This window comes from Pseudomonas sp. NBRC 111131, from assembly GCF_001320525.1.
In the GTDB taxonomy this organism is placed as follows: Bacteria; Pseudomonadota; Gammaproteobacteria; order Pseudomonadales; family Pseudomonadaceae; genus Aquipseudomonas; species Aquipseudomonas ceruminis.
This window is the reverse complement of record NZ_BCBH01000035.1, coordinates 1-56,295: the sequence shown is the minus strand read 5'-3', so window position 1 is coordinate 56,295 and position 56,295 is coordinate 1. Positions and strand designations below refer to the sequence as shown.

The following is a 56,295-nucleotide window of genomic DNA, read 5'->3' as shown; positions in this document are numbered from 1 at the left end:
CGGCGCCAGATCCGGCTGGATGCGGGGCGCCTTGTGGCGCCGGTGGAGGCCTGATGACGCACATGCCGCTGTCCCGCCTGTGCGGCCTGGCGCTGCGCCAACTGCTGCGCGATGTCCGCGCCAGCGAAGTGCGCGTGCTGTTCTTTGCGCTGTTGGTGGCTGTCGCCGCCAGCACCGCAATCGGCTATTTCGGTGCCCGCCTCAACGGCGCCATGCAATTGCGTGCCAGCGAGTTCCTAGGTGCCGACCTGGTGCTGCAGGGCAGCGTGCCAGCCCGTGACGAGCAGATAAACGCTGGCAAGGCGCTGGGCCTGCGCCACGCCCAGGTGGTGGAATTCACCAGTGTGGTGGGGGGCGATGCCGGCATTCAGTTGTCGAGCATCAAGGCCGCCGATGGTGCCTATCCGCTGCGCGGCCAGGTGCGCAGCGCTGCCGCGCCCTATGCCCAGGAGGCGCCCGGCGGGGGCCCGGCCCCGGGCGAGGCATGGGTCGAGCCACGCCTGTTGGCAGCCCTCGGCCTGGCCGTAGGCGACAGCATCGATGTCGGCATGAAAACCCTGCGCATGACCCGCGTGCTGACCTACGAACCGGACCGGGCCAACAATTTCTACAGCCTGACGCCTCGGGTGATGATGAACCTGGCCGACCTGCAGGCCACCGGGGTCATCCAGCCTGGCAGCCGGGTCAGTTACCGTGACCTGTGGCGCGGTGATACCCAGGTACTGGCGCAGTATCGGCAAGGGCTGGAGAAAGACCTCGCTGCCAATCAGCGCCTGCTCGACACCCGCGATGGCAACCGGCAGATCGGCGGCGCCCTGGGCAAAGCCGAACGCTACCTGAACATGGCCAGCCTGGTGGCGGTACTGCTGGCAGGGGTCGCGGTGGCGCTTTCGGCCAGCCGCTATGCGCAACGGCGCCTCGACGCCAGCGCCCTGCTGCGTTGCCTGGGCCTCTCGCGCCATCAGGCGCTGGGCCTGTACTGCCTGCAATTGGCCATGCTCGGCTTGGTCGCCGCAGTCGCGGGTGCGCTGCTTGGCTGGCTGGCACAGCTGGGGCTGTTCCGCCTGCTGCATGGCCTGCTGCCCAGCGTTGTGCCAGGTGGCGGCATCGTCCCGGCACTGGCCGGCATCGCCACCGGGCTGGTGGCCCTGGCCGGTTTTGCTCTGCCACCGCTGGTGGCGCTGGGCAAGGTCCCGCCGCTGCGGGTACTGCGCCGCGACTTGCTGCCAGTACCACCGAGCAGCTGGCTGGTGTATGGCGCTGCCCTGCTGGCATTGGGGCTGATCATGTGGCGCTTGAGCCTCGATCTGCTGCTGACGTTCGCCCTGCTCGGTGGCGGGCTGATCGCCGCGCTGGTGTTGGGCGGCCTGCTACTGCTCGGCCTGCGCAGCTTGCGCCGGTTGCTGGCAGGTGCTCCATTGACATGGCGCCTGGGCCTGGGGCAGCTATTGCGCCACCCCATGGCAGCGGCCGGACAGGCCCTGGCGTTTGGCCTGATCCTGCTGGCCATGGCTCTGGTCGCCTTGCTACGCGCGGAGCTGCTCGATACCTGGCAGGCCCAGCTCCCAAAGGACGCGCCCAACCATTTCGCCCTGAACATCCTGCCGGACGATCGTGAACCTTTTGCCCAGCGCCTGCACGAGGTGAATGCCACCTCAGCACCGCTGTATCCGGTCACCCCGGGGCGGCTCATCCAGATCAACGACCAGCCTGTGCAGCAACTCGTCAGCAAGGACTCTGCTGGCGAACGCGCGGTACAACGCGACCTGAGCCTGACCTGGGCCGCCGAGCTGCCCGAGGGCAATACGCTGACCGCAGGCAGTTGGTGGCAGGCACGGCCTTCGGCCAATGAGACCCCAGGCGTTTCGGTAGAAGCCGAGCTGGCCAGCAGCCTGAAGGTGCAACTGGGCGATCTGCTCACGTTCGACATCGGCGGCGAGCATCGCCAAGCACGGGTCAGCAGCCTGCGCAGCGTGCACTGGGACAGCTTCCAACCGAATTTCTACATGATCTTCCAGCCCGGAACCCTTCAGGGGTTGCCGACCACTTACCTGACCAGTTTCTACCTGGCGCCTGGGCATGACCTGGACGTCGTTGCCCTTTCCCGGGCGTTTCCGGCGGTGACCATTCTGCAGGTCGATGCCTTGCTCGAGCAGTTGCGCAGTATCCTCGCCCAGGTCACCTTGGCGGTGGAGTATGTGCTGCTGTTCGTATTGGCAGCGGGGTTGGCCGTGCTGTTCGCCGGTTTGCAGGCCACACTGGATGAGCGCATTCGCCAGGGGGCCTTGCTACGCGCACTCGGTGCACCGCGCCCGTTACTGGTCAAGGCACGGCGTATCGAGTTCGGGCTGCTGGGGGCAGCGAGTGGCGCACTGGCTGCACTGGGGTGCGAGCTGATTACCCTGGTGCTCTATCGCTATGCGTTCGACCTGCAGTGGAGCCCACACCCCTGGTTACTGGTGCTGCCGTTGGCGGGGGCATTACTGGTGGGTGGCGCTGGCGTGCTGGGTACGCGGCGGGCACTCAATGCCAGCCCATTGACGGTTCTGCGGGAGGGCTAATGGCTACGCTGCCGACCTGAAGCTACAGGCAAGAGCAGACCTGCTTTTGCTTGCAGCCTGTAGCGCGCAGCACGTCACTGCCCATAGCTGATACGGTTCACATACCAAGTTGCCTCGCCCGTGGGCGTGTGCACCACTACCTCATCGCCCTCTTCTTTCTTGAGCAAGGCACGCGCCATGGGTGAATCGATCGAAATGTAGTCATTACGCCCATAGATCTCGTCATACCCGACGATGCGAAACTTCATGGTTTCGCCGTCATCGTTCTCGATCTCGACCCAGGCACCGAAGAACACCTTGCCCTCCTGCTGAGGCGAATAGGCCACCACCTTGACGTCCTCGAGGCGTTTGCGCAGGTAACGGACGCGGCGATCGATCTCGCGTAGCAGCTTCTTGTTGTACTGATAGTCCGCATTCTCGCTGCGATCCCCCAGCGAGGCGGCCCACGCAACCTTCTGGGTGATTTCGGGGCGATACACACGCCACAGATGGTCCAGCTCCTTCTTCAGGGCCTCATGACCAGCCGTGGTGATGATATTGGTGCTCAACACCGCACTCCTCAGCGTCGGGTAATCAGCCCCTGGCGCGCGATGCGGGTGAGATGGCCGATGACCTCGGCAGCCTCTTCACGGGCCGGCGCCTGAATTACCGCCAGATCGAAACGGTCATCGGCATATTGCTCGAAGCGGCAAGCGGTTTCGGCAAACTGGATGAGGAAGGCACGGGCCTGACCTTTACGGCGTGACAAGCCTTCAAGGTGGCGCAGGAGTGTGGGCTGATGCTGGCCACCGAGCAGGATACGCGGTGTACGGGCAGCCGGGCTTGCAGGTAGGGGGCTCAAACAGACACTGGTACGTGGGCAACTCATGGAGTCTCTCTCCGCCTCGCGAATCCCGCTGGGCAGCGGTGGGAGGCGTCACCGAACCAGCGCTTTAGCGGTATTTCGGATGACCCGGAGGGTGGGCCTTCCCGCGCCCCGCAAGTAGCTGTTTAAATCGGCGCAGGCGGTATCCTAGAGCCTCGAGCGGCAAGCTGCAAGTAGACGTTCAGCGCAGGCTGCCGCCCGCTTCGCTGCGCACCAGGTCACGCCTCGGTTTTCTAGCGTTTCGCGACGCCCTCCAGAGCCGCACGTTCACGGTTGAACGCCAGGAAATACTTGTTCACGCTGTTGACGAAGTTCACCGGCCCCATGCCCACCTGTTCCATGGCCACCCGTTCGGTCTGGAAAAACCATTGGTTGCCATTGAGGCCCCGTTTACGGGCCTCGGCACGCATGGCTTGGACCCGCTCCGGGCCCAGGTTGTAAGCCGCCAGCACGAAGGCCATGCGCTCCCGTTCATTTATTTGCGGGCTGGCGAAGAACTTGCGGCGGATGAGCGCCAGGTAACGGGCGCTGGCCTGAACATTGCCATCTACTGTGGCGGTATTGCTGACCCCCACCCGTTGGGCAGCCGAGGGGGTGATCTGCATCAGGCCATGCGCCCCGCCGGTGCCTCGCGCTGCCGGGTCGAGGGTCGACTCCTTGAACGCCAGTGCGGCAAGGTTCAGCCAGTCGATCTGCTGCGCCTCACCGTGCTTTTGCAGCACCGGTCGCAGGGAGACCAAACGCTGACGATCTTTACGGGCGAGCGGATCGTGCACACGGTATTGGCGCCGGTAGATGCGCTCGAATGCCGCGTCCTGGTTTTCGGGTGCGCGATAGCCTTGCAGGAAGCGGTCAACTGTTGCCAGCAGTAGGGTTGCATCGCGGCGTACATACCAGCGCATGGCCTGGGGCTGGGCCAGGTGCACGCGGTTGTCCAGGCGCAGGCGCGGCATCACCCTGGACCAGCGCTGGGCAATCGGCCGCTCCACGATGGTCAGGTGGTAGATGCCGGCCTGAACCATCTCCAGCACGTCCTCCACGGCCAACGTCGAATCGACCCATTCGATCTTGATCGGTGGCCGCTTGCGCAGCGCCAACTGTTGGTTGAGCTGCTGGATCACTGCACCGGCAGCACTGGCGCTGGTGAGCGCCACCGTGCGCCCGGACAACTGTTCGACGCGGGTAAAGCTACGTTCGCCCTTGCGCCCGACCAGCCACAACGGCACTTGGTCCAGCACCGGCGCGCTGCTGTTCACCCCGCCCACCAACCCTGGGTCGAGCAACTCGCCCGGCGCGGCCAGGTCACCCTCCCCGCGCTGCAAGGCACCCAACAGCTGCTCCTTGGCCCGCGGGATAAGCTTAAGGCGGATCTGCTGCCCGTCCCCTGCGCGGGCGTTGAGATAATGCTCGAGCCCGCGTAGGCGGTAATATTCGATGCCCACCGGTTCGCCCTTGACCTCCCCGGAACTGTTGCGGCTTTGATTGACCAGCACCCGCAATACCTTGCTGCTGCGGATCTGTTCAAGGTCACGGGCCTTGCCCGCAGGGACGTTCTGCTGCGGACCCGGCAGGCGCGCGTAGGCGGGGCCGAAGGTCATCAGCCCAAGCATCAGCAGCAGGGTCAGCAGGTGTCGCAGCATGCGAGAACATGTCCGAGGTCGGTGGGCGCTGGCCGCGTGATACGAGCGCCTCGTGATAAATAACGGTAAAAGACCATGGCAACAGCATGAAGTTCTTGGTTTTTTCCGATTATCGCGGTTTTTGCTATGCTGGCCGCCCCGCGGCACGAGGTAGCACCATGCAACTGATCGATATCGGCGTCAACCTGACCAACAGCAGTTTCCACGACCAGCAGGCCGCCATCGTCGAGCGTGCCATCGAGGCCGGCGTGGTGCAGATGATCCTGACAGGCACCAGCCTTGCGGTCAGCGAAGAGGCTTTGGCGCTGTGCCTGCAACTGGATGCCGACGCCCAACACCTGTTTGCCACGGCCGGTGTCCACCCGCACGATGCCAAGGCCTGGGATGCGAGCAGCGAGGGCCAATTGCGCCAGATGCTGAGCGAATCACGTGTTCGCGCCGTCGGCGAGTGCGGCCTGGACTTCAACCGAGACTTCTCCCCACGCCCACTTCAGGAAAAAGCTCTGGAGGCCCAGTTGGCACTGGCCGCCGAGTTGCGTCTGCCGGTTTTCCTGCACGAGCGTGATGCCAGCGAGCGGCTGCTGGCGATCCTGAGGGATTACCGTGACCATTTGCCCGCCGCAGTGGTGCACTGCTTTACCGGCGAACGTGACGCATTGTTCGGCTACCTGGACATGGACCTGCACATCGGTATCACCGGCTGGATCTGCGACGAACGCCGTGGGACCCACCTGCACTCACTGGTCGGCAACATTCCCCAAGGGCGCCTGATGCTGGAAAGCGATGCGCCCTACCTGCTGCCGCGTACGCTGCGGCCAAAACCAAAGAACGGGCGCAATGAGCCGGCATACCTGCCGCAAGTGCTGCAGGAAGTAGCGTTGCACAGGGGTGAAAGCGTCGAGTCCACTGCGGCACATACCACTGCCACGGCCAAGGCGTTCTTCCAGCTTTGCTGAGCACTCACAGCTGTACGGCCCATGGCGCCGCCGCTGTGGGCTTAAACCTTTTGTTGATGCACATCAAAGCCTCTCTGGTGTGAACGGGCACAATGATGGCACCTTGCCAATAATGTTTCCGCTCAACTCAGAGAAGACCTACCCATGGGTGCCTGGCTTAGCAATATTTCCCTGAAGTACAAATTCTGGGCCGTCAACGCGGTGGCCTTTGTCACGACCCTGTTGCTGGTGCTGTACGCCGTGCACCTGGAACAGCAGGCCCGAGCCGAAGCCACACAGGCCCAAGCCCAGTCACAGGCACAGCTGCTGGCCGCATGGCCCGCCGGGCAGCCCCTGCCCCGCCAGGACAACGTGATCACCTGGCAAACGGGGCAAACCCCGTCCTTTGCCGGCCATCCGCTGGAGGCGCTGGGCAATGCGCAGGGCTGGGTCGCCCTGCCGGCCGCCTGGATCCTTGGCGACAACCCGCTGCGCGGTGCCCACGTACTGCGCCATGGCGAGCAACAGGTAGCGGTGCTGGCGCAGTCTCCGAGCCTGCGTCAGGTGTTCTTCGACCGCTTCAGCAATTACGCCGTCTGCGTGCTGATCCTCATGCTGGCCATGCTCTGCGCCTCACAGCTGCTGATCCGCTTCCTGCTAAGCCAGCTCAATACCCTCAAGGACGTGATGCTGCACGTGGAAAAGACCGGCGACCTGTCGGCCCGTGTGCCTCTTGCCAGCGGCGATGAAGTTGGCCAGATGGCCGGCGCCTTCAACGCCATGCAGTCGACGTATCACCGTGTGGTCAGCACCGTTGCGCGCACCGCCGCACAGCTGGACTCGGGTGCCGCGCGCCTGGCGGCAAGCATGAACGAAGTACGCCATGGCATGCTCGGCCAGCAGAGCGAGACTGACCAGGCGGCCACCGCGATCAACGAAATGACCGCCACCGTGCACCATATCGCTCAGCATGCCGGCGCTACTCGCGACCTTTCGCAGAGCGCCGACTCCCTGGCCGGCAGTGGCAAGGAAGTGGTCAGCCGGGTTCAGGATTCGATTTCCGGGCTGTCCAGCGGCGTTCAACAGACTGCCGAAATGATCCGGCAACTGGCCGAGGACAGCCAGAAGATCAACGGTGTGGTCGGCGTGATCCACAGCATTGCCGAGCAGACCAACTTGCTGGCACTCAATGCCGCCATCGAAGCGGCCCGCGCCGGTGACCTAGGCCGTGGTTTTGCTGTGGTGGCCGACGAAGTTCGCAGCCTGGCCAAGCGAGTGCAGACGTCCACCGACGAGATCACCAGCATGGTCGCCGACCTGCAGGCCGGTACCCGTGATGCCGTGGAATTCATGCAGGAAAGCTCGTACAAGGCCGACGACTGCGTCAGGCAGGCCCAGGAAGCCGGGGCGGCGCTGGCGGAAATCACCGGGGCGGTGGCGCAGATGCGTGAGAGCAACACGCAGATCGCCGTGGCAGCCGAGCAGCAAAGCCAGGTAGCCGAAGAAATGAACCGCGCCGTCGTGAGCATCCGCGATGTCACTGAAGACACGGTGCAACAGACCGTCAGTTCGGCCACCACCAGCAGCGAACTGGCGACCCTGGCAGGCGAGCTGAACAAAGCCATCGGCCAGCTCAAGCTATAGCGGCCATAGCCAGCCTACATTGGCTGCGCGCCCAGCGCCGCACTAAACTCTGGGCATGACCGAGAGGAAATGCCCATGAACAAACGCTTGCCAAACCTGCCCGCCTGGCAATGGCGCGGCTATCACCACAATCATCGGCACCCTACCAACCTGGTGCTGCACTTGATTGCCGTCCCGCTGTTCATTCTCGGCGTCTTGCTGGTGCTGTCAGGCCTGTTTGCCCTGGACCTGGGTCAGATTGCCGTCGGTGTCATCGCCCTGATTGCAGGGCTGGGCCTGCAGCGCCAGGGCCACCGCCTGGAGGTCGAACAACCCGAGCCGTTCGCCGACCGCAAGGATGCCATGCAGCGCTTGCTGACCGAGCAGTTCATCACCTTTCCGCGCTTCGTCCTCAGCGGCGCCTGGTGGCGTGCCTGGCGCGAGCGGCACAAGCACCGGCACTGAGGCCTAGGCAAACACCGTGACCGTCTGCCGGCTCAATGCCAGCAACACCCCATCTGCGGTCCACAGCGCTGCCGCCGCATGCCCGTAGCCATCCCGGGCATGCTCGGTTTCTACACAATAGCGGCACCAGTCGTGGGTCGACAACTGCGCAACCGGCTGAATGAATTCGATGGTCCACGTCAGCGTGCTACCAGCGGCGGGCTGCTTGAGCACGGGCATCAGGCTTGGTGGCCAGGCATCCACAAGGGCCAGCAGGTGGGCCTCGTTGACCGGCTCTTCAGCAACCTCGCGCAGGCGCACCCAGCCCCCCATCTTGCGCGAGGGATTACCACTGAATGGCAACCCGCCAACGGCCCAGCGTAACGCGACATGGCGCATGAACTCCGGTGTGATGCCCTGGATGTAAGGCAGCTCTGGAGCCGCTTGCTCAAGCGCGCTCATCTCGATGGCCGGCATTGCCGGGACATCGACCACCGAAGGCCGACCCGCGCCGAAACTGCCCTGCACCAATGTCACCACTTGCCCATCCTGGACGGCGCGTCCCAACAGTGTGCTGACCGCCTTGCCTTCACGCAGCACCTCGACTTCGAAACGGGTGGGCACACCTGGCGCGGCCGGGGCTACAAAGCTGATGGCCAGCGAACGCACGGGGCGGTTATCAGCAAGTTTCAGGCGCATGGTTTCATACACCATGGCGGCCATCAGGCCACCGAAAGCGGCGCGCCCTTGCGCCCAGGCGGCCGGGATGCTGACGGCGTCAGGGGTGGCGCGCACGGCATCGAGCAGTTGGTTGAAATTCATGGGCCGGCTCCTGCTTACGACGAAAGAGGTTTGCCCATACTAGCCAGCAACCCGCGTTCGTTCAGCCCGCATATCGGTCATTTACTGGGCTTGCGCCGCTCAAGCGCTGCATGCAGTGCCTCCAGCGTGGCGTCGGACTGGCGTTCGGCTTCGTGCAGTTCCTGCTCCCAATCGGCCGTGAAAGGTCCCAGGACGGCCTGCTCGCGCGCCTGCAACAGCCATTGCAGGCGGTCATGCCAACTGCCCAGGTCGCCTTGGGCTTGCTTGAGCAGGCGCTGCAGCTTCTTGCCGGCATGGTCCAGCTGAGGATAGGCCTGATCGCCATAGCGCACCCGTTTGATCAGCAGGCGCAGGCGATGGCGATCGTGGGCGGGGTCTTGCAGTGCGTCGTTCAACGTGCGCCATTGCTTGACCAGGCGTTTGTCGACGCGCTTGGTCAGGGACTTGGCCAATCCCTCGCGCTGCGCTGCACGCAAGAACAGCGGGAACGCGTCGAGAATGCTCAGCACCCGGCTCAGCTGCGGGCTCACAGCGACGCTGGCGAAGGTAGCCGAGCGCCGCTGCAACAGCCGCTGCGCAGCTTGGGCGAAGCCCCGCTTGACCAACTCGGCGGCTAGCACTTCACGGTCACGCAAGGGCGTGGTCAGGGTGCCAAGGGCTTTTGCCGCATCCTCCAACTGCTCGACCCCCGGCAAACTGCGCAGGGGCCGCAACAGGCTGCGCAGGCGCCGCACAGCAATACGCAGGTCGTGCAACGCCTCGGCGTCGGTATCGGCAGCCAACCGCTCCCGGCAGGCCAGCAAGCGCACCTGCAAGTCCAGCACCTGGGCTACCACATGATCGAGCATGGCGGACATACGATGCTCCTCGGTCAGCGCCCGGCGCGCGACTCACGAATGTAGAAACGTGCCTTCTCGGCCTTGTTGGTGCACCCTTCGAAGCCTTCGAACTGCTGCTGCGTCTTGGCCCCGGTCAGCAGCGACAAGGCCTTGGAATAGCTGACAGTGCCTGCAAAACCTTCAGCCTTGGCCAGGTCCAGCTCCTTCCAGGCGGCATCGAGCTGCGTCGCGCAGCTGTCACGGTAGGCCGTCTTGCCCGCACAGCCAGCAAGGGCCAGGGCAAGCAAAGGAAGGCAGATCCAGGCTTTCATCAGTGATACCTCAACGGTGGAAATAGAGTGGCTGTTCGACGCTCGGGCGCATGAAAAGTGCCGCACTCGGCATGCTTTGCCTAGAGTCTACATTGAAGCACAGGCAACGCTGGGTGCATTGTAGGACCATGGTTGCACAGGCTGGGGAAAGATCATGAGCAAACGTGTGGCATTGGTGTTGGGATCGGGGGGCGCCCGGGGTTATGCCCATATTGGCGTGATCGAAGAGATCGAACGGCGTGGCTACGACATCGCCTGTATTGCCGGCTGCTCCATGGGCGCGGTGATCGGGGGTATCTACGCGGCAGGCAAGCTCGAGGATTATCGCAACTGGATCGAAAGCCTGGATTACCTGGATGTACTACGTCTGGTGGATGTCAGCTTCCGCCTGGGCGCAATCCGTGGTGACAAGGTGTTCGGCCAGATCCGCAAGATCGTGGGCGAGATCAACATCGAGCAATTGCGCATCCCTTACACGGCGGTGGCGACCGACCTCACCCATCAGCAGGAAATATGGTTTCAGGAAGGCTGCCTGCACCAGGCCATGCGTGCCTCGGCGGCGATTCCGAGCTTGTTCACGCCAGTGGTCCAGGGCAACCGCATGCTGGTCGACGGCGGCATTCTCAATCCGTTGCCGATCGTGCCGGTGGTGTCCAGCCACTGCGACCTGATCATCGCGGTAAACCTTAACTCCACCAACCAGAAGCAGTACCAGCTACCGGTGATCGAACGGCCGGCGGCGTTCAAGATGCGTTTTGACGCGCTGCTCAGTTCACTGGGCTCGCGCCTGCCGTTTCGGCGCAAGCCTGCCGAGGAGTTGATTCGTATCGAGCAGGAGATCGTGGCCGAAGGGCTGGCGCCGCCTAACCCATGGTTGGCCGAGACAGCCGACCCAGAGGGCCAGCAACCGGCGGCGGCGCCAGAGAGTGAGGGCGCACCGAAATCGGCCACCGGCTCGTTCATTGTCGACAACGTTGGGCCGGCGTCGCTGCTGGACCTTATCAACCAGAGCTTCGAGGTGATGCAGACGTCGCTGGCGCAGTACAAGATCGCGGGGTATCCCCCAGATGTGCTGATCAACGTACCCAAGCGGGTATGCCGGTTTTTCGAGTTTTACAAGGCACCCGAGCTGATTGCCCTGGGCAGGGAGATTGCGCGGGACACGCTGGACAACTACGAGGGGGTGATACGCTAGCCCGCAAAAAGGGCCGGTACTGCTGGCAAAACGAAACAGGCCGCATTACGCGGCCTGTTTCGTTACTGAACACCCACTCAGTAGCGGGTGATATCCGCACTGCCTTCCAGCTGCTTGCGGTACGCCGCAAAGTCCTGCTGGCCGGCACGCGACGCGAGGTAGCGGCGAATCTGCTGCTTCTCTTCATCGCTGGCAGCAGCGCCTTCGTTGACGCCCTTGAGCTGCAACACCACCAGGCTACCATCGGCCAGGACCACACTGCCGTACTCAGGCTTGTCCTTGGCTTCTGGCTTGGCCAGACGGAACAGTGCCTGCAGCTCGGCCGGATCGATACCGTCTTGGCCACGGGTAACAGCCTCGTAGGCTTTCCAGCTCTGACCATCGTGAGCCGCACCGGCGGCGATGGAGCCGTCGCGCAGGCCGGCGATCAGTTTGTCTGCCTTGGTTTTGAGCTCAGCGGTTGCCTTTTCCTTGGCCAGGTGCTCGCTGATGTTCTTGGCCACGGCTTCCAGCGGCATCTGCTCAGGCTTGCGGTGCTCCTTGACGCGCAGTACCACGGTGGTTTCCGGGTCCAGCTCGATGGCGGTGCTGTTGGCAGCCTCCTCCAGCACTTCCTCGGAGAACGCAGCCTGGACCACGGCACGGTTGGCGGTGATGCCCTCACCACCTTCACGGCCGAATGGCGCCGAGGTGTGCACCTTGAGGTTCAGGTCCTGGGCAGGCTGGACAAGGTCCGCAGCCTCATAGGCAGCGTCCTGCAGCTGTTTGCTGGCATCAACGTAACGCTGCTCGACCAGTGGCGTTTTCAGGTCACGGGTGAGTTTGTCCTTGAGACTGGCAAAGCTTGGTACTTCCGGCGCCTGCTTGCCCAGCAGCTTGATCAGGTGGTAACCGAACTCGGTACGTACCGGTGCCGACACCTGGCCATCGTTGAGCTTGTACAGGGCGTCCTCGAAGGCTGGGTCATACACACCCGGGCCAGCGAAGCCAAGGTCGCCACCGGTGTTGGCGGAACCTGGGTCCTGGGAGAACTCCTTGGCCAGCTTGGCGAAGTCTTCACCCTTGGCCAAACGCTGCTGGACTTCCTCGATGCGGGCCTTGGCGTGGGCATCGTCAACCTTGTCGTTGACCTCGATGAGAATGTGCGCGGCATGGCGCTGCTCGGCGAGGTTGGCGATTTCTTTCTCGTACTGGGCCTTGAGCTCGTCGTCGGTGACCTTGACCTGGTCGAAGAACGCCGATTTCTTCAGCTCGATGTAGTCGATGACCACCTGGTCGGGGGTCATGAACTCCTTGGCGTGCTGATCGTAGTGCGCCTTGACCTCTTCATCGCTGACCTTGACCGCAGCCGGGTTGGCCTTGAAGGTCAGGGCGGCGAAATCGCGGGTCTGGTTTTCCAGCCGTGCGAAGGCGTCGACCTGCTGGTCGGTGACAAAGCTGCTGCCGGCAATACCGGTGCGCAGTTGCCCGATCAGCATTTCTTCGGCGAGCATCTCGCGAAATTGCATACGGCCATAGCCCATCTGGCGAATGACCTGGTCAAAACGATCGGCGTTGAACTTGCCATCGACCTGGAATTCCGGGGTTTGCAGGATCACCTGATCCAGCGCGGCCTCGGAGAAGGCGAATTTGGCGTCTTCAGCACCCTGCAACAGCAGTTTGCGATCGATCAGCCCTTTGAGCGCAGAGTCGCGCAGCAATTTCTCATCCAGCATTGCCGGGTCGAAATCCTTGCCCAACTGTTGCATCAGCTGGCGGCGCTGCATGTCGGCCGCCTGGCTCAGCTCATTCTGGCTGATGGTCTGGCCGTTCACCTTGGCAGCGTCCTGGCTATGGGTGGCGGCCTGGAAAATGGCCTCGAAGCCAGTCAACGCCATCAGCACGACGATAAGGCCGATGATGGTCTTGGCAATCCAACCTTGTGAATTGTCCCTGATATTTTGCAGCATGCGTCCCCCAGAAACGGCTGTACCACTGCGTCGACAACCGCGGAGCGTGGGTAGAATCCTGATAAAAGAAAGGCGCATCCGAGGATGCGCCTTTTCTTAGCAAACGTGTCAGGCGGGAACGTTTGCGACCCGCCATCAGCGTGCTCGAACCTGGCAAGGCCCGGTCCGGCTGAAAGAGACGACTTAGTTGACGGCGTCTTTCAGGCCTTTGCCAGCCTTGAAGCCTGGAACCTTGGCAGCAGCGATCTTGATTGCCTTGCCGGTTTGCGGGTTACGGCCGGTGCGCTCAGCGCGCTCCTTGACCGAGAAGGTACCGAAGCCAACCAGCACAACATCGTCGCCTTTTTGCAGGGCGCCCTGAACGGTTTCGATGACTGCATCCAGCGCACGGCCGGCTACAGCTTTCGGGATGTCTGCAGATGCGGCGATAGCGTCAATCAGTTCCGACTTGTTCACTCTAAGTCCCCTTATTCTCTATTGAGTTTGTTTCTAAGTATGTAATGAAAAGCGTATGAAACCTGTACTGGGTGGCCTATTGACAATAGCGTGCCGCTTTATAGCAAGGCCCCGAAAAAACTGTCAAGGAAAGCCCCCCAGGCAAAAACTACTAATGCGTGCTGATTCTTTCCTTAGCATCGCCGTCGCGCTTTTCATCTTTCGCGACAATCTCAGGAGCCACATCTGGCAAGGGCTCCGGGGCGTATTGCAGCGCAATTTGCAGGACCTCGTCAATCCATTTGACCGGTTTGATCTGCAGATCCTGTTTGATATTTTCCGGAATCTCCTTCAGATCGCGAACATTCTCCTCTGGAATGATCACTGTCTTGATCCCGCCACGGTGTGCCGCCAGCAGTTTTTCCTTCAACCCGCCGATGGCCAATACCTGGCCGCGCAAGGTGATTTCGCCAGTCATGGCAACGTCGGCACGCACTGGAATCTGGGTCAGTGCCGACACCAGCGCGGTGCACATACCGATACCGGCACTCGGGCCGTCCTTAGGCGTGGCGCCCTCAGGCATGTGGATGTGCACGTCGTGCTTCTCGTGGAAGTCGGCAGCAATGCCCAGGCTGCGGGCGCGGCTACGTACCACGGTCTGCGCGGCAGTGATCGACTCGACCATGACATCGCCCAGCGAACCGGTCTTGATCAGCTGGCCCTTGCCAGGGATGACCACTGCCTCGATGGTCAGCAACTCACCACCCACCTGCGTCCAGGCCAGGCCGGTCACCTGGCCGATCTGGTCCTGCTGCTCGGCCAGGCCGTAGCGGAACTTGCGTATGCCAAGCAGGTGTTCAAGCTGCTCGCTGGCCACCTTGACCTTGACCTGCTTCTGGCCGGCGTGCTCCTTGACCACCTTGCGGCAGACTTTGGCGATCTGCCGCTCAAGGCCACGCACCCCGGCTTCACGGGTGTAATAGCGGATGATGTCGCGAATGGCCGAAACGTCGAACTCAAGTTCTTCCTTTTTCAAGCCGTTGGCCTTGACCTGCTTGGGCACCAGGTACTTGACCGCGATGTTGATCTTCTCGTCCTCGGTGTAGCCCGGCAGGCGGATGACTTCCATGCGGTCGAGCAGCGCCGGCGGGATGTTCATCGAGTTCGAGGTGCACAGGAACATCACGTCGGAAAGGTCGTAATCGACTTCCAGGTAATGGTCGTTGAAATTGTGGTTCTGTTCGGGATCGAGCACTTCCAGCAACGCCGAAGCGGGGTCACCACGCATGTCGCTGCCCATCTTGTCGATCTCGTCGAGCAGGAACAGCGGGTTGCGGACACCCACCTTGGTCATTTTCTGGATCAGACGACCAGGCATGGAACCGATATAGGTCCGACGGTGGCCACGGATCTCGGCCTCGTCACGCACGCCACCCAGGGCCATGCGCACGAACTTGCGGTTGGTTGCGGCAGCGATCGATTCGGCCAGCGAGGTCTTGCCGACGCCGGGCGGGCCAACCAGGCACAGCACCGGACCACGGATCTTCTTCACCCGCTTCTGCACAGCGAGGTACTCGAGGATGCGTTCCTTGACCTCTTCCAGGCCATAGTGGTCAGCGTCGAGGATCTCTTCGGCCTTGGTCAGGTCCAGACGCACCTTGCTCTGAGCCTTCCACGGCACCTGCACGAGCCAGTCGAGGTAAGACCGAACGACGGTAGCCTCGGCCGACATCGGCGACATCTGCTTGAGCTTGTTCAGCTCCGCCTGGGCCTTGGCCAGGGCGTCCTTGGGCAAGCCTGCAGCCTCGATGCGCTTTTTCAGCTCTTCGACTTCGTTGTGCCCTTCGTCGCCATCACCCAGTTCTTTCTGAATGGCCTTCATCTGCTCATTCAGGTAGTACTCGCGCTGGCTACGCTCCATCTGCTTCTTGACGCGACCACGGATACGCTTTTCAACCTGCAGCAGGTCGATTTCAGCGTCCAGCAGGGCCAATACATGCTCGACACGGGTCGGCAGGTCGACGATTTCGAGGATTTCCTGCTTCTGCTCGATCTTCAGTGCCATGTGCGCGGCCATGGTATCGACCAGGCGGCCAGGCTCTTCGATGCTGTTCAGCGACGAGAGCACTTCGGCAGGGACTTTCTTGCCCAGTTGCACGTACTGCTCGAACTGCGACAGCAGGGTGCGCACGAACACTTCCGACTCGCGCTCGGCGGCGTCGGTTTCATCGATCAGGGAGACTTCGGCACGGATGTGCCCTTCTACTTCGTTAAACCGCTCAACGGCGCCACGCTGCTCGCCTTCAACCAGCACTTTGACGGTGCCATCGGGCAGTTTCAGCAGTTGCAATACGGTGGCGACGGTACCGACCCGATACAGGGCGTCTTCGCCCGGATCGTCGTCGGCTGGGTTCTTCTGGGCCAGCAGGAGAATCTGCTTCTCGCCCGTCATCGCTGCCTCAAGGGCTTCGATGGACTTTTCACGCCCCACAAACAGCGGGATGACCATGTGCGGGTAAACAACGACATCGCGCAATGGCAAAAGAGGCAAGTCGAGGGTGGTCTTCATGATTTCGCCTCTACAGCGGCCTTATGGCCGGAAACCGGTGGAAATGATGCTTGGACCTAATGTGGGGGCACGCCTGCGAAATTACAAGCGCTTGCACATGAAAAGCAGAAAGGGGCCCGTAGGCCCCCTCCTTGCTTGCTGCCATTACCCGGCTATCACCTGTATCAGGCGTCGGGCGCGGCCTTGGCTTGCGGCTCGCTGTTTTCGTAGATCAGCAGCGGCTGCGACGAACCTTCGATGACGCTCTCGTCGATGACCACCTTGCTGACATCCTTCTGCGAAGGAATCTCATACATGGTGTCGAGCAGCACGCCTTCGAGGATCGAGCGCAGACCACGGGCGCCAGTCTTGCGCTCCAGGGCCTTGCGCGCGACGGCCTTGAGCGCATCGCTGCGGAACTCGAGGTCAACGCTTTCCATCTCGAACAGCTTGGCATACTGCTTGGTCAGGGCGTTCTTCGGCTCGGTGAGGATCTGCATCAGCGCAGCTTCGTCCAGCTCGTCGAGGGTCGCCAGAACCGGCAGACGGCCGACGAACTCGGGGATCAGGCCAAACTTGACCAGATCGTCCGGCTCGACTTCGCGCAGCGACTCGCCGACCTTCTTGCCCTCTTCCTTGCTGCGCACTTCAGCGCCAAAGCCGATACCACCTTTGGTGGAGCGGTTCTGGATGACCTTTTCCAGGCCCGAGAAGGCACCACCGCAGATGAACAGGATGTTGCGGGTGTCAACCTGCAGGAATTCCTGTTGCGGGTGCTTGCGCCCCCCTTGCGGTGGCACGGAGGCCACGGTGCCTTCGATCAGCTTCAACAGCGCCTGCTGCACGCCTTCACCCGAAACGTCACGGGTGATGGACGGGTTGTCCGACTTGCGCGAAATCTTGTCGATCTCGTCGATGTAGACGATGCCCATCTGGGCTTTTTCCACGTCGTAGTCGCACTTTTGCAGCAGTTTCTGAATGATGTTCTCGACGTCCTCACCCACGTAACCGGCTTCGGTCAGGGTGGTGGCATCGGCAATGGTGAACGGCACGTTCAACAGGCGTGCAAGGGTTTCGGCGAGCAGGGTCTTGCCCGAGCCCGTTGGCCCGATGAGCAGGATGTTACTCTTGCCGAGTTCAACCTCGTCACCCTTCTTGTCACGCTGGTTCAGGCGCTTGTAGTGGTTGTACACCGCTACGGACAGCACCTTCTTGGCGCGCTCCTGACCAATCACGTATTGGTCCAGGATGCCGCTGATTTCTTTCGGCGAAGGCAATTTGTGCGCGCTGCTCTCGGCCTGGGCTTCCTGCACCTCCTCACGGATGATGTCATTGCACAGGTCGACGCACTCGTCGCAGATAAATACCGAGGGCCCGGCAATCAGTTTGCGTACTTCGTGCTGGCTTTTGCCGCAGAAGGAGCAATAAAGCAATTTGCCGCTGTCCTCGCCGTTACGGGTGTCAGTCATTCGATCGATCCAATCCGGTAGGCTTGCAACACAAGATGAAGGCAATTGCGGGCTTTTTCAAGTCCGCAGGTAGGGGCTTTGGGCACCCACCTGCTCTGGCACCTGGGTTCAGGAGGCCAGTTGCCGCTTGTCGTAGACCGAGTCGATCAGGCCGTACTCGGCCGCGCGCGAGGCGCTCATGAAGTTGTCACGTTCGGTGTCGCGCTTGATGGTCTCGAGATCCTGGCCAGTGTGGTAGGCCAACAGCTCGTTCAGGCGCGCCTTGATATTGAGGATTTCCTGGGCATGGATCTCGATATCGGTAGCCTGGCCCTGGAAGCCGCCCAGCGGCTGATGGATCATCACACGCGAGTTCGGCAGGCAGTGGCGCTTGCCCTTGGCGCCAGCGGCCAACAGGAAGGCACCCATGCTGCAGGCCTGGCCGATGCAGATGGTCGAGACGTCCGGCTTGATGAACTGCATGGTGTCGTAGATCGACATGCCAGCAGTGACGGAGCCGCCCGGGGAGTTGATGTACAGATGGATATCCTTGTCCGGGTTTTCCGCCTCAAGGAACAGCAGTTGCGCCACCACCAGGTTGGCCATGTAGTCCTCTACCGGGCCAACCAGGAAGATCACTCGCTCCTTCAACAGGCGCGAGTAGATGTCATAGGCGCGTTCGCCACGGGCGGACTGCTCGATAACCATCGGGACCAGGCCGCCTGCGGCCTGGATGTCAGAGCTCTGCTGAATATAAGAATTGCGGGACATGTCCTGCGCTCACTCCCAAATAGTCATGGCTTGAATACGCACAAGCCAGCGCGAAGGCTGGCTTGTGGGGGTTTCCTACGAGAGAACCGTATTACTCAGCTTCGGCAGGAGCCTGTGCTGGTTTTACCGCGTCTTCGTACGAGACCGACTTGTCGGTCACAGTCGCTTTCTGCAGAACAGTATCTACAACTTGTTCTTCCAGCACAACCGAACGCACTTCGTTCAGCTGCTGGTCGTTCTTGTAGTACCAGGCGATGACCTGTTCAGGTTCCTGGTAAGCCGAAGCCATTTCTTCGATCATTTCGCGAACCTTGCCTTCGTCAGGCTTCAGCTCGAACTGCTTGACCACTTCAGCGACGATCAGGCCCAGCACCACGCGACGCTTGGCTTGCTCTTCGAACAGCTCGGCCGGCAGTTGCTCTGGCTTGATGTTGCCACCGAACTGCTGAACAGCCTGGACGCGCAGGCGGTTGACTTCGTTTTCCAGCAGGGCTTTCGGCACTTCGATCGGGTTGGCGGCCAGCAGACCGTCCATGACCTGGTTCTTCACCTTGGTCTTGATCGCCTGGCGCAGTTCACGCTCCATGTTCTTGCGAACTTCGGCACGGAAGCCTTCCAGGGTCGATTCCTTGATACCGAACTGGGCGAAGAACGCTTCGTTCAGTTCTGGCAACTGAGGTGCCGAAACGCTGTTGACGGTGATGGTGAACTCGGCGGCTTTGCCAGCCAGGTCCAGGTTCTGGTAGTCCTCAGGGAAGGTCACGTTGACAACGCGCTCTTCGCCTGCCTTGGCGCCAACCAGGCCATCTTCGAAGCCCGGGATCATGCGGCCAGAGCCCAGTACCAGCTGAGTGCCCTTGGCCGAACCGCCGGCGAAGGCTTCACCGTCGACTTTGCCAACGAAGTCGATATTGACCTGGTCGTCTTTCTCGGCGGCGCGCTCAACGGCTTCGAAACGGACGTTCTGCTTGCGCAGCACTTCCAGCATGTTGTCCAGGTCGGCGTCAGCCACTTCGGCGGTCAGGCGCTCGACGCTGATCGACTCCAGACCGGCAACGGTGAACTCAGGGAATACTTCGAAGATAGCAACGAATTCCAGGTCCTTGCCCTTTTCGAAGGACTTCGGCTCAACGGCCGGAGCGCCAGCCGGGTTCAGCTTCTGCTCGACGATGGCTTCGTAGAAGGAAGCCTGGACCAGGTCACCGAACGCTTCCTGACGGGCATCGGCTTCGAAACGCTGACGGATCACGCTCATCGGCACCTTGCCTGGGCGGAAGCCCGCAACCTTGGCGCGCTTGGCAGTCTGTTGCAGACGCTTGTTGACTTCGTTCTCGACGCGCTCGGCCGGAACGGCGATGGTCATGCGGCGCTCGAGAGCGGAAGTGTTTTCAACAGAAACTTGCATGGATATTCCTCGTTGCACAGACGTTAGCCGGCGATAGCCCGACTCCAGAATCAAGGGCAAGCATTCTAGTGAGTCACGCACCAGAAGTCACCCCACTCGGGACGACGGGAAACCACGCCGGTCGATTAGCTTGCAAGGCCCGCACGGCGTGCCGCCGGGCCTCTTTATATAAGTAGGGTGCGCAGCGCCTTTGGCGGCACGCAACCGAAATACCTTGTCAAACAACTGCGCCCTGCGAAAACGCCCCTATTGCGGGTCGATTTCATTGAACTGGCAGTACTCCTCCCACTCCACCCCCAGCGCCTCGGCCACCTCACGGTGTGTTTCCAGGCGCATCGCGTGCAGTTGCTCAGGGCTTTCGGCGATCAGTTGCAGCGCCAGCTCCCAGGGCTGGAGGCCCTGCTCATCGGCCGCATCCTCGAACGCCCATTCGATCTGCTGGGCCTGCTCACGCGCATCCAGCTCACGAATCTCTTCGAGCAGTTGCGGGTTGGCTTCGGCGAAGCGCTGCAGCGCCAAGGCCTGGCGGGCTTCTTTTGCAATCATGGCGCAACTCCTCTACCGACCACTGGGCCGGCGTTTCAACCGGCTGAAATCTATCAGCTTTTATAGCTTCGCCACCAGAGCACGAAACACTGGCTTGAGCCCGCACAAAGATGGGGTCGCCCGCTCCAGACACAACCCCGCCTGCGCATAAAATCAGACGAAACTGATATTCGGGCGCTGCGCGCCGTACACCACCCGCGCCGCCGTGACCAACTGATGAGGCACCTCAACGAAAGGCACGTCCGAATTGGTCAGCGCCATGTCGAAGAGTTTCACCAGCACCGAATCACGACGCACGAGAATGACATCGGACCAGTCGGTATTGGTCATGGCCACGGGGATGAAGTCGGAGCGTTTCATGAAACTGCCAAGCGCCTCCAGCACACCCAGGTTCTGCCGAGTGCCGTGATGACTGTGGCAGCAGTCGTTCAACATCATGATGCCGTCAGGCCCCAACAACTCCTGGTAATACATCATGTCGCGCAGCACGAATTCGTACTGGTGGTTGGCATCCACGTAGACCAGGTCGAATTGCTCGATACCGGTCTGCTCGCGAATCTTCGCGATGGCACCGATGCTGTCAGCGCGAATCACGGCAACTTCAGGCATGTCGATGAATTTTGCCAGGCACTCCTGGTACAGCCGCTCCCAGGTCGCGTCATCGTGCAACGAGCCACCGTAGTAGTACTCGTACTCATCAACCGGCGAAACCCATGGCGGCAACTGATCGAACGGGCTATAGGCCTTGTTCGCATCCTTGCTCCAGCTATCTGCCAGCACCATGCGGGCCGGCGACAACGCCGCACGCAACTTCAGTGCGTTCTCGCCGCGCAGCACGCCCACTTCTGCAACCACCGGACGCTTGTCCATCGCGTCGAACACTGCGCGCAACACCTGATACAGGTTAACTCGATGCGTATTGCAAACTTTCATGTCAGTTCCTTTTCTCGGGGGGGCGACGCCCGGCATAACACTTCAGGCGGCACAAAGGCGTCGTACAAGCAAGAACCTGACCAACTGCTGACTCAACGACACAACCCGCACGAACAGGGCTTACGCTGCGATCAGTGAGCGGGACACGCCAATGAAATGGCACCCACACCCGCCTGACAGACGCACAACGCCTGACTACCGACACGGGAAGGCAATGGATCGCCACCGGCCTTGCACTGACTGAAAGGAAGGGAAAAGAGAGATGGTGCGGACGAAGAGACTCGAACTCTTACAGCTTGCGCCGCTGGAACCTAAATCCAGTGTGTCTACCAATTCCACCACGTCCGCGTGGAGCAGAAAAAACAAAGGCGCCTGATTATACAATCAAGGCGCCTTCGAAAAATATGGGGTGGACGATGGGAATCGAACCCACGACAACTGGAATCACAATCCAGCGCTCTACCAACTGAGCTACGCCCACCATATTGCGGTGTTGCAATGTTGCAGTACAGCCCTACAGAAGCATGGTGCGGACGAAGAGACTCGAACTCTTACAGCTTGCGCCGCTGGAACCTAAATCCAGTGTGTCTACCAATTTCACCACGTCCGCGTAACGCTTAAAACAAAGGCGCCAGATCTACAATCAAGGCGCCTCTGAAGAATATGGGGTGGACGATGGGAATCGAACCCACGACAACTGGAATCACAATCCAGCGCTCTACCAACTGAGCTACGCCCACCATATCGCTATACAGCCTTACTTGCTTGCCCAAGCTGCCTAATGGCGCACCCGGCAGGACTCGAACCTGCGACCATCCGCTTAGAAGGCGGATGCTCTATCCAGCTGAGCTACGGGCGCATAAGCTTAAAGCCTAACCGAACGAGCGGTAAACAAACCACCCATTCTGCCCGACTTCGCCAACCAGTGCTAGGCTGTGCCCGACAAGTGCGGCGAATCTTATAGGCGAGCCGCAAAAGCGTCAACACCTTTCGCAAAAAAATTTAAATTATTTAAGGGGTTAGGGGATTTGCCCGACCACCCGCCTTTGCCCTCGGGCCGTGTCGTGCGAGAATGCGCCCTCTTTATTGTTCCTTTCTCGATGGTTAATCACGCGTCTATGACTGCACACCTAATCGATGGCAAGGCGATCGCCGCCAACCTGCGCAAGCAGATCGCTCAACGTGTCGAGGAGCGTCGCCAGCAAGGCCTGCGCACGCCCGGCCTGGCAGTGATCCTGGTCGGCACCGACCCCGCCTCCCAAGTCTATGTCTCGCACAAGCGCAAGGACTGCGAAGAGGTCGGCTTCATTTCGCAGGCCTTCGACCTGCCCAGCGATACCACGCAGCACGCCCTCACCGAGCTGATCGACCGCCTCAATGACGACCCGGCTGTGGACGGCATCCTGCTGCAGTTGCCACTGCCTGAGCACCTGGACGCCTCCCTGCTGCTTGAACGCATCCGCCCGGACAAGGATGTCGATGGCTTCCACCCGTACAATATCGGCCGCCTGGCCCAGCGCATTCCGCTGCTGCGCCCATGCACGCCAAAAGGCATCATGACCCTGCTGGAAAGCACCGGGCAGGACCTGTACGGCATGAACGCGGTCATTGTCGGCGCCTCCAACATCGTAGGCCGCCCCATGGCCATGGAGCTGCTGCTGGCCGGCTGCACCGTGACCGTCTGCCACCGCTTCACCAAGGACCTGGCCGGCCACGTCGGCCGTGCCGACCTGGTGGTGGTCGCCGCCGGCAAGCCGGGGCTGGTCAAGGGTGAGTGGGTCAAGGAAGGCGCCATCGTCATCGACGTGGGCATCAACCGCCAGGACGATGGCAAGCTGGTCGGCGACGTGGTCTATGAGACCGCCCTGCCCCGCGCCGGCTGGATCACGCCGGTACCGGGCGGTGTCGGGCCGATGACCCGGGCATGCCTGCTGGAGAACACCCTGTATGCCGCTGAAGCGCTGCACAAATAAGTTGGCGTAAGTAAGAACGGCACCTCTGGCAGGTGCCGTTTTTTTTGCCCAGCCCTTTCCTAGCAGGCGGCCGGCTGACCTTGCCCCTGCCCGCAGCAGCCGTACCACGGGCTAAAAACGCCTGCGCGACCGAACCTTTGTTGAACGCCAGCGGATGAAGCGAAGGCAGGGGCTACTGCACCAGCCCTGCCTTCTAGTCGCATGAGAGAGCAAGCTCTGGCAAGCCGATTGCATCGGCAAAACTGGCACAGGCCACCCCAGCGGGTGCTTTACCGTCACTGAGCGGGAGCAGTTGCCCCCGCCCAACGGCATGCACCGACATAGAGCCAGTAACGCCAGATTGCCCCACAACTGGTCAGACCGGTAAGGCCAAAAACCCTTGCAAAGTCGGATTTTTCGCGCTTTTATGGTCCCGCGCTGAACAAACCGGTAAGACCACAACAATAATGAAGTCCTGCGCTCTTTCGCCCCGTGCGGCACCGAAGCAAGGACACCGATCAGAGATCACTCCCATGCTCAAATGGTGCTCGCGTTCGATCTTCCTGCAAGTCGTGCTCGGCCTTGCCCTCGGCATCGCCTGCGGCCTCAGTTTCCCCGACCTTTCCCTGCAACTCAAACCCCTCGGCGACGGCTTCATCAAGCTGATCAAGATGCTCATCGGCCTGATCGTCTTCTGCGTGGTGGTCAGTGGCATTTCTGGGGCCGGCGACCTGAAAAAGGTCGGGCGCATCGGCCTGAAATCGGTGATCTACTTCGAGGTGCTGACCACCATCGCCCTGGTGATCGGCCTGGTGTTCGCCTTCAGCAGCGGCATTGGCAGCGGTGCCAACATTCACCTGGACCAGTTGTCCAGCGCCGACGCCAGCAGCCTGGCCGAGCGAGGCCAGCATATCCACGGTGCCACCGCGTTCTTCATGGACCTGATTCCGACCTCGGTCGTCGGCGCATTCGCCGACAACAACATCCTTCAGGTGTTGCTGTTCTCGGTGCTGTTCGGCAGCGCCCTGAATGTGGTCGGTGACTCGGCCGCCGGCATATCGCGGCTGATCAACGAACTCAGCCATGTGATCTTCCGCATCATGGGCATGATCGTGCGCCTGGCGCCGATCGGCGTGTTCGGCGCCATCGCCTTCACCACCAGCAAGTACGGCCTTCAGTCCCTGCAGCACCTGGGTGGCCTGGTGGCGCTGTTCTACCTGACTTGCGCCGGTTTCGTGCTGATCATCCTTGGCACCGTGATGCGCGTATCGGGGCTCAAGCTGCTGCCCTTCATCAAGTACCTGCGCGAGGAGCTGACCATCGTCCTCGGCACCGCCTCGTCCGACGCCGTGCTGCCCCAGATCATGCGCAAGCTCGAGCACCTTGGGATTGGCAGCTCCACGGTGGGCCTGGTGATCCCGACCGGCTACTCGTTCAACCTCGACGGTTTCTCCATCTACCTGACGCTGGCCATCGTGTTCATCGCCAATGCCACCGGCACGCCCCTGGCGATGACCGACCTGCTGACCATCCTGCTGGTATCACTGGTGACTTCCAAGGGCGCTCACGGCATCCCAGGGTCGGCGCTGGTGATTCTTGCCGCCACCCTGACCGCCGTGCCTGCGATCCCAGTAGTGGGCCTGGTGCTGGTATTGGCGGTGGACTGGTTCATGGGTATTGGCCGCGCCTTGACCAACCTGATCGGCAACTGCGTGGCCACCGTGGCCATTGCCCGCTGGGAAAAGGACATTGACCTGGAGCGCGCGCAGAACGTGCTCGATGGCAAACCCGGCTTCGCCCATGCCCCGCGCAAGCAGCCCAACGCCCATCAACAGGAATTCTGAGCGAACCTGGCCGGCAATGACGCCGGCCTTTTCAGGAGCGAACCGTGATCAGCTCATCGACCGTCGTCAACTCAGTGGTGGAAAAACTGCGCAAGGCCCTGGCCCGTGGCCAATGGCGCTCCGGCGACATGCTGCCCGGCCAGCGCGAACTGGCCGAACAGCTGGGCATCAGCCGCCCCAGCCTACGCGAGGCGGTAACGGTGCTGGAAACCCTTGGCCTGGTACGTTCGCTACCGGGCAAGGGCGTGCTGGTGCTGGATGCAGACATGGCCGCGCAGGAGCCCGGCATCGACAACGCTGCGCCAGCGAGCCTGGCCGATGTACTGGAGCTGCGCTATACCCTCGAACCCTTCATCGTCGGCCTGGTGGCGCAATCGGCCAACAGCCAGGACATCGGCCAACTGCGCCTGACCCTGATGGACATGCGCGAGGCGCTGGATGCCGATGACAGCGAAGCGGGCATCAAGGCCTACATTGCCTTCCACGAGGCCCTGTTCGCCCTGACTACCAATCCGATCTTCCAGCGTGTGGTGCAGCAAACCGGCAACGCGCTCAAGCAAAGCGCCAGCATGCTGCGCAACTCACCGGAACACCTGGCCGCGCGGCTCAAGGAAAACGAAGCCGTGGTACGCGCCATCCGCGACCGCAACAGCGCCCAGGCCAGCGCCCAGATGCGCCAGCACATCCTTGCCGAAGGCCTGCGCATGGGTATCGAACTGAACATCCCGGATGACCATCCGCGCCAATGACCCCAGGAGAGCGCCCATGACCGCCTGCGCCCACACCGAACCGCGTTTGCCCGCCCTGCTCGCCACCGGTGAGACACGCCTGTCGGCCGACCAGATCTACCCGCGCCTGTTCGATGCCATTCTCGAACAACGGCTGCCGCCGGGCAGCCTGCTGCCGGAACAGGCACTGGGTAATGCCTTTGGCGTCAGCCGCACCGTGATTCGCCGGGTGCTCGGGCGCCTGTCGGACCAGCAGGTCGTGGTGCAACGCCCCAGCCATACCGCGCACTTGGCCGCGCCTGACCCGCAGCAGGCGCGCCAGGTGCTCAGTGCCCGGCGCCTGGCCGAAACCACGCTGATCAGCCTGGCCGCGCAGCGTGCGCGCCCGGCGCAGGTGCGCCAGTTGCGGCTGCTGGTCGAGCGCGAACGCCAGCACCACGAACGCGGTGAGCGCTGCGCGGCCATCCGCCTGGGCGGCGAGTTTCACCTCAAGCTCGCGCAGGTGGCCGCCAACGCGCCGCTGGCACGGTTTCTCAACGGCCTGGTACCGATGACCTCGCTGATCATCGCCCGCTACGAGTCCCCCTGCTGCGACCACTGCGCCTGGGAAGAGCATGCAGCGATCATCGATGCTGTAGAAGCCGGCGATGGCGCGGCGGCGCTGGCGTTGATGCATGATCACCTTGACCGCCTGGAAGAAAAACTCGACCTCAGCTAAAAGGGCAACCCTGGCGATGGGCTGCAAGGCAGCCCCTGGACCCGCGCCCTATACTCGGATAACCACTGGCCTCACATCCGGGAGGCGGTCGCGTGAGCCCGCGCATCCTCTTGCTGCTTTGCCTGGTGCTGGCCTTGGGCGCCTGCGCCGGCAAGCCCCCGCCTGCCCCACCGCCACCTGCCGTGCTCAACCCGGCCACCTGGCAGCGCATCGACCAGGACCTGATCGATGCCTCGGCCGGTGCTGCCGGTTCGGCCAACGATTACGCGCGGCGCTCGATGCGGGTATGGAAAGAGCAGGTGCAACAACGTACCGAAAGCGACTTCATTCCGTGGTTCACGGGCTATTGGACCCAGCAGTGGCTGACGCTCAAGGTTGCCTGGTACAAGCTCGACAGCGGCGAAGGCCGCGAACCGGCGGAAAAACGCCTGGCCCTGTACCTGCAGGAGCAGTACCACAATCGGGTGATCGACCCGGTGGCCGAGCAGATCAACCCGGAGGCTATCCGCGACCGCGCGTGCGAGTTGTATGTGCAACTGCTCGGTCAGCAACTGCCGGCCATCATCCAGCGCTACAATGCCCCGCCCGAGCAATTCAGCCAGCGCCTCAACCGCATCCCGGCCATCGCCCTGGGCCCGCCACCGGCGCGCGACGCCAGCCTGTATGAATTGCTGCGGGCCAAATCCCTCGACCAACAACCAGCCTGGCTCGCCCTGCGCGAACACCTGCACCAGCAAGCCGCCAAAGGCCCTGGGAAAACTGACGTGGGTTTGTCGTCGGTGGCCAACCGCGCCAGCGAGAAACTGGGCGCGACCCTGGCACCGCGCGGTATCGCCAGCGCGGTGGCGAGCGCGGTGGGTAAGGTGGCCGGTGCGATGATTTCGGTGGCAGCGGCCGGCTACGGCATGGTCACCCATGACCGCGAGCACCCGGAGATGGTCGAACAGTTGCGGGTAATCCTCAACGTCGCGCTCAACCAGGAGTGGCAGGAGCTGATGGAGAACCGCCAGAGCGGCGCCATGGCCGGGGTGTACTACCTGTCGGGGCAGGTCGAGGACAGCCTGCTGGCCAGTGCGCAGCGGCCGCAGGACCCGTTGTTGATGCGCCTGCCGCCTTAGCGGTGGTTGGGCCGGCCTTTACGCGACCCAAGTCCTTCACTGCATCACGCGGCCGCCAGCGCCGACGTGGGCAAGCCAAAGATGCGGTCGAATGCCCAGTTGTAGGCGAAGGTGTAGCACGGCACCAGGATGATGAACGCCAGGTCCACCAGGAAGGCCTCGACCAGGCTCATGCCCATCCACCAGGCAATCAGCGGGATCAGGTACACCACCAACGTCAGCTGGAAGCCGATGGCATGGGCCACGCGCCGGGCCACGCTGCGGCCTCGCTTGGCCTGGCGGCTCTCCCAATACTCGAACAGGCTGTTGTAGATCAGGTTCCAGAGCATGGCGATGGTGGTGATCATGACCGCCAGCGGCCCCGTGTGCGAGGCCTCGGTGTCTGACAGGTAAGCCAACCCCAACGTCGACATGCACAGGCCGATCAGTTCGTAGAAAGTCACGTAGACCAGTTTGCGTTTCAGTCCTTGCACCGGGGTTACCTCATGTGACGAAAAGCGAAGGGCGCAAGAATGCTTCAATCTTATTGACAGAAAAAGTCTGCAGCTATCAGATTGATTGACAGGAGGCTGCCATGAATTTTTCCAGTGACAACATTCAACTCTTTCTCGCCGTACTTGACCGCGGCTCGTTTTCCGCCGCCGCCCGCGCCCTTGGCCGGGTGCCTTCAGCGGTCAGCATGGCGATTGGCAACCTCGAGGCCGAGCTGGGCTATGCGCTGTTCGAACGCGGCCCGCGCGAGGTACGCCCTAGTGCCCAAGCCCTGGCGCTGGAACCCCACGCACGGCTGATCGCCGAGCAGTTGGGGCTGTTGCAGGTGCATGCCCTGGAGCTGTCCCAGGGGCTGGAAAGCCGCCTGACGCTGGCCGTGGCCCCAGACATCGACCACCGCCCGTTGCTGGCGGCTATCGCCACCCTCGGGGAGCGCTTCCCGCTGCTGGACATCGGCTTGGTCAGTGCGCCCCAGGAGCACGCCCTGCACCTGCTGCACAGCGGCCGCGCCGACCTGTGCCTGGCATTTGCCGGCCTGCAGGTCGATGCCCGCCTGGGTTTCCAGCACATCGGTATGGAGTCACTGGTGGCGACCCTGTCCCCCACCCACCCGGCGCTGGTCCACGGACGTATCCATTACCTGGAAGACCTGATCAACGTGCGCCAGATCCTGGTGCGCAGCCGCGACCTGCCTTTGAGTGACCCCCGTGCATTGATCGGCGCCACCCACTGGTCCACCGACAGTTTCGACTTTGCCCTGCAGATGGTCGAAGCCGGCCTTGGCTGGGGTGATCTGCCGCTGTCGCGGGTCGCGCCATTGATCGACACCGGGCGCCTGGTGCGCCTGCACTTTCGCAATACCCGCAACGAACTGCAGCTGCCGGTGCATGCGTTCTGGCGCAAGCAGCAACCGCTGCGCCAGGCGGCGCGTTTGCTGATTGAGCAACTGGCAAAACGCTAGGCTACCGTCCGTCGAAATCCCATTAGCTTGTGGGTGTAACTGTTTCAATTTTTTACCCAAAGAGCCGATAGCGGAGGGACAGGACCCGCCATCGCGCCACGAGCGCGCGGCGCCCTCCCCTCCATGGCTCAAGGTCTCGAAACATGAACCTGAAATTTCGCCACAAGATCCTGCTCAGCGCCTGCGGCGTTGTGGTGCTGGCATTTGCGCTGTTCACGCTCTACAACGATTACCTACAACGCAACACCATCGGCCAGAACATCGCGTCATCGGTGCAACAGTCCGGCGCATTGGCCGCCAGCAGTGTGCAGAACTGGATGAGCGGGCGCATCCTGGTGCTGGAGAACCTGGCCCAGGACATCGCCGAGCAAGGGGCTGGCGAGACACTGGCCGGGCTGATCGAGCAGCCTTCCTATACCCGCAACTTCCTGTTCACCTACCTGGGCCAGGCCAACGGCGTATTTACCCAGCGCCCCGACACGCAAATGCCCGCCGGTTACGACCCACGCCAGCGCCCGTGGTACGCCAGCGCCGCAAACGCCGGGCAGACCGTGCTCACCGCGCCTTACCAGGGCGCTGTCGGCGGCCTGATGGTGACCATCGCCACACCGGTGAAAAGCAAACGTAACGGCGAGCTGATCGGCGTGGTCGGCGGCGACCTGACCCTGGATACCCTGGTGCAGATCATCAACTCGGTCGACTTCGGCGGCATCGGCCATGCCTTCCTCGCCGACAGCAGCGGCCAGGTGATCGTCAGCCCGGACAAAGACCAGGTGATGAAGAACCTCAAGGACATCTACCCTGGCAGCGGCCTGCACGTCGCCGCAGGCATGCAGGACGTCACCCTCGATGGTAAGGACCGGCTGATTTCCTTCGCCCCGGTTGCCGGGCTGCCGTCGGCACAGTGGTACATTGGCCTGTCGATCGACAAGGACAAAGCCTACGCCGCGCTCGGCCAGTTCCGCACCTCGGCGATCATCGCCATGCTCATCGCCGTGGCCGTCATCGCCGGCCTGCTGGGCCTGCTGATCCCGGTGTTGATGCGCCCGTTGACCACCATGGGCCGCGCCATGCGCGATATCGCCGAAGGTGAAGGCGACCTGACCCGTCGCCTGGACGTGCAGCACCAGGACGAGTTCGGCGAACTGGCGACCTCGTTCAACCGCTTCGTCGAGCGCATCCACACCTCGATCCGTGAAGTGTCCTCGGCCACCCGCCTGGTGCACGACCTGTCGGAAAAGGTGGTCAACGCCTCCAACGCCTCGATCATCGGCTCTGAAGAGCAGAGCATGCGCACCAACAGCGTCGCAGCGGCCATCAACGAACTGGGCGCCGCCACCCAGGAAATCGCCCGCAACGCCGCCGACGCTTCGCAACACGCCAGCGGCGCCAGCGAGCAGGCCAACGGTGGGCGGCAAGTGGTTGAAGAAGCGATCAACGCCATGGCAGCGCTGTCGCAGCGCATCAGTGAATCCTGCGAGCAGATTGAAACGCTCAATGCCAGCACCGACGAAATCGGCAAGATCCTTGACGTGATCAAGGGCATCTCCCAGCAGACCAACCTGCTGGCGCTCAATGCCGCCATCGAAGCAGCCCGTGCTGGCGAGGCCGGGCGTGGGTTTGCCGTGGTTGCCGACGAGGTGCGCAACCTGGCGCACCGTACCCAGGAGTCGGCCGAGGAAATCCACCGCATGATCACCAGCCTGCAAGTGGGTTCCCGCGAAGCGGTGCACACCATGAACACCAGCCAGGTGTCCAGCGAGCAGACCGTGCAGGTCGCCAACCAGGCCGGTGAACGCCTGGCCAGCGTCACTCAACGTATCGGCGAGATCGATGGCATGAACCAATCGGTGGCGACTGCGACCGAAGAGCAGACGGCGGTGGTCGAAAGCCTGAACCTGGATATCACCCAGATCAATGTCCTCAACCAACAAGGGGTGGAAAACCTCAACCAGACGCTGCAGCATTGCGATGCTCTGGCCCAGCAGGCCGGGCGGCTCAAGCAACTGGTCGGCAGCTTCCGTATCTGATGCCCATTGGGGGCGCTTGGCGCCCCTGAACCACCATCGGCTTACCCACCCTGGCTCGCCGCACCCGGTGAACCTTCGACGGTTCTGGTTGTGGCCAGCAGGGTTGTACGCGGGCTTATCCGCGCACAGGGCTCACTCACTGCTCGCCGACATAGGCCTGCACTTCAATTTCCACATCCACGCCCAGTGCCAGCGCCGAGGCCACTGTCGAGCGCACTGGCAGCGCAGCACCGAAGAACGTCTTGTACACCTCGTTGAAACCGCCGAAATGGCCCATGTCCGATAACCACACCGTCACCTTGACCACCTGATCGAACCGCGCGCCGCAGGCCTCCAGGCTCTCGGCGATACGCTCGCAGGCTGCGCGGGTCTGGGTCTGGATGTCACCACGTACCACCTCGCCCGAGGCGTTCATTGGCACCTGCCCGGACAGGAACAGGAAGCCGCCCGCCTTGACCGCGCGCGAGAACGGAAACGGCAGGCTGCTGGGGAAACGCTGGATGTCATTGCTCATGGAAACACTCCTTCGAGGATTACTGGAAACGTGCAGGGGGCAGGCGCGAAGCGCCCGCTGCCGATTGGATAGCATAACCACCTTGCGCTGACATCGGGCCTCAGGAAGGTGGTAATGACGGACCACTGAGAGGCAGTAGCGCTCTGCGTTCGCAGTTATAACCTAATAACGAACAAGTCTATTTGGCTATAAAAAAATCTATATGCTGGCAGCCATCCGATCACGGGCAAAAGCTGGGCAGTCGAGTAGCGTATGGATGTAGGTTCTTTCGGTTTCACCATTGCCGGACTGGTTGTGGGGTTCATCGTCGGCATGACCGGCGTGGGTGGCGGTTCGCTGATGACGCCGATCCTGCTGTGGTTTGGCATCAATCCAGCCACCGCCGTTGGCACCGACCTGCTCTATGCCGCCATCACCAAAGCCAGTGGCGTCTGGGTGCATGGGCGCAACAAGAACATCGACTGGAAGATCACCGGCCTGCTCAGCCTGGGCAGTGTCCCAGCGGCCGCGCTGACCCTGTGGTTCCTCAGCACCTTGCACACCGATACCTCAGCGCTCAATGCCATCATCAAGCAGGGCCTGGCAGTGGTGTTGATCCTCACTGCGCTGGCAATCCTGTTCAAGTCGCGCCTGCAGGCGTTCGCCAACCGCCATGCCGGTGACCATTACCACCTCAGCGACCGCAGCCTGAACACCCTGACCGTGCTCACCGGCGTGGTGCTGGGCGTGATGGTCACCCTCACGTCGATCGGTGCCGGCGCACTGGGCACTGTGGCGCTGTTTCTGCTGTATCCGTTCCTGGTCACCCGCCGCCTGGTGGGCACCGAGATCGCCCACGCCGTCCCCCTGACGCTGGTGGCCGGCCTTGGCCATGCCGGTATGGGCAACATGGACTGGTCGCTACTGGGTTATCTGCTACTTGGCTCGCTGCCGGGCATCTACCTGGGCAGCCACCTCACCGGGCGGATTTCGGACCGCGTGCTGCGGCCATGCCTGGCGGGCATGCTGTTGCTGATCGGGTACAAGCTGGCATTCTGACAAGGCGAGCGCAAGCCTGATCAGGCCAAGCGCAGGCGCCAGCACCCGGCAAAGCTCAGCTGCAACCGTGCCAACGGCAACACGTCAATGCGGCCAGCGGCAACGGATGGGCAATCCAGCACGTTCATCAATACCGCCCGCATCACCAAGGGATGAGTGACGGCCATCCACGTGCCGTGGCCCTCGAATGAATCGAGCCACGCCGTCATGCGCTGGCGCAGCTGGTTGAAGGACTCCCCACCATGGGGCGCGCTGCAGGGGGCCTGAAGCCACTGCATGAGCGCACCGGATTGCTCCTCCTGCAGCTGCTTGAGGGTGAGGCCCTGCCAGTTGCCCAGGTCGCAATCGGCCAACAACGGATCAACCTGCGCGCGCTCGCACAGCCAGGCGGCCGTGTCGCGGGCACGCCGCTCCGGGGCGGTCAGCACCGTTGTTGCGACCTCCTCGCGCGGGGCATCGGCTATTGGCAACAGGCCGTCTTCGGGCGTGTGAAAACGGCCGACTTTCTGGGCCTGGGTCTGGGCATGGCAAAGCAGGGTCAGGTGTACGGCTTTCACCGGCGGGGCCTTCGAGCAATTGGGTTAGCCGGTTTAGCACGTCGGCGATGTTTTTTCTGCAACAATGTCGTCGCTGCGGAACACTGCCCCAGCGTCGCCACTCCAACTTAGGCGAAATGCCACCAGAGTTCCCCCGATGTCTGCCACTCTACCTTCTTCTTCCAGTCCCTTGCTGCTCGCCTTGCGCGAGGGTACCCGTGAATGCCACAAGGCGCTCGAGGCGCGCCTGCCGTTCTTTGCCACAGGTTTTGATACCGCCGCCTACAGCCGCCTACTGCAAGCCTATTACGGTTTCCACGCCCCGCTTGAGGTGCGCCTTGGGCAGTATCAAGAGGCCAAACGTGCCAAGATCCCCGCACTGACCCTGGACCTGCTGGCCCTCGACCTGAGCACTGCCGAGATCGACGCCCTGCCCTTGTGCCAGGCATTGCCGACCATCAACGATGAAGCCAGCGCCTTGGGCGTGATGTACGTGCTGGAAGGTTCTACGCTGGGTGGCCAAGTGCTGAAGCGGGCGATGGCCGAACGCCTTGGCCTGGGCCCTGGCAACGGCACAGGGTTTTTCGACGTGTACGGGGCGCTGACCGGCCACTACTGGCGCAGCTTCCTCGATCGGCTTGGCCGCGCCCCAAGCGCAGCGGCATCCCAGGCCGCCACGGTACAGGCCGCCATCGCCACCTTCCAGTGCTTCGAACGCTGGCTGGGGCGCCGGGGCGTGCTGAATCAAGGCTGAGCTGGCCAGCTCAGCCCAGCAGCTGCAACAGCCCCCATACCGGTAGCAAACCCGTCGCTCCTACCGCTGCCCGTGGCCAGTAAGGCAACACCATCACCAGCAGCATGCCCGCAAGCGACATGAGCGCGAACCACGCCACCGGCCCCATCGCCCAGCCCCAGGCCTGGGCACACAGCAGCAGGCTAACCGCCAGTGCAAGCCAACCGGCACTTCGCAACACCAGGCGCAACGCCCGTGGGCAGGCGCGGTGCCAGACCTGCTTGTAATGGCGCTCCAGCCCTTGGCACAGGCCGAGCATTCCGGCGTAGGCGAACAGTACGCCACCTGCAACCCACATCATCATGCGCCTGCCTCCACACGTCGCCCTGCCCTGGCTGTAAGCGGTGCCGGCACCGCGTCCTGCACACGCCACGCCACCAGGCCCAGCAGGGCGCCAATTACCCCCGCGCACACCACAACACCTTGGCGCATGGCATCGCCCAGCCCGCCGCACAGCCCCAGGCCGATGCACAGCAGGGCTGTCAGCCCCAGTTGTTCGACCCAGGCCCGGCGCGCCGGCCTGATGCCCGCGTGCAGTAGCGCCAGCAGCCATACCCCGAAGAACGCCCGCACCTCCCAACCTTCCCGCTGCGCCAGCTCGACCGGCAGCAGGCGGCTGGCCCACAGCAGACCGACGCAGGCCAGCAACAAGCCAGTAACGAAACCGATATTGCACACCTCGGCCACACGGTACCAACGCCGCGCCGAAACGTCGGCACTGGCATTGGCATACTTGCGCCCGCGCTTGACGCAAAACAACACCAGGCCGCTGGCAATCATCACGCAACTGATGACCCCGCACACGAAGTACAGCCAGCGCATGGGGTAACCCCCGAACTGGGCGAAATGCAGGCCCACCATCACCCGCTGGGTCAACGGCGCCGCCTGCCACTCGCTGACGTCGCTGAGCAACTGCCCGCTGACCCCGTCGAAGACCATGGCCTGGCCCTTGGACAGCGCGATGCGATTACCCAGCTCAGGCCGTATCTCGATGCGTGCCCCGGCGGTGTTGGGGTTGCGGATATTGAACCCGGCGATCGGCCCCAAGCGCGCTTGCGCCTGGGCCAGCAGCGGCGCCACATCGACCAGCTCGCCGGGCTGTTTGGTCAGCCCCCGGGGTTGCTCCAGGCGCGTATTGCCCTGGGCCTGGAAGTAGGCCCGGTTGTCACCGGCAAACAGCGCGTCGACACCTGCCGGGATGTAGATGAGCATGAAAATGACCAGGCCGGTGTAGGTGATCATCAGGTGGAATGGCAGCAACAGCACCGCACTGGCATTGTGAAAGTCGAGCCACGAGCGCTGGCCCTTGTTCGGCCGGAAGGTGAAGAACTCCTTGAAGATCTTCTTGTGAATGACGATGCCGGTAACCAGGGCCGCCAGCATCACCAGCGCCAGCGCGCCAACCACGAAGATGCCCCAGTTGCGCGGCAAGTCGAGGGTAAAGTGGAAGCGAAAGAAGAAATTACCGCCCACGCTGTCACGTACCGCAATGGCTTCACCACTGTGCGGGTCAAGCTGCACGCCGCCACCATGGCGCCGGTCGCCGGTGGACACACGCAGCCCTGGCGCGCGCTCGGTGGGCAGGCTGACGCCCCAGTTGGCGGCCTGCGGTTCATGTGCTTGCAGGTAGTCGATGGCGCGCTGCGCAGCCTCGGCCTGGGGCACTTCGTGCGCCGGGATTTCCGGCTGCATCCAGTGGTTGAGTTCCTTGTCGAACACCGCCAGCGTGCCGGTGACGAAAATGGCAAACAACAGCCACCCGAACACCAGCCCGCCCCAGGTGTGCAGCCAGGCCATCGATTGAGTGAAGGTGTTCTTCATGCCAGCCACTCCAGTGCCTGGGGCCAGAAGCCGATCAACGCCAGGGGGGCGGCCACACCCAGCGGCCACCAGGCGCGCAGCGCGTCACGGCTGGCGAAAGCCCAGAGGATGGCAGCGGTGTAGAACAGGAAGGCAGGCAACGTCGCGACGATGACCGCGTCGGCGGGCGACAGTGGCAGCAGCCGCGCCAGGCAGGCACTGGCGGCGTAGGTGAGCGCATAGCCACCGAACAGTGCAGCGCTGCTACGCGAGACTATCTGCAGCCAGGCAGGGGCTGTGCTCATCGGGAGCTCCTTGGTGATCGTTGTGGGGCTGCCGGGCAGCCCCAAGGCTCAGAAGGAAATATTCAAGGAAGCAAAGACCGCTCGGCCCGGCTGGTTATAGGTATTGGCCCCCGAACTGCTGGCATTGCCACCGCGCAGGATCTGCTTGTCGAACACGTTGTTCACGCCCACCCGCACGTCATAGTTGGCGTTGAACCTGTACCCGGCGCTCACATCCACCAGGCCGTACGCCTCGACATCCTGCTGGGCCTCTGCGTCGTAGTTTTCCTGGGTGCGGTAGTTGTAGGACGGCGACTTTTGCTTGCCGTAATAGGTGCCTGCCACCTGGAACGACAGCTTGTCGGTAGCGCGCCAGTCGAGGGTGCTGTTGACCGTGTACTCGGGGATCACCGACAGCGGCTCGCCCGTTTCGCGGTTGTCGTTGTCGAGCATCCAGGTCAGGTTGGTGTTCCAGTCCAGGGTCGGGGCCAGTTCAATGAACAGGTTGCCCTCGATCCCTTCCACCCGTGCCTTGCCGGCGTTCTCCCATTGGGTAACACGGCGGCCGTTGTTGATGGTGTACAGCACATCGGTGTCGCCGATGATCTTGTTCTTGTAATCGTTGCGGAAGTACGTCGCACTGGTGCGCCAGGTACCACGGTCATACAGCAGGCCAATTTCCTTGTTGACGCTGATTTCCGGTTTGAGGTCGGCGTTGCCCTGCAGGTAGCAGCCACCGGCATTGCTCTGTTGCACGCTGCAGCCATTGCCGCGGCTGTAGAGCAGGTAGTTGGGGTTGGACTGGTACAGGTTGGGCACCTTGTACGCACGGGCGATTCCGCCCTTGACCGACAACGCCTCGGTCAGCTTGTGCGACAGGTTGAGGCTTGGGCTGAAGTTGTCCCCGAACGTTTCGTGGTGGTCGAAGCGCAGGCCGGGGGTGACGGTGGTATTGCCGACAATGAGGTTGTCTTCGACAAACAGCGCGTAGCTCTTGGCGGTCATCTTCGAATCACTGCGGTCGAAACCGCTGATCACATCATTGCCGCCACCGCTGGGGTCGAAACTCTGCGGGCGGAATGAGCCCTGGTCGTTGAGCGACTCGTACAGGTATTCGCCGCCGAGGGTCAGCACATGCTCGGTGCTGCCCATGGCGAACGGCAGGTTGACCTCACTGGCAAGGCGCGTGTTACGCAGCCGCGACATGGCCGCACCGCTGTCGTTGATCGCGCCTTCCGGGCCGCCGGCCAGGCCTTCGTTGAGGCGCCAGTTGCGCACGTACTCATAGGCCAGGGTGGTCTTGCTGGTGCCCCAGGTGAAGTCGCCCAGGTGAGTCAGGTCATAGGTGTTGCGCTGCATGACGTTGGTCTCGTGGCCATACAAGCTGGAGATCAGGTCGAGGTTGCCACCGCCGTTACTGTTCATGGTGTCGCCCGCATAGATATTGCCTTGGCGGCTGTAGCCGGCGCTGGCTTCCAGGCGATGCTCGTCGTTGAGCTTCCAGCTCAGCAGGCCGTTGATGTCCTTGTTGCGCACACCCTCACGGCCAGCCACCAGCGCGCTGTTGGCGTGGTCGGCGTTGATGTCCAGGTCGTCGGCGTCGGTCTTCGCCAGGCCACCGTACAAACGGAAACCAAGGTCGTCGGTGAGCCCGCCGCTGAGGTTGAAGTTGGCCCGGCGGCTGGCGCCTTCGGCGCTGTCTTCGGGCATCTGTGTGTAGAGGTTGAGGTTGCCCTTGAGTTCGTCGGTGGGGCGCTTGGTGATGATGTTCACCACACCGCCCATGGCACCGGACCCGTAACGTGCAGCCGCCGGGCCACGCAGGATCTCGATGCGCTCGACCGCCTCGGCCGGCACCCAGTTGGTTTCGCCACGGGTATCGCGGTCACCGTTCCAGCCATAGCGCACCGCATTGCGCGCGCTGGACGGCTTGCCGTCGATGAGGATCAGGGTGTTCTCCGGCCCCATGCCGCGCAGGTCGATCTGACGGTTGTTGCCACGCGCACCGCTGGCACTGTTGCCGGTCAGGTTGACCCCGGGCTCGCGGCGGATGATGTCGGACAGGTCGTTGGCCGGCGGGCGACGCTGGATGTCTTCTGCCGTGATCACCGACGACCCCAGCGCCTGACGGGCCTCGCGCTCGGCGGTCACCAGGGTGTCCTGGATCACCAGCGCGCTGTCGGGCACCGGTACTGCCAGCACCTCACCGGTGCGCCGCTCCTCGCCTTCGGCTGCGGTCGCCATCATGGCCGGCGATGCCAGCGCGACAAACGCCAGGGCCAGGCTGTTGGGTGAGGTTCTTGACTGCATGGGTACATCTCCTGCGACTCGTGGGCGAAAGGGCACATCCCTGCCAGGAAGCCGGGGGCCTTCGCCCACCGGCCCCGCGAACTGCTTGGGGGCCAACAGGGTGGGTAAATATAGTGATTCTCAATTGTGATTAAATCTTATTTACGAAATTTACATGTTTGTAACGGAACTTGTCTAAAGACTGGGATCAAGGCCGCCGCATCCCTTTCTGGCGCCGCCCGATCACGTCTGCATATCGCAGCGTTTCGCGCCCTGCCCGCTCATCCGATTTGCATCCTGCCGAATGGCTCCTACAGTTTCGAACGTAACCACACTGCCGAGGGGACGATGCGCAGCGTCGAGAAAAACCCGCACAGGGTCACCGCCCAGGCCTTGCCAAAGATCCCCCGCAGCGTCTGGGCGCTGGGCCTGGTGTCGATGTGCATGGACATTTCCTCGGAGATGATCCACGCCCTGCTGCCGCTGTACATGGTCACTGTCCTCGGCACGTCGGTGGTGGCGGTGGGTGTAATCGAAGGCATCGCCGAGGCGACCGCGTCGATCACCAAGGTCTTCTCCGGCGCCCTCAGCGACCGTCTGGGCAAGCGCAAGCTGCTGACGGTGCTGGGCTATGGCCTGGGTGCGCTGACCAAACCGGTGTTCCCCCTGGCGTCGGGGCTGGACTGGCTGATCGGGGCGCGCTTCGTCGACCGTATCGGCAAGGGTATCCGCGGTGCGCCGCGGGATGCGCTGGTGGCCGATGTGACGCCGGCCGAGCTGCGTGGCGCGGCGTTCGGCCTGCGCCAGGCGCTGGACACTGTCGGTGCCTTCCTGGGGCCATTGCTGGCGATCGGGCTGATGTGGCTGACCGCGAGCCATTTCCAGACGGTGTTCTGGGTGGCAGTGATCCCCGCCTTTCTTGCCGTCTACATCCTGGTCGCCTTCGTACACGAGCCCCAGGCACCACACTCGACGCAGCCGGTGCGCATGCCGTTGGCCTGGGGTGAACGGGTGCGGCTGGGGCCGGTCTATTGGCGGCTGACCGGCTTGGCCATGGCTTTCACGCTGGCGCGCTTCAGCGAAGCCTTTTTACTGCTGCGTGCCCAAGACATGGGCCTGGCACCGCTATGGGCACCGGCAGTGCTGGTATTGATGGCACTGGCCTACTCGCTGTCGGCTTACCCGGCCGGGGTCCTCTCGGACCGTGCCGGCCGCCGTGGCGTGCTGATGATCGGTCTTGCCCTGCTCGTCACCGCCGACCTGCTGCTGGCCCTGATGCCGGGCTGGGCAGGTCTGGTACTGGGCGTGGTGGCCTGGGGGCTGCACCTTGGCTTTACCCAGGGCATCTTCGCCGCCCTGATCGCCGACAGCGCCCCCGTCAACCTGCGCGGCACCGCCTTCGGTCTGTTCAACCTGCTGACCGGCGTCGCCCTGCTGGTGGCCAGTGTGGTGGCCGGGCTGTTGTGGGATGGGGTCGGCTTCCAAGCTACCTTTCTGGTCGGCGCCGGGTTCGCGGGGGCCACCTTGGTGGGTGTGGGTACGTTGCGTTAAACCTATACCGGAATCTCGACTTCCGGCCGCTGCTCCAGCAACGACCACCCCCCTTGCCCGTCTACTTCCAGCCGATGGGTATGGAACCCCGCCAGCGTGCTGCGGTGGCCGACACTCACCAGCAAGGTCTGCGGCATCTCGCTGCGCAACAGCGAATACAGCGCATGCTCCAGCCCTTCATCCATCGCCGAGGTGGACTCGTCGAGAAACACCACGTGCGGCCGGTTGAACAGCACCCGGGCGAATGCCAGCCGCTGCTGCTCGCCGACTGACAGGATATGCGACCAGTCGCAGCTCACCTCCAGCCGTTCAGCCAAGTGGGCCAGGTTGACCTGGCGCAGGGCCTGCTGCATGCGCCCATGGTCCTGCGGCGCTGCATCGGCCGGGTAGGCAATGGCGGTACGCAGGTCACCCAGGGGCAGATAAGGGCGCTGCGAAAGGAACAGCGCCTCGGTGCCGATGGGCCGCCCGACCTCGCCCTCAGCGTAGGGCCACAAGCCAGCCAGGGCACGCAACAAGGTGGTCTTGCCGCTGCCCGAAGGGCCTTTGATCAGCAACGCCTGGCCAGCGTGCAGGCGCAGGTCGAGGTCGGCGATCAACGCGTGACCGTCGGGGCGGCGGACCTGTAGGCCGACGATATCCAGGGCCTGGGTCTGCGCCTTGGTACTGACCCGCGGCAGTTCGCTGGCCTGCTGGTTGGCATCGAGAAAACCGGTCAGACGGTCGAGCGTGGCGCGGTACTGGGCGAAGGTATCGTAGGACTCACGGAAGAACGACAGCGAATCCTGAACCTGGCCAAACGCCTGAGACGTCTGCATGACATCGCCGAGCTTGATCGCGCCACTGAAAAACCGCGGTGCCTGAAGGATGAACGGGAACACCACGGCGACCTGGCTGACGCCCAGGTTGAAGCCGCTGAACTTCAGGTTTCGGAACACCAGCGCCCACACGTTGATGATCAGCGCACCAAAGCGGCCAAGCAACGTCGCCCGCTCGACCGGCGCGCCTTGGTAAAAGGCAACGTTTTCAGCGTTTTCACGCAGGCGCATCAACGCGTAACGAAAGTTGGCGGTGAGTTTTTCGTTGAGGAAGTTCAGGCGGATCAACGGCCGCCCAAGGCGGAAGGCGATCCAGGTGGCGATCAACACATAGACGTATACCGCGAACACCATCGCCCGTGGGATTTCCACACCCGCCACCGCCAACGGCGCCGACAGGCCCCAGAGAATACCGGTGAAGGCCACCAGCGACACCAGGGCGCTGACGGCACCGAGGGCCAGCGACACGGAGTTACTGACGAACGCGTTGACGTCGAGTTCGATACGCTGGTCGGGGTTGTCCACGGGCTCTGCAAGGAACTGCCCACGGTAGTAGGCATCGCCGTGCATCCAGTCACTGGTCAAGCGTTCGGTCAGCCAGACTCGCCAGCGGATGCTGAAGGCCTGGGTCACGTAGAACGTGAGCAGTGAGCGCAGCACATGCAGGGTAGCCAGTACCGCAAACACCCCAAGCAGGTACCAGAAGGCCGTTTGGTCGAGGGCTTGCAGGGCACTGTAGAAGCCGTTGTACCAGAACGAGAACAGCACGTTCATGCGCACCGAAAACAGCGTCAGGACCAGCAGCGCGGCAAACACCAGCAGTGGCCGCCAACTGCGCCTGAAGGTGAAATACGGGCCGGCGAGCTGCCAGAACTGGCCGCCCCAGCGCGTGTACCTCACGGCCAAGGTCGCGCAAAGGGTAAAGCCGATCAATGTGATGAACGAGGCGATTGCAAGCCAGCTCAGGCTCTCTTGCAGGGCCTGGTGCCAGTTCATGTCCATGGTAGGTATCCGTGACGAATGTTTCCGCGAGCGTAGCATTGCGCTGGGTGGGGCCTGGCAAACATGACGGACATTTCATTTTTGTTCCAGAAGCTAACGCCATTCCTGTGGCCACGCGGCGTACAAGCGAACGCTAAGTCAATGCCTCCACCACCTTAGGGTCCACCCCTTCCCCCGCATTCGCCTCGATCCAATCCCCCAACTGCCGGCGCATCGCCGGCGTCCAAAAGCTCTGCAAGTGCTGCCGCACCCCCTTCACTGCCAAGCCATGATCAGGCTCGCTGTCAAAGTAGTGGGCAATCTGGTTGGCCATCTTGACCAGGTTGTCGCTGCTCATCGGCGCACCTCGGCGTGTTTCGCACAATGGCGCTCCTCGAGCAAACGCCGCTGCTCATCGCTGAAGTCCTGATAGCGCTTCTGCCACTGCGACGGTTGGAACACCTTCATCACCTGCACCGCCGTGACCTTGTACTCGGGGCAGTTGGTGGCCCAGTCGGAATTGTCTGTGGTGATTACGTTGGCGCCGGACTCGGGGAAGTGGAAGGTGGTGTACACCACCCCCGGCGCCACCCGGCCACTGACCTTGGCGCGCAACACCGTCTGCCCGGCGCGGCTGCCGATACCGACCCAGTCGCCGTCACGGATGCCGCGGCTTTCGGCATCGCTCGGGTGGATTTCCAGGCGGTCGGCATCATGCCAGGCGACGTTGCCGGTGCGCCGGGTCTGGGCGCCGACGTTGTACTGGCTGAGGATGCGCCCAGTGGTCAGCAGCAGCGGGTAACGGTGGTTGACCTTCTCGTCCGTGGGCACGTAACCGGTGAGCATGAAACGCCCCTTGCCGCGCACGAACTGATCGATATGCAGGGTTGGCGTGCCGTCGGGCGCGGCATCGTTGCAGGGCCACTGCAGGCTGCCGTGGCGGTCGAGCTCGGCGTAGCTGACGCGGTGGAAGCTCGGCGTCAGGCGGGCGATTTCGTCCATGATTTCGCCAGGGTGGCGGTAGCGCATCGGGTAGCCCAGGGCGTTGGCCAGGGCTACGGTGGCTTCCCAGTCGGCCTTGCCCGCCAGCGGCTCCATGACCTTGCGTACCCGCGAAATACGCCGCTCGGCATTGGTGAAGGTGCCGTCCTTCTCCAGGAACGAGCTGCCCGGCAGGAACACATGGGCGAATTTGGCCGTCTCGTTGAGAAAGATGTCCTGCACCACCACGCACTCCATGGCGCGCAGCGCTGCGGTGACGTGCTGGGTGTTGGGGTCGCTCTGGGCGATGTCCTCGCCCTGGCAGTACAGCGCCTTGAAGCTGCCATCCAGCGCCGCCTCGAACATGTTGGGGATACGCAGACCTGGGTCGGGCTGCAAGGTCACGCCCCAGGCCTGCTCGAACTCGGCTCGCACCGCCTCGTTGGAGATGTGCCGATAGCCTGGCAGTTCATGGGGGAACGAGCCCATGTCGCACGAACCCTGCACGTTATTCTGGCCACGCAGCGGGTTCACCCCTACCCCCTCACGGCCGATGTTGCCGGTGGCCATGGCCAAATTGGCGATGCCCATCACTGCGGTGCTGCCCTGGCTGTGTTCGGTCACTCCCAGGCCGTAGTAGATCGCCGCGTTGCCAGCGCTGGCATAGAGCCTGGCGGCAGCGCGTATCTGTTCGGCCGGCACGCCACAAACGGGGCCTAGCACCTCAGGGGCGTTGTCCGGCAGGCTGACGAAGGCGCGCCAGCGCGCAAAGTCCTCGGGTTCACAACGGGCATCGATGAAGCGTTGCGCCAGCAGGCCCTCCGTGACGATCACATGGGCCAAGGCGTTGAGCATGGCCACGTTGGTGCCTGGGCGCAGCTGCAAGTGCAACTCGGCACGGGCGTGGGGCGAGTTCACCAGGTCGATGCGTCGGGGGTCGATGACGATAAGCCGCGCGCCCTGGCGCAGGCGGCGCTTGAGCTGCGAGCCGAACACCGGGTGAGCGTCAGTGGGGTTGGCACCGATCACCAGGACTACATCGGCCTGCATCACCGAATCGAAGCCCTGTGTACCGGCCGATTCACCCAGGGTCTGCTTGAGGCCATAGCCGGTGGGCGAATGGCAGACCCGCGCACAGGTGTCGACGTTGTTGTTGCCAAACGCCGTACGCACCAGTTTCTGCACCAGGTAGGCTTCTTCATTGGTACAGCGGCTGGAGGTGATGCCACCAATCGAGTCGCGCCCGTACTTGAGCTGGATACGCCGCAACTCGCGGGCCGCATAAGTGACCGCTTCCTCCCAGCTGACTTCCTGCCAGGGGTCTTCCAGGCGTTTGCGAATCATCGGCGTGGTAATACGGTCCGGGTGGGTCGCATAGCCCCAGGCGAAGCGGCCCTTGACGCAGGCGTGCCCATGGTTGGCGCCGCCGTTCTTGTCCGGGACCATGCGTACCAGCTGGTCGCCTTTCATTTCGGCACGGAACGAGCAGCCGACACCACAGTAGGCGCACGTGGTAATCACCGCCCGCTCCGGCTGGCCGCGCTCGACCAGGCTTTTTTCGGTCAGCGTGGCGGTTGGGCAGGCCTGCACGCAAGCACCGCACGACACGCATTCGGAGCTGAGGAAGTCGTCACCCCCCGCCGCGGCCACCCGCGAGGCGAAACCGCGGCCGGTGAGGGTCAGGGCGAAGGTGCCCTGGATGTCTTCGCAGGCGCGCACGCAGCGGCTGCAAACGATGCATTTGCTGGGTTCGTAGTCGAAATACGGGTTGGACACGTCCTTGTGCTCGGCCAGGTGGTTGGCACCGTCATAGCCGTAACGCACCTCGCGCAGGCCGACCTGGCCGGCGACCGTCTGCAGTTCACAGTTGCCGTTGGCCGAGCAGGTCAGGCAGTCGAGGGGGTGGTCGGAGATGTACAGCTCCATGACGTTGCGTCGCAGGCCAGCCAGGCGCGGCGTTTGCGTGCGCACCACCATGCCTTCGCTGACCGGCGTGGTGCAGGATGCCGGGTAGCCGCGCATGCCGTCGATCTCGACCATGCACAAACGGCACGAACCAAAAGCTTCCAGGCTGTCGGTGGCGCAGAGCTTGGGGATGCTGGTGCCGAGCAGGGCCGCAGCACGCATCACGGAAGTGCCGGCCGGCACCCTGATGCTACGCCCATCGATGCTCAGGCTGACCTGCACGGCGTTGTGGCGCTCGGGCGTGCCGAGATCGGTCTCAGGGTCGAAGTAATTGATCACTGCGCGGCCTCCGTGGTGGTCAGCCCGAAATCGGCGGGGAAGTACTTGAGCGCGCTGGCCACCGGGTAGGCGGTCATGCCGCCCATGGCGCACAGCGAGCCGTACTGCAGGGTGTCGCACAGGTCGCGCAGCAACAGGGCCTGGTCGTGGCGCTCGGTGAGGTCGCGGGTGGCGATCAGGCGGTCGACCACCTCCATGCCACGGGTCGAGCCGATGCGGCACGGGGTGCATTTGCCACAGGATTCTTCAGCGCAGAACTGCAGGGCGAAGCGCGCCATGCTGGCCATGTTCAGCGTATCGTCGGCCACCACCACGCCGCCGTGGCCGATCATCGCGCCCATGGCGGCGAACGCCTCGTAGTCCAGCGGGGTGTCGAAATGGCTGGGCGGGACCCAGGCGCCCAGCGGGCCACCCACTTGCGCCGCTTTCAATGGCCGGCCACTGGCCGTACCACCGCCGTAGCCTTCGACCAGCTCGCGCAGGGTCAAGCCGAAGGCGCGCTCCACCAGGCCACCCTGGCGAACATTGCCCGCCAGTTGGAACGGCAAAGTACCCAGCGAACGGCCCATGCCGAAGTCACGGTAGAACGCCGCGCCCTTGGCGAGAATGACGGGCACCGAAGCCAGCGTCAGCACGTTGTGCACCAGCGTCGGCCGCCCGAACAGCCCCTGCAATGCCGGTAGCGGTGGTTTGGCGCGGACGATGCCGCGCTTGCCTTCGATGGATTCGAGCAGCGCGGTTTCCTCGCCGCAGATGTAAGCGCCAGCGCCGACCCGGACCTGCAGGTCGAAAGCGAAGCCGCTGCCCGCCACGTCTTTGCCCAGGTAGCCGGCAGCGCGGGCTATAGCCAGGGCCTGATCGAGTACGTGAATGGCAGCCGGGTATTCCGAGCGCACGTAGAGGTAGCCCTTGTCTGCGCCGACAGCGAGGCCAGCGATGATCATGCCTTCGATCAGCAGGAAAGGGTCACCCTCCATCAGCATGCGATCGGCGAAAGTACCGGAATCGCCTTCGTCAGCGTTGCACACCACATACTTCTGCCCTGCGCCGGCGTCACGCACCGTGCGCCACTTGATGCCGGCCGGGAACGCCGCCCCGCCACGGCCACGCAGGCCGGAGTCGAGCACGGCGGCGACCACCTCGGCGGCGCCCTGCGCGATGGCGCGCTGAAGGCCTGTGAAACCGCCATGGCTGCGGTAGTCATCCAGCGACAACGGCCGGGTGATACCGGCGCGGGCGAACAGCTGGCGTTGCTGGGTCTTCAGGTACGGAATTTCCTCCACGGGCCCCAGTGCCAGCGGGTGGCCGTCGGGCTGCTCCGCCAACGCGTCCAGCAGTGAAGGGACGTCTTCGGGGGTGACTGGGCCAAACCCCTTGCGGGCTTCGCCGCTTGCGTACTCCACCAGCGGCTCCAGCCAGTACAAGCCGCGCGAGCTGGTGCGCTGGATGTCCAGCGGCAGCTGACGACGCTCGGCTTCACGCTGAAGGGCCTGGGCAACGAGGTCGGCGCCCACGGCGCGGGCCACCGAGTCGCAGGGAATAAACAGCTTCAACATGGGGTGTCCTCCAGGCAACCGTTCACCAAGGCCCGCAAGCGCTCGGGGGTGAGGCGCGCGTGGAGCTGCCCGTCAAGCTCCAGCGCCGGCGAACAGGCGCAGGCCCCCAGGCAGTACACCGGGCGCAGGCTGATGGCGCCGTCGGCGCTGGTGCCGTGATCATCCAGCGCCAACTGCTCGCGCAGTTGCGCAGCCAGGGCGTCACTGCCCCGGCTCTGGCACGACTCCGCGCGGCACAGGCGCAGTGTGTGCCGCGCTGGCGGCGAGGTGCGAAAATCGTGATAGAAGCTGATCACCCCGCGCACTTCGGCCAGGCTGAGGTTCAGGGCATGGGCAATGTCGGGGACGGCAGTGTCGGGGATGAAGCCGATGGCGTGCTGGAGGGCGTGAAGGATCGGCAGCAGCGCACCGGGTGTGTCCTTGTGGCGGCTCAGGATGCTGTGGATCACGGGCAGGTGAAGCAGTTCATCAGGCATACAGCGGACCTCGGCATCACGGTCCCTGCCTTGAGGGTCATGACGGGCAAGTGACCGGCGTGTTCTGCTGCGGCGCACCGGCCACGTCACGGTTGCGTGGTGCGGCGGCCTCCTCGCCCAAGGTCGTGCGTCTGTGCGCACTGTACCCGTGAGCATCCTGCAAGCATGGCACTAATGTGCCCAGGGGGGTGCACGCGAACGACCAGGCGCATTCTGAAACCGACCAGGGGTCGGGATTTACGGCGCGGGTCATGGGGCCGCTATGGTCTTTATTGCTGGAGCGCCGGATTGCGCTACCCTTAAGACTTTTTCCATGTGCCGTTGACGTTATTTTCACGATCCCCCCACTAGCGTCACAGCCTTTGCGGCAGCCCCTCGGCTGCCGCCATGGTTCAATGAGGCACACGTGGCAAATACCGCAACCCCATCCTCGCCCAAGCGCGTGGACTGGGCCGGCCTGGGCTGGCTCCTGCTGTTCTTCTGGTACTTCTCTGGCGTCACCCAGGCGCTCCTGCTGTTCAGCGGCACAACCGGCTTTGCGGGCTTTCGCGACGCCCTGTTCCTCAGCACCCTGTGGCTTGCCCCGGTGCTGCTGTTGCCACGTTTCACCCGTGCCACTGCCGGAGTCATCGGCGTGGTGCTGTGGGCCGCCTCGCTGGTGGGCCTGAGTTACTTCGGTATCTATCACCAGGAGTTCTCGCAAAGCGTCATCTTCGTGATGTTCGAATCGAACACCGCCGAAGCCAGCGAATATTTCAGCCAGTATTTCAATATCGGCCTGATGCTGGCGCTGCTGCTGTACACGGCGGTGGCCGTGCTGCTCTGGAAACGCGTTCGCCCAGTGACGCTGCCGCTGCGCAGTCGCCTGCCGGTGGTCGTGCTGTTGCTGGCGGCCAACCTGGTATTGCCGTTCTACAAGCAGATGGTCACCCAGGAGCGCACCTTCGCCGAAGCGGCAGAAAAGGTCCAACAGCGCATGGAGCCTGCAGTGCCGTGGCAACTGGTGGTCGGCTACCGGCAGTACCGCCAACAGCTGGACAACATGCAGGCGCTGCTAGCCCAGAACGCCTCGCTCCCGCCCTTGCAGAACCTGCAGGACAGCAGCGGTGACGCGCCACGCACACTGGTGCTGGTACTGGGCGAGTCCACCACCCGCGAGCACATGCACCTGTATGGCTACAACCGCGACACCACGCCCAACCTCGACAAGCTGGCAGCCAACGACAAGGGCCTGACGGTGTTTCGCAACGTGGTCTCGCCGCGCCCCTATACCATCGAGGTGATGCAACAGATTCTCACCTTCGGCGACGAGCAGAACCCCGACCGCTTCCTCACCGACCCGTCGCTGATCAACCTGATGAAACAGGCAGGCTACAAAACCTTCTGGATCACCAACCAGCAGACGATGACTAAGCGCAACACCATGCTCACCACGTTCTCGCAGCAGACGGACGTGCCGGTCTACCTGAACAACCAGCGTAACCAGAACGCCAGCCAGTACGACGACGTGGTGCTCGACCCGTTCGAAAAGGCCCTGCAAGACCCCGCCCCGAACAAGTTCATCATCGTCCACCTGCTTGGCACGCACATGGACTACCGCTATCGCTACCCGCAGGATTACGCCCACTTCGGCGATCGCCAGGGCGCACCGACCGTGCTCAGCGACAGCCAGGTGGAAACCTACAACTTCTATGACAACGCCGTGCGCTACAACGATTACGTGGTGTCCAGCCTGATCAAGCGCTATTCAGCCACCACGCCCAACGGCTTCCTGCTGTACCTGTCCGACCATGGCGAAGACGTCTACAGCTCTGGCAAGCATGACCGCCTGGGCCGTAACGAAGCAGACCCGACCCGGCCGATGTACACCATCCCGTTCCTGCTGTGGACATCACCCAGCTGGCAGGCCGCCCACCCGCGTGACCTGCAGGCCATGGCCAACAGGCCCTACAGCAGCTCGCACCTGATACATACCCTGTCGGACCTGGCTGGGCTGAGCTACGACCGTTACGAGCCTGCAAAAAGCCTGGTGAGCCAGCAGTTCTTGCTGGCGCCGCGCTGGATTGGCGACCCCTACCGCAAGGACGGGCTGCACGAGTTCGACCTCCTGCCCGGAGACAAGGCAGAGCGCGTGCAGGAAACAGCCGTCAACATCAAGGCCAAGCCAGGCAAGATCTGACAGGCGCTTGCCCGGTGTGTGAGGCGGGCGACTTGAGTGAGCTCAGGTCGCCCAGGGCAACAGCTGTTTTGCTTGCCTAGATGGTGTTCAGGTAGGCATGGCTTTGGCAGCTGACCACCGACAAACGCTTCTCGATTGCCCGCCCTTGGTAATCCAGCGCAATCCGCGTGATCTGCAACAGCGGTGTACCCACGCCGATGCCCAGGGCCTGGGCATGCGTCTCGTTGGCGCAAATGGCGATTATGCGTTCCTGGGCATGGGCCACGGTCGCGCCGAAGCGCTGCTGATAAAGGCGATACAGCGTGTTGGGCAGCACTTCAGGCTGCTTTTCCAGGCCGATGAACCGCTCGGCGCACAGCACGATCTCCTCGTAGATTTCCGGCTTGCCCTCCAGCTCACGAATGCGCGTGATATGGACCACCTTGCCGCCCGTCGCCAACCCCAACTCCTGTACTTCCTGCGCGCACGCCTTGCGCACCTTGCGCGCCAGCACGATGGACACCGGCATGCTGCGTTCGCCGTCATGCCGGCCGATGTTGAAAAAGCGGAACAACGCATGGTCCGCATCATGGGTCGCGACCGACGTGCCCTTGCCCTGCTGGCGCACCACCACGTTCTCGGCAACCAGCTCGTTCAGCGCCTTGCGCAATGTCCCCACGCTGACTTTGTAGGTTTCGGCCAACGCGGCCTCACTGGGGATGAAGGTACCCGGTGACCACTCTCCCGAGTTGATGCGCTCCATCAGCAAATCTTTGATCTGGCTGTACAGCGGCTGGTAGGTCGGGGCCTTGGGCGGGGTTTGCAGGGCGTCGTTCATGGGCGTCTGTCGTCGGCGAATCGAGGTGGCAGAAGTATAGCGCGACTTCCATGGAAAAAACTTCCTTGACTATCATTCATACTATGTCCTATACATGACTTACGGTATATGACTTACCGGCAATGAGGAGAACAACAATGAGCATTGATTTTGTCGTCCACGACGCCGACGACGCCGTCGGCGTCGTTGTAGTCGAAGGGGTGCAAGCCGGCCAGAAGCTGACAGGCTGGGTCATGGATCAAGACCAGACCCTGCAATTCGTCGTCCGTGACGCCATTCCGATCGGTCACAAGCTGGCCATCCGCGACCTGCAGGAAGGCGACACGGTGATCAAGTACGGCGTTGATATCGGCCGCGTGATCAAGCCCATCCGCGAAGGCGAGCACCTTCACGTCCATAACGTCAAAACCAAGAGGTGGTAAGCATGGAACTCAATGGGCGCACTTTCATGGGCTACCGCCGCGACAATGGCCGTGTCGGTATCCGCAACCACGTGATCATTCTCCCCGTGGACGACATCTCCAACGCGGCGGCCGAAGCCGTGGCCAACAACATCAAGGGTACCCTGGGCCTGCCTCACCCTTATGGGCGCCTGCAGTTCGGTGAGGACCTGGAGCTGCACTTCCGCACGCTGATCGGCACCGGCAGCAACCCTAACGTTGCAGCAGTGGTGGTAATCGGCATCGAGCCAGGCTGGACGCGCCGTGTAGTGGAAGGGATTCGCGCCACCGGCAAGCCAGTTGAAGGCTTCTGGATCGAACAGAACGGTGACCACAACACCATTTGCGCGGCTTCGCGCAAAGCCCGTGAGTTCGTGCAGTACGCCACCGAGTTGCGCCGCGAACCATGCGACATCAAGGAGCTGTGGGTGTCGACCAAGTGCGGTGAATCCGACACCACCTCCGGTTGCGGGGCCAACCCCACCGTCGGCAATGCCTTCGACAAGCTGTACGCTGAAGGATGCACCCTGGTGTTCGGCGAGACCTCTGAGCTGACCGGTGGCGAGCACCTGGTTGCAGAGCGCTGCAGCACCCCGGCCGTGCGAGAGAAGTTCCAGTTCATGTTCGACCGCTACAGCGCCATGATCGACCGCTGGAAAACCAGTGACCTTTCCGAGTCGCAGCCGACCAAGGGCAATATCGAGGGTGGCCTGACCACGATCGAAGAAAAAGCCCTGGGCAATATCCAGAAGATCGGCCGCAAATGCCGGGTAGACGGCGTACTGGACAAGGCCGAGGCCCCGACCGGGCCGGGCCTGTGGTTCATGGATTCGTCTTCCGCCGCCGCGGAAATGGTCACCCTGTGTGCCGCTTCAGGGTATGTCGCTCACTTCTTCCCCACCGGCCAGGGCAACGTGATCGGCAACCCTATCCTGCCGGTGATCAAGATTTGCGCCAACCCGCGCACCTTCCGCACCATGGGTGAACACATCGATGTCGATGTGTCAGGCCTGCTGCGGCGCGAGATCAACATGGACGATGCCGGTGACGCCCTGCTCGACATGCTGATGCGCACTGCCAACGGTCGCTTCACGGCGGCCGAGGCACTGGGCCATCGCGAGTTCGTGCTGACCCGCCTGTTCGAAAGCGCTTGACCCGTACGCCGTTGCCTTTTCGGGCAACGGCGCTTTCACGTGTGCCCGCTCTACCCTGCTTTCAAGAAGTACGTCTCAAAACAACCATAAATGGAGACCTTCATGAATACGCTCATGCCCGCGCAACACCCTCGAGTGCTCTCCCCGCAACGCTCGCCGTCACGACGACCGCGTTGACCCCAGCGTCGCGCCGACAACAACAAGATCGCCCTCCTGCCCTGATCCACGCGATTGGCGCGGGATACCCGCTACGGAGAGACACCCGTGAAAATCCTCAAGAACCTGTATGTCCAGGTCATCATCGGCCTGATCGCCGGCATTATCCTGGGTTACTGCTGGCCCGCCCTCGGGGTCGAAATGAAACCCTTGGGCGACACCTTCGTCCGCCTGATCAAAATGCTCATTACCCTGGTCATCTTCTGCACGGTGGCCATCGGCATCGCCCGGATGGAAAGCCTCAAGGAGCTGGGCAAAGTCGGCTTCAAGACACTTGTGTATTTTGAAGTCGTGACCTCACTGGCATTACTGCTGGGCATGATCGTTGCCAACCTGGTGCAGCCCGGTGCCGGCATGAACATCGACCCCGCCAGCCTGGACAGCGGCGCGATGTCCCAGTACCTGAGCGAGGTTCACGCCCAGGAGTCATCCAGCCTGTTGACCCAACTGGTGCCCAACTCCGTGGTCGGCGCCTTCGCCAGTGGCAATCTGTTGCAAGTGCTGCTGTTTTCCGTACTGTTCGGCGTGGCGCTGTCGGCCATGTCGCGCAGCAACCGCCTTGCTGCTCGGGTCATCGAACAGGTCGGTGAAACCCTGATGCGCATCGTCGGCATGATCATGTGGCTGGCACCGATCGGCGCGTTCGGCGCCATGGCGTTCACCATCGGCAAATACGGGATCGGTGCCCTGCAGCAGATGGGCATGCTCATCGTCTGCCTGTATGTCTCCAGCCTGCTGTTCATTGGCATCGTCCTGGGCTCGATCTGTTTCGCCTGCGGCGTGAACATCTGGTCACTGGTCAAGTACTTCCGTGAGGAGCTGCTGATTGTCCTCGGGACTTCGACCACCGAATCGGTGTTGCCCCGCCTGATGCAAAAGATGGAACGCCTGGGCTGCGAGAAATCCGTGGTCGGCCTGGTGCTGCCAACCGGGTACTCGTTCAACCTCGACGGGGCTGCGATCTACCTGACCATGTCCGCGCTGTTTTTGGCGCAGGCGTTGAATATCGACTTGTCATGGGGCCATCAGCTGAGCCTGCTGATCATTCTGTTGATCACCTCCAAGGGCGGCGCGGGCGTGGCCGGGGCAGCATTGATCGTGCTGACTGCCACACTGGCCAGCCACGACATCATCCCGGTCGCGGCCATCACGCTGATTTTGGGCATCGACCGCATTCTCAACGAGGTACGGGCGCTGACCAACATGATGGGCAACGTGGTCGGCACGCTCGCCATTGCCCGCTGGGAAGGCAAGCTCGACCTGGCCAAGGCTCGCGCCGAACTCGCTTCTGCCAACCGCCCGGCAACGGCGCCAAAGGCCGAATCCAAGGCAAGCCGTGTGTTGTGAGGCCGTTGCAAAACACCCCACCCAGCCATTGATCACAAGGAGCCGCCCATGACCGAGCACATGACCGTTCAACAGGCCTTGGCCCTGGCGGTGCACGCCCTGCGTCGCGCCGGCATGCCGGAACACGCAGCGCTAAGTTGTGCACGGGCATTGGTGCTTGCCGAGCAAGACGGCCTGCCCTCCCACGGCCTGTCGCGCCTGCCGTTCTACCTCGCGCAAATACGCACTGGCAAAGTGAACGCCGCGGCTGTGCCTGACGTCACCGTCGAAGGCGCCATGGTCCGGGTGGACGCCCGCAACGGCTTGGCATTTGCCGCCATTGACGCAGGCTTCGAACCCGCCACCGCGGTGGCCCGGCACCTGGGTATTGCCGCGTTGGCTATCCGCCGCTCCCACCATTTCGGCGTCGCCGGATACCCGGTAGAACGGGCAGCCCGTGAGGGGTTGCTAGCCCTGGCCCTGAGCAATGCACCTGCGGCGATCGCCCCCTGGGGCGGGCGCACGCCACTGTTCGGTACCAACCCCATCGCCTTTGCCTCACCGCGCCTGAACGCCGAGCCGGTGGTGATCGATCTCTCGTTGTCGAAGGTGCCACGAGGCAAGGTGATGTTGGCCAAGAACGCCGGGGCGGCTATTCCGCTGGGCTGGGCCCTGGATAAAGATGGCGCTGACACGACCGACCCGGACGCGGCCCTGGGCGGCAGCATGGTGCCTATGGGCGATGCCAAAGGCGCTGCACTGGCGCTGGTGGTCGAACTGCTCACAGCAGGCCTGACCGGCAGCCATTTCGGCTTTCAGGCCAGTTCGTTCTTCGATGCACAAGGCGAAGCGCCCGGGGTGGCGCACTTGCTGTTGCTGATCGACCCGGCGCGCGTTGGCAGCGATTACCTGACACATGCCGAAACACTGTTCATGGCAATGCTTGAACAACCCGGCGTGCGCCTGCCCGGCCAGCGGCGGCTTGCCGAACGCCGCGAACGCAGCCAGTCCCTCTGCTTGCCACAGGCCTTGGTCGAGGAGCTGCAGGGCTACCGCACCTAGACGAATTTCGCAGCGTGTCAGCATTTCTTTGAACTTTCGCCGTGGCCGTTATCTCGAAAAAATCCATTCACTTTTTTTTCACATGTCATGGAGACATTGGCGAATGTTTACTGCAAAACTGCTGCGTCACACCTGCGTCCTGGCTCTGTTGGGCGCCCCGCTGGCCGCGATGGCCGCCCCAAGCACCGACCCTCTGTTCACCTTCGGCCTGCTTGGCTCGTATGACAAATTCAAGTTCGAAGGCGGCAGCGACTCCGACAAGGAGCACATGGGCCAAGGCGGCGTCTTCGCCAACTTCGGCAACAAGATGACCGCTGAATCCGGCTTCATCTACCAGATCGGCGCCGAAGCAAAATACGGCAAGAAGAACGACAACAAGCTCAAGGAAGCCCAGGCCGACCTCGACCTCGGCTGGCGTGCCGCGCTGGATGCGCGCAACTTCGTCGACGTCATCGTCGGCGGTGGCTACAGCTGGACGCGCTTCGAGCCTGAAATCAACGACCTGGACACCAAGCTGACCTACAAGTCGCCGTTTGCCAAGGCCGCACTGGGCTACAACCACCAGTTCGACGCCTCGACCCTGCGTGTCGAAGTGGGTGCCCGTCACACCATCGATGGCCGCGCCCGCCTGAAGGTGGATGACTTCGGCAGCGACACCGTCGACATGAAAGACCGCACCAACCCCTATGCGGAAGTCACGTTGCTGATGAACCAGCAGGGCAACCTGCCGATCCAGGCGGGCGTGTACTACACCCGTACCGAGTACAAGATCGACGAAGATTCGCCCGTGGCCGACAACAACAAACTCAAGCGTGACGAGTTTGGCGTGAAGGTGGGTATGGCCTTCTGATAGCGTCTGGCAGCCCCGCCGTTGGCGGGGCTTGCACCAACCGACCGTACCGCGTCACGGTCCGCAGCGTCGGCGCTGCTATACGTGTGTTCCCACCCACTCGATAACTGCCGGGATCAGTGCACCCGCCACAGCTGATCGATCCGCGTCGTATATGAACGGCTCATCATCTCGCGGCGCATCCCCCAATCGGGGGCATGCGGGACGCTGGCCGTACGCATCGTCCCTCGCCCATACTTACCGTTGATCTCATCCAGCACCGTCATCAGCCGGTCACAAGCCACCGGCTGCGTGATCGCGAACAGGTCCCCGGAAAACTCTCCCGGCCGCCGCAGGTCCATCAGCAGCACTTCGGCCTTGCTGTAGCGAAAACCCGGCCGGTAGATCTGCCCCACGGCCTCGCTGGCCGCCCGGGTGAGCAGCAGCGTGTCATTCGTAGGATAGGGCAGCTCAACCAGCGCGCCTTCGGCGTACCTGGCTTCCCCCGGATTGAACATGCCTGTGCGAATGCTTACCCGCATGCGCTTGCAGACTGAACCCTGGTCCCGCAGCTTTTCCGCCGCTCGCCCGGTGTAGGTGGCCACCGCCTGCTTAATCGGCGCCAATTCGGTCAGCCGCTTGCCGAACATCCGACTACAGCAGATCTCCTGCTTCGGCGGTGCGGCCTCCTCAAGTTCGAGACAAGGAGTGCCGGCGAGCTCCCGAGCGGTCTTCTCGACCACCACACTGAATGTTTGCCGGAGGGTCCATGGGTCGGCCTTGGCCAGGTCCATCGCCGTGCGAATGCCCATGGCCTCGAGGTGCGCGGTCATCCGTTTACCGATGCCCCACACCTCCTTGACCTGGGTGTTACGCAGTACCCAATCACGCTTGAACGGATCGCAGATATCGACCACACCGCCCGTGTGGCTCAGCAGGCGCTTGGCAGTGTGATTAGCCAGCTTCGCCAGCGTCTTGGTGCGGGCGATACCCACGCCCACGGGAATGCCGGTGCACCGCAACACCTTGGCCCGAACATCGCGGCCTAGCTGAGTGAGGTCGCCAGCAATACCAGTGAGGTCCGCGAAGCACTCATCGATCGAATAGACCTCGCAGGCCGGCACCATGGATTCGATCAACGACATGACACGCTCGCTCATATCGCCATACAGCGCGTAATTGGACGAAAACGCCACCACCCCGTGCTGGCGCAGCTTGTCCCTGCACTGGAAATACGGTTCGCCCATCTTCACGAACGGCTTGGCATCGTATGATCGGGCGATCACGCAGCCGTCCGA

The 56,295-nt window shown here is 62.8% G+C and carries 50 protein-coding genes, 5 tRNA genes and 1 pseudogene (1 of these 56 only partly in view); 23 read left to right on the top strand and 33 right to left on the bottom strand.

Translation table 11 applies throughout. The features are described 5' to 3' along the window. Both APH34_RS23715 and APH34_RS23710 read left to right on the top strand, forming a co-directional pair. Nucleotides 1–54, top strand: the 3' end of a protein-coding gene (locus APH34_RS23715; protein WP_054903218.1) for an ABC transporter ATP-binding protein. It extends 630 nt beyond the left edge of the window; the window shows 54 of its 684 coding nt (coding positions 631–684); the start codon falls outside the window, past its left edge; its stop codon occupies nucleotides 52–54. Then, a complete protein-coding gene (locus APH34_RS23710; RefSeq protein ID WP_054903217.1) occupies nucleotides 54–2,561 on the top strand; it encodes an ABC transporter permease in 2,508 nt (835 codons plus the stop codon). Before APH34_RS23715 ends, APH34_RS23710 begins: the two co-directional genes overlap by 1 nt. Before the next feature lie 74 nt (nucleotides 2,562–2,635). On the opposite strand, the gene greB is transcribed toward APH34_RS23710, so the two are convergent. The 3 genes from greB to APH34_RS23695 all read right to left on the bottom strand — a co-directional run bounded on the left by greB (nucleotide 2,636) and on the right by APH34_RS23695 (nucleotide 5,066). Then, complete coding sequence (gene greB / locus APH34_RS23705) at nucleotides 2,636–3,109, bottom strand: transcription elongation factor GreB (RefSeq protein WP_054903216.1); 474 nt, start codon at nucleotides 3,107–3,109, stop codon at nucleotides 2,636–2,638. An 11-nt stretch (nucleotides 3,110–3,120) separates the two neighbouring features. After that, nucleotides 3,121–3,429, bottom strand: a complete 309-nt coding sequence (locus APH34_RS23700) for a hypothetical protein (RefSeq protein WP_054903215.1) — start codon at nucleotides 3,427–3,429, stop codon at nucleotides 3,121–3,123. Nucleotides 3,430–3,659: 230 nt separating this feature from the next. Beyond that, nucleotides 3,660–5,066, bottom strand: a complete 1,407-nt coding sequence (locus APH34_RS23695) for a transglycosylase SLT domain-containing protein (RefSeq protein ID WP_054903214.1) — start codon at nucleotides 5,064–5,066, stop codon at nucleotides 3,660–3,662. A gap of 158 nt (nucleotides 5,067–5,224) precedes the next feature. Here APH34_RS23695 and APH34_RS23690 point away from each other — a divergent pair, with 158 nt between their 5' ends. The 3 genes from APH34_RS23690 to APH34_RS23680 all read left to right on the top strand — a co-directional run bounded on the left by APH34_RS23690 (nucleotide 5,225) and on the right by APH34_RS23680 (nucleotide 8,089). Then, on the top strand, nucleotides 5,225–6,022 hold the full coding sequence (locus APH34_RS23690) for a TatD family hydrolase (RefSeq protein WP_054903213.1): 798 nt from the start codon (nucleotides 5,225–5,227) through the stop codon (nucleotides 6,020–6,022). A 144-nt stretch (nucleotides 6,023–6,166) separates the two neighbouring features. Then, the gene (locus APH34_RS23685; RefSeq protein WP_054903212.1) at nucleotides 6,167–7,645 is read left to right on the top strand and encodes a methyl-accepting chemotaxis protein; all 1,479 of its coding nucleotides are present in this window, start codon (nucleotides 6,167–6,169) and stop codon (nucleotides 7,643–7,645) included. Between the two features lie 75 nt (nucleotides 7,646–7,720). Next, nucleotides 7,721–8,089 (top strand): Mpo1-like protein, encoded by a 369-nt coding sequence (locus APH34_RS23680; protein ID WP_054903211.1) that lies wholly within the window; start codon nucleotides 7,721–7,723, stop codon nucleotides 8,087–8,089. A 3-nt stretch (nucleotides 8,090–8,092) separates the two neighbouring features. Here APH34_RS23680 and APH34_RS23675 read toward each other — a convergent pair whose 3' ends face one another. The 3 genes from APH34_RS23675 to APH34_RS23665 all read right to left on the bottom strand — a co-directional run bounded on the left by APH34_RS23675 (nucleotide 8,093) and on the right by APH34_RS23665 (nucleotide 10,040). Next, a complete protein-coding gene (locus APH34_RS23675) occupies nucleotides 8,093–8,890 on the bottom strand; it encodes an acyl-CoA thioesterase II (protein WP_054903210.1) in 798 nt (265 codons plus the stop codon). A gap of 77 nt (nucleotides 8,891–8,967) precedes the next feature. Beyond that, a complete protein-coding gene (locus APH34_RS23670; protein WP_054903209.1) occupies nucleotides 8,968–9,747 on the bottom strand; it encodes a CHAD domain-containing protein in 780 nt (259 codons plus the stop codon). Between the two features lie 14 nt (nucleotides 9,748–9,761). Beyond that, on the bottom strand, nucleotides 9,762–10,040 hold the full coding sequence (locus APH34_RS23665) for a hypothetical protein (protein ID WP_054903208.1): 279 nt from the start codon (nucleotides 10,038–10,040) through the stop codon (nucleotides 9,762–9,764). A gap of 154 nt (nucleotides 10,041–10,194) precedes the next feature. Here APH34_RS23665 and APH34_RS23660 point away from each other — a divergent pair, with 154 nt between their 5' ends. Beyond that, nucleotides 10,195–11,235: a patatin-like phospholipase family protein gene (locus tag APH34_RS23660; protein ID WP_054903207.1), complete on the top strand. Its 1,041-nt coding sequence runs from the start codon at nucleotides 10,195–10,197 to the stop codon at nucleotides 11,233–11,235. Nucleotides 11,236–11,312: 77 nt separating this feature from the next. Here the strand turns inward: APH34_RS23660 and APH34_RS23655 are convergent, their stop codons facing one another. The 13 genes from APH34_RS23655 to APH34_RS23595 form a co-directional block, all read right to left on the bottom strand. Continuing rightward, a complete protein-coding gene (locus APH34_RS23655) occupies nucleotides 11,313–13,184 on the bottom strand; it encodes a SurA N-terminal domain-containing protein (protein ID WP_054903206.1) in 1,872 nt (623 codons plus the stop codon). Between the two features lie 183 nt (nucleotides 13,185–13,367). After that, entirely contained in the window at nucleotides 13,368–13,640 is a 273-nt protein-coding gene (locus tag APH34_RS23650) for an HU family DNA-binding protein (RefSeq protein ID WP_054903205.1), read from the bottom strand. A 151-nt stretch (nucleotides 13,641–13,791) separates the two neighbouring features. Continuing rightward, nucleotides 13,792–16,188 (bottom strand): endopeptidase La, encoded by a 2,397-nt coding sequence (gene lon, locus APH34_RS23645; protein ID WP_054903204.1) that lies wholly within the window; start codon nucleotides 16,186–16,188, stop codon nucleotides 13,792–13,794. 164 nt (nucleotides 16,189–16,352) lie between these two features. Next, nucleotides 16,353–17,636 (bottom strand): ATP-dependent Clp protease ATP-binding subunit ClpX, encoded by a 1,284-nt coding sequence (gene clpX / locus APH34_RS23640; RefSeq protein ID WP_054903203.1) that lies wholly within the window; start codon nucleotides 17,634–17,636, stop codon nucleotides 16,353–16,355. Nucleotides 17,637–17,744: 108 nt separating this feature from the next. Beyond that, nucleotides 17,745–18,386 carry an ATP-dependent Clp endopeptidase proteolytic subunit ClpP gene (gene clpP / locus APH34_RS23635; protein WP_003259400.1) on the bottom strand — a complete coding sequence of 214 codons (642 nt, stop codon included), beginning with the start codon at nucleotides 18,384–18,386 and terminating at the stop codon, nucleotides 17,745–17,747. Nucleotides 18,387–18,477: 91 nt separating this feature from the next. Then, complete coding sequence (gene tig, locus APH34_RS23630; RefSeq protein ID WP_054903202.1) at nucleotides 18,478–19,791, bottom strand: trigger factor; 1,314 nt, start codon at nucleotides 19,789–19,791, stop codon at nucleotides 18,478–18,480. Nucleotides 19,792–20,037: 246 nt separating this feature from the next. Continuing rightward, nucleotides 20,038–20,337: a DUF6388 family protein gene (locus APH34_RS23625; protein WP_054903201.1), complete on the bottom strand. Its 300-nt coding sequence runs from the start codon at nucleotides 20,335–20,337 to the stop codon at nucleotides 20,038–20,040. A gap of 153 nt (nucleotides 20,338–20,490) precedes the next feature. Beyond that, nucleotides 20,491–21,270, bottom strand: a complete 780-nt coding sequence (locus tag APH34_RS23620) for a class I SAM-dependent methyltransferase (protein WP_054903200.1) — start codon at nucleotides 21,268–21,270, stop codon at nucleotides 20,491–20,493. 263 nt (nucleotides 21,271–21,533) lie between these two features. Then, nucleotides 21,534–21,618, bottom strand: a tRNA-Leu gene (locus APH34_RS23615). 57 nt (nucleotides 21,619–21,675) lie between these two features. Beyond that, nucleotides 21,676–21,751 (bottom strand) — tRNA-His (locus APH34_RS23610). 44 nt (nucleotides 21,752–21,795) lie between these two features. Then, nucleotides 21,796–21,880, bottom strand: a tRNA-Leu gene (locus tag APH34_RS23605). A gap of 54 nt (nucleotides 21,881–21,934) precedes the next feature. Further along, nucleotides 21,935–22,010 (bottom strand) — tRNA-His (locus APH34_RS23600). A 42-nt stretch (nucleotides 22,011–22,052) separates the two neighbouring features. Beyond that, a tRNA-Arg gene (locus APH34_RS23595) sits at nucleotides 22,053–22,129 on the bottom strand. A gap of 259 nt (nucleotides 22,130–22,388) precedes the next feature. On the opposite strand from APH34_RS23595, the gene folD reads away from it, so the two are divergent. The 5 genes from folD (at nucleotide 22,389) to APH34_RS23570 (ending at nucleotide 27,630) form a co-directional block, all read left to right on the top strand. After that, complete coding sequence (gene folD / locus APH34_RS23590; protein ID WP_054903199.1) at nucleotides 22,389–23,243, top strand: bifunctional methylenetetrahydrofolate dehydrogenase/methenyltetrahydrofolate cyclohydrolase FolD; 855 nt, start codon at nucleotides 22,389–22,391, stop codon at nucleotides 23,241–23,243. Nucleotides 23,244–23,755: 512 nt separating this feature from the next. Continuing rightward, a complete protein-coding gene (locus tag APH34_RS23585; RefSeq protein ID WP_054903198.1) occupies nucleotides 23,756–25,066 on the top strand; it encodes a C4-dicarboxylate transporter DctA in 1,311 nt (436 codons plus the stop codon). A 44-nt stretch (nucleotides 25,067–25,110) separates the two neighbouring features. Continuing rightward, nucleotides 25,111–25,815, top strand: a complete 705-nt coding sequence (locus APH34_RS23580) for a FadR/GntR family transcriptional regulator (RefSeq protein WP_054903197.1) — start codon at nucleotides 25,111–25,113, stop codon at nucleotides 25,813–25,815. 16 nt (nucleotides 25,816–25,831) lie between these two features. Continuing rightward, on the top strand, nucleotides 25,832–26,512 hold the full coding sequence (locus APH34_RS23575; protein WP_054903196.1) for a GntR family transcriptional regulator: 681 nt from the start codon (nucleotides 25,832–25,834) through the stop codon (nucleotides 26,510–26,512). A gap of 92 nt (nucleotides 26,513–26,604) precedes the next feature. Beyond that, the gene (locus APH34_RS23570) at nucleotides 26,605–27,630 is read left to right on the top strand and encodes a hypothetical protein (protein ID WP_054903195.1); all 1,026 of its coding nucleotides are present in this window, start codon (nucleotides 26,605–26,607) and stop codon (nucleotides 27,628–27,630) included. A gap of 44 nt (nucleotides 27,631–27,674) precedes the next feature. On the opposite strand, the gene APH34_RS23565 is transcribed toward APH34_RS23570, so the two are convergent. Beyond that, nucleotides 27,675–28,103 (bottom strand): PACE efflux transporter, encoded by a 429-nt coding sequence (locus APH34_RS23565; RefSeq protein WP_054903194.1) that lies wholly within the window; start codon nucleotides 28,101–28,103, stop codon nucleotides 27,675–27,677. Nucleotides 28,104–28,204: 101 nt separating this feature from the next. Between APH34_RS23565 and APH34_RS23560 the strand changes: the two genes are divergently transcribed. The 3 genes and pseudogenes from APH34_RS23560 to APH34_RS30420 all read left to right on the top strand — a co-directional run bounded on the left by APH34_RS23560 (nucleotide 28,205) and on the right by APH34_RS30420 (nucleotide 31,113). Further along, nucleotides 28,205–29,083 (top strand): LysR family transcriptional regulator, encoded by an 879-nt coding sequence (locus APH34_RS23560; protein WP_054903193.1) that lies wholly within the window; start codon nucleotides 28,205–28,207, stop codon nucleotides 29,081–29,083. A gap of 143 nt (nucleotides 29,084–29,226) precedes the next feature. After that, a pseudogene (gene mcpA / locus APH34_RS30425) lies at nucleotides 29,227–30,255 on the top strand (methyl-accepting chemotaxis protein McpA); the annotation flags it as partial. A 117-nt stretch (nucleotides 30,256–30,372) separates the two neighbouring features. Next, on the top strand, nucleotides 30,373–31,113 hold the full coding sequence (locus APH34_RS30420) for a methyl-accepting chemotaxis protein (RefSeq protein ID WP_371263323.1): 741 nt from the start codon (nucleotides 30,373–30,375) through the stop codon (nucleotides 31,111–31,113). Between the two features lie 136 nt (nucleotides 31,114–31,249). Here APH34_RS30420 and APH34_RS23550 read toward each other — a convergent pair whose 3' ends face one another. Then, entirely contained in the window at nucleotides 31,250–31,627 is a 378-nt protein-coding gene (locus tag APH34_RS23550) for a RidA family protein (RefSeq protein WP_054903191.1), read from the bottom strand. Nucleotides 31,628–31,879: 252 nt separating this feature from the next. Here APH34_RS23550 and APH34_RS23545 point away from each other — a divergent pair, with 252 nt between their 5' ends. Next, entirely contained in the window at nucleotides 31,880–32,665 is a 786-nt protein-coding gene (locus APH34_RS23545; RefSeq protein ID WP_054903190.1) for a sulfite exporter TauE/SafE family protein, read from the top strand. A 20-nt stretch (nucleotides 32,666–32,685) separates the two neighbouring features. On the opposite strand, the gene APH34_RS23540 is transcribed toward APH34_RS23545, so the two are convergent. Beyond that, a complete protein-coding gene (locus APH34_RS23540) occupies nucleotides 32,686–33,222 on the bottom strand; it encodes a histidine phosphatase family protein (RefSeq protein ID WP_054903189.1) in 537 nt (178 codons plus the stop codon). Nucleotides 33,223–33,358: 136 nt separating this feature from the next. Here APH34_RS23540 and APH34_RS23535 point away from each other — a divergent pair, with 136 nt between their 5' ends. After that, nucleotides 33,359–33,955 (top strand): biliverdin-producing heme oxygenase, encoded by a 597-nt coding sequence (locus APH34_RS23535; protein WP_054903188.1) that lies wholly within the window; start codon nucleotides 33,359–33,361, stop codon nucleotides 33,953–33,955. Nucleotides 33,956–33,965: 10 nt separating this feature from the next. Here APH34_RS23535 and APH34_RS23530 read toward each other — a convergent pair whose 3' ends face one another. From APH34_RS23530 to APH34_RS23515, 4 genes are read right to left on the bottom strand one after another with little or no spacing between them, the layout of a single operon-like run. After that, nucleotides 33,966–34,298: a DUF3325 domain-containing protein gene (locus APH34_RS23530; RefSeq protein WP_054903187.1), complete on the bottom strand. Its 333-nt coding sequence runs from the start codon at nucleotides 34,296–34,298 to the stop codon at nucleotides 33,966–33,968. Further along, nucleotides 34,295–35,815, bottom strand: coding sequence for a PepSY domain-containing protein (locus APH34_RS23525; RefSeq protein WP_054903186.1), 1,521 nt, complete (start codon nucleotides 35,813–35,815; stop codon nucleotides 34,295–34,297). The genes APH34_RS23530 and APH34_RS23525 overlap by 4 nt, the downstream gene beginning before the upstream one ends. After that, a complete protein-coding gene (locus tag APH34_RS23520; RefSeq protein WP_054903185.1) occupies nucleotides 35,812–36,099 on the bottom strand; it encodes a hypothetical protein in 288 nt (95 codons plus the stop codon). The genes APH34_RS23525 and APH34_RS23520 overlap by 4 nt, the downstream gene beginning before the upstream one ends. Nucleotides 36,100–36,147: 48 nt before the next feature. After that, nucleotides 36,148–38,388, bottom strand: a complete 2,241-nt coding sequence (locus APH34_RS23515) for a TonB-dependent siderophore receptor (protein ID WP_054903184.1) — start codon at nucleotides 38,386–38,388, stop codon at nucleotides 36,148–36,150. A gap of 327 nt (nucleotides 38,389–38,715) precedes the next feature. Between APH34_RS23515 and APH34_RS23510 the strand changes: the two genes are divergently transcribed. After that, complete coding sequence (locus APH34_RS23510; RefSeq protein ID WP_054903183.1) at nucleotides 38,716–39,918, top strand: MFS transporter; 1,203 nt, start codon at nucleotides 38,716–38,718, stop codon at nucleotides 39,916–39,918. Between the two features lie 2 nt (nucleotides 39,919–39,920). Here the strand turns inward: APH34_RS23510 and APH34_RS23505 are convergent, their stop codons facing one another. From APH34_RS23505 to APH34_RS23485, 5 genes are all read right to left on the bottom strand, one after another. After that, complete coding sequence (locus tag APH34_RS23505; protein WP_054903182.1) at nucleotides 39,921–41,738, bottom strand: ABC transporter ATP-binding protein/permease; 1,818 nt, start codon at nucleotides 41,736–41,738, stop codon at nucleotides 39,921–39,923. A 133-nt stretch (nucleotides 41,739–41,871) separates the two neighbouring features. Beyond that, nucleotides 41,872–42,075 (bottom strand): formate dehydrogenase subunit delta, encoded by a 204-nt coding sequence (locus tag APH34_RS23500; RefSeq protein ID WP_054903181.1) that lies wholly within the window; start codon nucleotides 42,073–42,075, stop codon nucleotides 41,872–41,874. Next, nucleotides 42,072–44,942, bottom strand: coding sequence for a formate dehydrogenase subunit alpha (gene fdhF / locus APH34_RS23495; RefSeq protein WP_054903180.1), 2,871 nt, complete (start codon nucleotides 44,940–44,942; stop codon nucleotides 42,072–42,074). The genes APH34_RS23500 and fdhF overlap by 4 nt, the downstream gene beginning before the upstream one ends. After that, entirely contained in the window at nucleotides 44,939–46,498 is a 1,560-nt protein-coding gene (locus APH34_RS23490) for an NADH-quinone oxidoreductase subunit NuoF (protein WP_054903179.1), read from the bottom strand. Before APH34_RS23490 ends, fdhF begins: the two co-directional genes overlap by 4 nt. After that, nucleotides 46,492–46,974 carry a formate dehydrogenase subunit gamma gene (locus APH34_RS23485; RefSeq protein ID WP_054903178.1) on the bottom strand — a complete coding sequence of 161 codons (483 nt, stop codon included), beginning with the start codon at nucleotides 46,972–46,974 and terminating at the stop codon, nucleotides 46,492–46,494. The genes APH34_RS23490 and APH34_RS23485 overlap by 7 nt, the downstream gene beginning before the upstream one ends. Before the next feature lie 406 nt (nucleotides 46,975–47,380). Here APH34_RS23485 and APH34_RS23480 point away from each other — a divergent pair, with 406 nt between their 5' ends. After that, complete coding sequence (locus APH34_RS23480; protein ID WP_082422872.1) at nucleotides 47,381–49,153, top strand: phosphoethanolamine transferase CptA; 1,773 nt, start codon at nucleotides 47,381–47,383, stop codon at nucleotides 49,151–49,153. Between the two features lie 76 nt (nucleotides 49,154–49,229). Here the strand turns inward: APH34_RS23480 and APH34_RS23475 are convergent, their stop codons facing one another. Beyond that, a complete protein-coding gene (locus APH34_RS23475) occupies nucleotides 49,230–49,970 on the bottom strand; it encodes a GntR family transcriptional regulator (RefSeq protein ID WP_054903177.1) in 741 nt (246 codons plus the stop codon). Nucleotides 49,971–50,107: 137 nt separating this feature from the next. Between APH34_RS23475 and APH34_RS23470 the strand changes: the two genes are divergently transcribed. From APH34_RS23470 to APH34_RS23450, 5 genes are all read left to right on the top strand, one after another. Next, nucleotides 50,108–50,392 (top strand): UxaA family hydrolase, encoded by a 285-nt coding sequence (locus APH34_RS23470; RefSeq protein WP_054903176.1) that lies wholly within the window; start codon nucleotides 50,108–50,110, stop codon nucleotides 50,390–50,392. A 2-nt stretch (nucleotides 50,393–50,394) separates the two neighbouring features. After that, nucleotides 50,395–51,564: a UxaA family hydrolase gene (locus APH34_RS23465; RefSeq protein ID WP_054903175.1), complete on the top strand. Its 1,170-nt coding sequence runs from the start codon at nucleotides 50,395–50,397 to the stop codon at nucleotides 51,562–51,564. Between the two features lie 264 nt (nucleotides 51,565–51,828). Beyond that, nucleotides 51,829–53,127 (top strand): C4-dicarboxylate transporter DctA, encoded by a 1,299-nt coding sequence (gene dctA, locus APH34_RS23460; protein ID WP_054903174.1) that lies wholly within the window; start codon nucleotides 51,829–51,831, stop codon nucleotides 53,125–53,127. 48 nt (nucleotides 53,128–53,175) lie between these two features. Next, a complete protein-coding gene (locus tag APH34_RS23455; protein WP_054903173.1) occupies nucleotides 53,176–54,168 on the top strand; it encodes an Ldh family oxidoreductase in 993 nt (330 codons plus the stop codon). Between the two features lie 103 nt (nucleotides 54,169–54,271). Continuing rightward, complete coding sequence (locus APH34_RS23450; protein WP_054903172.1) at nucleotides 54,272–55,018, top strand: outer membrane beta-barrel protein; 747 nt, start codon at nucleotides 54,272–54,274, stop codon at nucleotides 55,016–55,018. A gap of 116 nt (nucleotides 55,019–55,134) precedes the next feature. Here the strand turns inward: APH34_RS23450 and APH34_RS23445 are convergent. Beyond that, nucleotides 55,135–56,295, bottom strand: a 1,161-nt coding sequence (locus APH34_RS23445) for a DUF4113 domain-containing protein (protein ID WP_054903171.1), incomplete at its 5' end; no start/stop codon positions are given.

Excerpts from the sequence above, each read along its gene's own strand:
- APH34_RS23710 (WP_054903217.1), top strand. The coding sequence starts at position 54 with ATGACGCACATGCCGCTGTCCCGCCTGTGCGGCCTGGCGCTGCGCCAA.
- APH34_RS23700 (WP_054903215.1), bottom strand. The coding sequence starts at position 3,429 with ATGAGTTGCCCACGTACCAGTGTCTGTTTGAGCCCCCTACCTGCAAGC.
- APH34_RS23695 (WP_054903214.1), bottom strand. The coding sequence starts at position 5,066 with ATGCTGCGACACCTGCTGACCCTGCTGCTGATGCTTGGGCTGATGACC.
- APH34_RS23690 (WP_054903213.1), top strand. The coding sequence starts at position 5,225 with ATGCAACTGATCGATATCGGCGTCAACCTGACCAACAGCAGTTTCCAC.
- APH34_RS23685 (WP_054903212.1), top strand. The coding sequence starts at position 6,167 with ATGGGTGCCTGGCTTAGCAATATTTCCCTGAAGTACAAATTCTGGGCC.
- APH34_RS23680 (WP_054903211.1), top strand. The coding sequence starts at position 7,721 with ATGAACAAACGCTTGCCAAACCTGCCCGCCTGGCAATGGCGCGGCTAT.
- APH34_RS23675 (WP_054903210.1), bottom strand. The coding sequence starts at position 8,890 with ATGAATTTCAACCAACTGCTCGATGCCGTGCGCGCCACCCCTGACGCC.
- APH34_RS23670 (WP_054903209.1), bottom strand. The coding sequence starts at position 9,747 with ATGTCCGCCATGCTCGATCATGTGGTAGCCCAGGTGCTGGACTTGCAG.
- APH34_RS23665 (WP_054903208.1), bottom strand. The coding sequence starts at position 10,040 with ATGAAAGCCTGGATCTGCCTTCCTTTGCTTGCCCTGGCCCTTGCTGGC.
- APH34_RS23660 (WP_054903207.1), top strand. The coding sequence starts at position 10,195 with ATGAGCAAACGTGTGGCATTGGTGTTGGGATCGGGGGGCGCCCGGGGT.
- APH34_RS23655 (WP_054903206.1), bottom strand. The coding sequence starts at position 13,184 with ATGCTGCAAAATATCAGGGACAATTCACAAGGTTGGATTGCCAAGACC.
- lon (WP_054903204.1), bottom strand. The coding sequence starts at position 16,188 with ATGAAGACCACCCTCGACTTGCCTCTTTTGCCATTGCGCGATGTCGTT.
- clpX (WP_054903203.1), bottom strand. The coding sequence starts at position 17,636 with ATGACTGACACCCGTAACGGCGAGGACAGCGGCAAATTGCTTTATTGC.
- clpP (WP_003259400.1), bottom strand. The coding sequence starts at position 18,386 with ATGTCCCGCAATTCTTATATTCAGCAGAGCTCTGACATCCAGGCCGCA.
- tig (WP_054903202.1), bottom strand. The coding sequence starts at position 19,791 with ATGCAAGTTTCTGTTGAAAACACTTCCGCTCTCGAGCGCCGCATGACC.
- APH34_RS23625 (WP_054903201.1), bottom strand. The coding sequence starts at position 20,337 with ATGATTGCAAAAGAAGCCCGCCAGGCCTTGGCGCTGCAGCGCTTCGCC.
- APH34_RS23620 (WP_054903200.1), bottom strand. The coding sequence starts at position 21,270 with ATGAAAGTTTGCAATACGCATCGAGTTAACCTGTATCAGGTGTTGCGC.
- folD (WP_054903199.1), top strand. The coding sequence starts at position 22,389 with ATGACTGCACACCTAATCGATGGCAAGGCGATCGCCGCCAACCTGCGC.
- APH34_RS23585 (WP_054903198.1), top strand. The coding sequence starts at position 23,756 with ATGCTCAAATGGTGCTCGCGTTCGATCTTCCTGCAAGTCGTGCTCGGC.
- APH34_RS23575 (WP_054903196.1), top strand. The coding sequence starts at position 25,832 with ATGACCGCCTGCGCCCACACCGAACCGCGTTTGCCCGCCCTGCTCGCC.
- APH34_RS23560 (WP_054903193.1), top strand. The coding sequence starts at position 28,205 with ATGAATTTTTCCAGTGACAACATTCAACTCTTTCTCGCCGTACTTGAC.
- APH34_RS30420 (WP_371263323.1), top strand. The coding sequence starts at position 30,373 with ATGCGCACCAACAGCGTCGCAGCGGCCATCAACGAACTGGGCGCCGCC.
- APH34_RS23550 (WP_054903191.1), bottom strand. The coding sequence starts at position 31,627 with ATGAGCAATGACATCCAGCGTTTCCCCAGCAGCCTGCCGTTTCCGTTC.
- APH34_RS23545 (WP_054903190.1), top strand. The coding sequence starts at position 31,880 with ATGGATGTAGGTTCTTTCGGTTTCACCATTGCCGGACTGGTTGTGGGG.
- APH34_RS23535 (WP_054903188.1), top strand. The coding sequence starts at position 33,359 with ATGTCTGCCACTCTACCTTCTTCTTCCAGTCCCTTGCTGCTCGCCTTG.
- APH34_RS23530 (WP_054903187.1), bottom strand. The coding sequence starts at position 34,298 with ATGATGATGTGGGTTGCAGGTGGCGTACTGTTCGCCTACGCCGGAATG.
- APH34_RS23525 (WP_054903186.1), bottom strand. The coding sequence starts at position 35,815 with ATGAAGAACACCTTCACTCAATCGATGGCCTGGCTGCACACCTGGGGC.
- APH34_RS23520 (WP_054903185.1), bottom strand. The coding sequence starts at position 36,099 with ATGAGCACAGCCCCTGCCTGGCTGCAGATAGTCTCGCGTAGCAGCGCT.
- APH34_RS23515 (WP_054903184.1), bottom strand. The coding sequence starts at position 38,388 with ATGCAGTCAAGAACCTCACCCAACAGCCTGGCCCTGGCGTTTGTCGCG.
- APH34_RS23510 (WP_054903183.1), top strand. The coding sequence starts at position 38,716 with ATGCGCAGCGTCGAGAAAAACCCGCACAGGGTCACCGCCCAGGCCTTG.
- APH34_RS23505 (WP_054903182.1), bottom strand. The coding sequence starts at position 41,738 with ATGGACATGAACTGGCACCAGGCCCTGCAAGAGAGCCTGAGCTGGCTT.
- APH34_RS23500 (WP_054903181.1), bottom strand. The coding sequence starts at position 42,075 with ATGAGCAGCGACAACCTGGTCAAGATGGCCAACCAGATTGCCCACTAC.
- APH34_RS23490 (WP_054903179.1), bottom strand. The coding sequence starts at position 46,498 with ATGTTGAAGCTGTTTATTCCCTGCGACTCGGTGGCCCGCGCCGTGGGC.
- APH34_RS23485 (WP_054903178.1), bottom strand. The coding sequence starts at position 46,974 with ATGCCTGATGAACTGCTTCACCTGCCCGTGATCCACAGCATCCTGAGC.
- APH34_RS23475 (WP_054903177.1), bottom strand. The coding sequence starts at position 49,970 with ATGAACGACGCCCTGCAAACCCCGCCCAAGGCCCCGACCTACCAGCCG.
- APH34_RS23470 (WP_054903176.1), top strand. The coding sequence starts at position 50,108 with ATGAGCATTGATTTTGTCGTCCACGACGCCGACGACGCCGTCGGCGTC.
- APH34_RS23465 (WP_054903175.1), top strand. The coding sequence starts at position 50,395 with ATGGAACTCAATGGGCGCACTTTCATGGGCTACCGCCGCGACAATGGC.
- APH34_RS23455 (WP_054903173.1), top strand. The coding sequence starts at position 53,176 with ATGACCGAGCACATGACCGTTCAACAGGCCTTGGCCCTGGCGGTGCAC.
- APH34_RS23450 (WP_054903172.1), top strand. The coding sequence starts at position 54,272 with ATGTTTACTGCAAAACTGCTGCGTCACACCTGCGTCCTGGCTCTGTTG.